This is a genomic window from Streptomyces sp. NPDC048612, assembly GCF_043199295.1.
Classification (GTDB): domain Bacteria; phylum Actinomycetota; class Actinomycetes; order Streptomycetales; family Streptomycetaceae; genus Streptomyces.
This window is the reverse complement of record NZ_JBICVV010000041.1, coordinates 1-41791: the sequence shown is the minus strand read 5'-3', so window position 1 is coordinate 41791 and position 41791 is coordinate 1. Positions and strand designations below refer to the sequence as shown.

Annotated in this window: 34 protein-coding genes and 1 rRNA gene; 11 read left to right on the top strand and 24 right to left on the bottom strand. The window is 72.6% G+C overall.

The genetic code is table 11. The annotated features are described in order from the left end of the window. Positions 1-426 precede the first annotated feature (426 nt). The 9 genes from ACGFN2_RS34930 to ACGFN2_RS34890 form a co-directional block, all read right to left on the bottom strand. Positions 427-1596: a pseudouridine synthase gene (locus ACGFN2_RS34930; protein ID WP_362610680.1), complete on the bottom strand. Its 1170-nt coding sequence runs from the start codon at positions 1594-1596 to the stop codon at positions 427-429. After that, positions 1596-2294 carry an SMC-Scp complex subunit ScpB gene (gene scpB / locus ACGFN2_RS34925; RefSeq protein ID WP_393366918.1) on the bottom strand — a complete coding sequence of 233 codons (699 nt, stop codon included), beginning with the start codon at positions 2292-2294 and terminating at the stop codon, positions 1596-1598. The genes ACGFN2_RS34930 and scpB overlap by 1 nt, the downstream gene beginning before the upstream one ends. After that, entirely contained in the window at positions 2291-3439 is a 1149-nt protein-coding gene (locus tag ACGFN2_RS34920) for a segregation/condensation protein A (protein WP_393366916.1), read from the bottom strand. The genes scpB and ACGFN2_RS34920 overlap by 4 nt, the downstream gene beginning before the upstream one ends. A 190-nt stretch (positions 3440-3629) precedes the next feature. Next, a complete protein-coding gene (locus ACGFN2_RS34915) occupies positions 3630-4283 on the bottom strand; it encodes a hypothetical protein (RefSeq protein ID WP_393366928.1) in 654 nt (217 codons plus the stop codon). Continuing rightward, positions 4280-5296 (bottom strand): ParA family protein, encoded by a 1017-nt coding sequence (locus ACGFN2_RS34910; RefSeq protein WP_362610672.1) that lies wholly within the window; start codon positions 5294-5296, stop codon positions 4280-4282. The genes ACGFN2_RS34915 and ACGFN2_RS34910 overlap by 4 nt, the downstream gene beginning before the upstream one ends. Positions 5297-5785: 489 nt before the next feature. Beyond that, complete coding sequence (gene ald / locus ACGFN2_RS34905) at positions 5786-6901, bottom strand: alanine dehydrogenase (protein WP_042157652.1); 1116 nt, start codon at positions 6899-6901, stop codon at positions 5786-5788. Between the two features lie 168 nt (positions 6902-7069). Then, complete coding sequence (locus ACGFN2_RS34900) at positions 7070-9364, bottom strand: tetratricopeptide repeat protein (RefSeq protein WP_393366913.1); 2295 nt, start codon at positions 9362-9364, stop codon at positions 7070-7072. A gap of 169 nt (positions 9365-9533) precedes the next feature. Further along, positions 9534-10160 carry an NUDIX domain-containing protein gene (locus ACGFN2_RS34895; protein WP_393366911.1) on the bottom strand — a complete coding sequence of 209 codons (627 nt, stop codon included), beginning with the start codon at positions 10158-10160 and terminating at the stop codon, positions 9534-9536. Between the two features lie 96 nt (positions 10161-10256). Further along, positions 10257-11912 carry a CTP synthase gene (locus ACGFN2_RS34890; protein WP_362610665.1) on the bottom strand — a complete coding sequence of 552 codons (1656 nt, stop codon included), beginning with the start codon at positions 11910-11912 and terminating at the stop codon, positions 10257-10259. A gap of 411 nt (positions 11913-12323) precedes the next feature. On the opposite strand from ACGFN2_RS34890, the gene ACGFN2_RS34885 reads away from it, so the two are divergent. Further along, positions 12324-14135: a glycoside hydrolase family 15 protein gene (locus ACGFN2_RS34885; RefSeq protein WP_393366925.1), complete on the top strand. Its 1812-nt coding sequence runs from the start codon at positions 12324-12326 to the stop codon at positions 14133-14135. Between the two features lie 70 nt (positions 14136-14205). Here ACGFN2_RS34885 and ACGFN2_RS34880 read toward each other — a convergent pair whose 3' ends face one another. Beyond that, a complete protein-coding gene (locus ACGFN2_RS34880; RefSeq protein ID WP_393366909.1) occupies positions 14206-15393 on the bottom strand; it encodes a beta-1,3-glucanase family protein in 1188 nt (395 codons plus the stop codon). A 258-nt stretch (positions 15394-15651) separates the two neighbouring features. Here ACGFN2_RS34880 and ACGFN2_RS34875 point away from each other — a divergent pair, with 258 nt between their 5' ends. Then, the gene (locus ACGFN2_RS34875) at positions 15652-16713 is read left to right on the top strand and encodes a LacI family DNA-binding transcriptional regulator (protein WP_393366907.1); all 1062 of its coding nucleotides are present in this window, start codon (positions 15652-15654) and stop codon (positions 16711-16713) included. A gap of 104 nt (positions 16714-16817) precedes the next feature. After that, on the top strand, positions 16818-18449 hold the full coding sequence (locus tag ACGFN2_RS34870; RefSeq protein WP_362610657.1) for a PucR family transcriptional regulator ligand-binding domain-containing protein: 1632 nt from the start codon (positions 16818-16820) through the stop codon (positions 18447-18449). A 126-nt stretch (positions 18450-18575) separates the two neighbouring features. Here ACGFN2_RS34870 and ACGFN2_RS34865 read toward each other — a convergent pair whose 3' ends face one another. The 7 genes from ACGFN2_RS34865 to ACGFN2_RS34835 all read right to left on the bottom strand — a co-directional run bounded on the left by ACGFN2_RS34865 (position 18576) and on the right by ACGFN2_RS34835 (position 25732). Further along, complete coding sequence (locus ACGFN2_RS34865; protein WP_393366905.1) at positions 18576-18755, bottom strand: hypothetical protein; 180 nt, start codon at positions 18753-18755, stop codon at positions 18576-18578. Between the two features lie 58 nt (positions 18756-18813). Further along, a complete protein-coding gene (locus ACGFN2_RS34860; RefSeq protein WP_362610652.1) occupies positions 18814-19977 on the bottom strand; it encodes a glycosyltransferase family 4 protein in 1164 nt (387 codons plus the stop codon). 584 nt (positions 19978-20561) lie between these two features. After that, positions 20562-21353 (bottom strand): hypothetical protein, encoded by a 792-nt coding sequence (locus tag ACGFN2_RS34855; protein WP_393366923.1) that lies wholly within the window; start codon positions 21351-21353, stop codon positions 20562-20564. A gap of 140 nt (positions 21354-21493) precedes the next feature. Then, positions 21494-23221 (bottom strand): DNA repair protein RecN, encoded by a 1728-nt coding sequence (gene recN / locus ACGFN2_RS34850; protein WP_393366921.1) that lies wholly within the window; start codon positions 23219-23221, stop codon positions 21494-21496. A gap of 303 nt (positions 23222-23524) precedes the next feature. Beyond that, the gene (locus ACGFN2_RS34845; RefSeq protein WP_168483651.1) at positions 23525-24403 is read right to left on the bottom strand and encodes an NAD kinase; all 879 of its coding nucleotides are present in this window, start codon (positions 24401-24403) and stop codon (positions 23525-23527) included. 59 nt (positions 24404-24462) lie between these two features. Next, positions 24463-25278, bottom strand: coding sequence for a TlyA family RNA methyltransferase (locus ACGFN2_RS34840; protein WP_393366903.1), 816 nt, complete (start codon positions 25276-25278; stop codon positions 24463-24465). A 7-nt stretch (positions 25279-25285) separates the two neighbouring features. Then, the gene (locus ACGFN2_RS34835; protein ID WP_393366901.1) at positions 25286-25732 is read right to left on the bottom strand and encodes a hypothetical protein; all 447 of its coding nucleotides are present in this window, start codon (positions 25730-25732) and stop codon (positions 25286-25288) included. Positions 25733-25806: 74 nt separating this feature from the next. Between ACGFN2_RS34835 and ACGFN2_RS34830 the strand changes: the two genes are divergently transcribed. After that, positions 25807-26154 carry a sterol-binding protein gene (locus tag ACGFN2_RS34830; protein ID WP_362610646.1) on the top strand — a complete coding sequence of 116 codons (348 nt, stop codon included), beginning with the start codon at positions 25807-25809 and terminating at the stop codon, positions 26152-26154. 77 nt (positions 26155-26231) lie between these two features. Here the strand turns inward: ACGFN2_RS34830 and ACGFN2_RS34825 are convergent, their stop codons facing one another. The 3 genes from ACGFN2_RS34825 to ACGFN2_RS34815 form a co-directional block, all read right to left on the bottom strand. Next, positions 26232-27089, bottom strand: a complete 858-nt coding sequence (locus ACGFN2_RS34825) for an ABC transporter ATP-binding protein (RefSeq protein WP_393366899.1) — start codon at positions 27087-27089, stop codon at positions 26232-26234. Between the two features lie 175 nt (positions 27090-27264). Further along, on the bottom strand, positions 27265-28401 hold the full coding sequence (locus ACGFN2_RS34820) for a FecCD family ABC transporter permease (RefSeq protein ID WP_393366897.1): 1137 nt from the start codon (positions 28399-28401) through the stop codon (positions 27265-27267). Beyond that, entirely contained in the window at positions 28398-29447 is a 1050-nt protein-coding gene (locus tag ACGFN2_RS34815) for a FecCD family ABC transporter permease (protein ID WP_393366895.1), read from the bottom strand. The genes ACGFN2_RS34820 and ACGFN2_RS34815 overlap by 4 nt, the downstream gene beginning before the upstream one ends. Positions 29448-29509: 62 nt before the next feature. Between ACGFN2_RS34815 and ACGFN2_RS34810 the strand changes: the two genes are divergently transcribed. Together ACGFN2_RS34810 and ACGFN2_RS34805 are read left to right on the top strand one after the other, a co-directional pair. Next, the gene (locus ACGFN2_RS34810) at positions 29510-30538 is read left to right on the top strand and encodes an ABC transporter substrate-binding protein (protein WP_393366893.1); all 1029 of its coding nucleotides are present in this window, start codon (positions 29510-29512) and stop codon (positions 30536-30538) included. Between the two features lie 169 nt (positions 30539-30707). Then, on the top strand, positions 30708-31598 hold the full coding sequence (locus tag ACGFN2_RS34805; protein ID WP_393366891.1) for a siderophore-interacting protein: 891 nt from the start codon (positions 30708-30710) through the stop codon (positions 31596-31598). Between the two features lie 25 nt (positions 31599-31623). Here ACGFN2_RS34805 and ACGFN2_RS34800 read toward each other — a convergent pair whose 3' ends face one another. Further along, entirely contained in the window at positions 31624-32649 is a 1026-nt protein-coding gene (locus ACGFN2_RS34800; RefSeq protein ID WP_393366889.1) for an HAD-IIA family hydrolase, read from the bottom strand. A gap of 172 nt (positions 32650-32821) precedes the next feature. On the opposite strand from ACGFN2_RS34800, the gene ACGFN2_RS34795 reads away from it, so the two are divergent. From ACGFN2_RS34795 to ACGFN2_RS34775, 5 genes are all read left to right on the top strand, one after another. After that, complete coding sequence (locus ACGFN2_RS34795; protein WP_393366887.1) at positions 32822-34087, top strand: DUF1015 family protein; 1266 nt, start codon at positions 32822-32824, stop codon at positions 34085-34087. Positions 34088-34244: 157 nt separating this feature from the next. Next, positions 34245-35774 (top strand): aspartate aminotransferase family protein, encoded by a 1530-nt coding sequence (locus tag ACGFN2_RS34790; protein ID WP_362610632.1) that lies wholly within the window; start codon positions 34245-34247, stop codon positions 35772-35774. Between the two features lie 35 nt (positions 35775-35809). Further along, positions 35810-37126: a lysine N(6)-hydroxylase/L-ornithine N(5)-oxygenase family protein gene (locus ACGFN2_RS34785; RefSeq protein ID WP_393366884.1), complete on the top strand. Its 1317-nt coding sequence runs from the start codon at positions 35810-35812 to the stop codon at positions 37124-37126. After that, entirely contained in the window at positions 37123-37692 is a 570-nt protein-coding gene (locus tag ACGFN2_RS34780) for a GNAT family N-acetyltransferase (RefSeq protein WP_393366882.1), read from the top strand. Before ACGFN2_RS34785 ends, ACGFN2_RS34780 begins: the two co-directional genes overlap by 4 nt. After that, positions 37689-39506: an IucA/IucC family protein gene (locus tag ACGFN2_RS34775; protein WP_393366880.1), complete on the top strand. Its 1818-nt coding sequence runs from the start codon at positions 37689-37691 to the stop codon at positions 39504-39506. Before ACGFN2_RS34780 ends, ACGFN2_RS34775 begins: the two co-directional genes overlap by 4 nt. An 89-nt stretch (positions 39507-39595) precedes the next feature. On the opposite strand, the gene ACGFN2_RS34770 is transcribed toward ACGFN2_RS34775, so the two are convergent. The 3 genes from ACGFN2_RS34770 to rrf all read right to left on the bottom strand — a co-directional run. Then, positions 39596-40348 (bottom strand): tetratricopeptide repeat protein, encoded by a 753-nt coding sequence (locus ACGFN2_RS34770; RefSeq protein ID WP_362610683.1) that lies wholly within the window; start codon positions 40346-40348, stop codon positions 39596-39598. Continuing rightward, positions 40285-41505, bottom strand: coding sequence for a hypothetical protein (locus tag ACGFN2_RS34765; RefSeq protein ID WP_393366878.1), 1221 nt, complete (start codon positions 41503-41505; stop codon positions 40285-40287). Before ACGFN2_RS34765 ends, ACGFN2_RS34770 begins: the two co-directional genes overlap by 64 nt. A 193-nt stretch (positions 41506-41698) precedes the next feature. Then, positions 41699-41791 (bottom strand): 5S ribosomal RNA (rrf, locus tag ACGFN2_RS34760); the annotation flags it as partial.

Sequence of the window (41791 nt, the reverse complement as noted above, 5' to 3'; positions counted from 1 at the left end):
GGGGGGGGGGGGGGCCGGGGGGGGGGTGTGCCGCCTCGGGTGGGCGTCCCGCCCCCCCCCCCCCCCCCGCCGGCCCGTCCCCTCCCGTTGGGGGGAGTAGTGGCGGTGGGTGGGGGCGGGCCGTCCAGGGGCATTTCCACGATCTCGCCGAGGTGCACCAGACCAGCCGCATAAGCCCCCACCCACCGTCTTTCCCATCCACCCACGGGAGGGGACGGGCCGGAGGGGCCGGTGTGTGGGACGTAAAGCGAAGCAGTCCCACACACCGGCCCCGGAGGCCCGTCACCGCACCCCAACAGCCCCGCGCAGCGGACCTGCCCGCCGCAGGCGCGAACGGCGAGCGCACCCGCGCAGCGGGGCGAAACACGGCGAGCAACCCCCACGGCGGGAAAGCCGAAAACGTGGGCCCGAAACCAAAGCGCAGCGTTAGAGCTCAACCTCGCGCATCAGCATGCCGACCTCCGTGTTCGTCATGCGGCGGAGCCAGCCCGACTTCTGGTCGCCCAGGGAGATCGGGCCGAAGCTCGTGCGGACGAGCTTGTCGACCGGGAAGCCCGCCTCGGAGAGCATGCGGCGCACGATGTGCTTGCGGCCTTCGTGGAGGGTGACCTCGACGAGGTAGTTCTTGCCGGTGTTCTCGACGACCCGGAAGTGGTCGGCGCGGGCGTAGCCGTCCTCCAGCTGGATGCCGTCCTTGAGCTGCTTGCCCAGGTCGCGCGGGAGGGGGCCCTGGATCGCGGCCAGGTAGGTCTTCTTAACGCCGTAGCGCGGGTGCGTCAGGCGGTGGGCCAGCTCACCGTGGTTGGTGAGGAGGATGATGCCCTCGGTCTCGGTGTCCAGCCGGCCGACGTGGAACAGCCGCGTCTCACGGTTGGTGACGTAGTCGCCCAGGCACTGGCGGCCGTCGGGGTCCTCCATCGTGGAGACGACGCCGGCCGGCTTGTTGAGCGCGAAGAAGAGGTACGACTGGGTGGCGACCGTCAGGCCGTCGACCTTGATCTCGTCCTTCTCCGGGTCGACCCGGACGCCCTGCTCCATGACGATCTGGCCGTTGACCTCGACGCGTGCCTGGTCGATCAGCTCCTCGCAGGCCCGGCGGGAGCCCATACCGGCCCTGGCCAGCACCTTCTGCAGCCGCTCGCCGTCCTGGTCCCCGAACGTCTTGGGGGTCTTGACCTGAGGCTTGTTGTGGCGGGCGCGATTGCGCTCCTCGACCTGGGCGTCGTACTCGCGGGGCCGGGCGGGCGCCTGGCCCCGGCCGCGCTGCGGGCCGCCCTTGGCTCCGGGACGGGAGCCCTTGGACGCGGCGCCGGTGCGCGGACCGCCCTTGGCGCCGCCACGGGCCGCCGCGCCCCGGCTGCCGCCGCTCTTGGGGGCGCCGCTCTTGGGACCGCCGCTCTTGGCGCCACCGCGCCCGTCCTTGCCGCCCTGGTCACCGGGGCCGCCCACGTCGTAGCGGCGCTCCTCGGGACGGGGACGGCCGGCGCGCTGCTGCTTCTCGTCCCGCTTTCCCCCCGCCTTCGACTGGGGGGTGCCCCCACCGGAGCCGCGGTGGTTGCCCCGCCCGCTGTCGTTGTTCCTGCCGCTGCTTCGCATCAATGATCCGTCTGAGAGTCGCCGCTGTCGTCTACGTCGAACGACGGGATACCTTCCGGGGAGTCGCCCTCGACCGCCTCGGCCTCCGGGAGGAACGGTGCGAGCTCAGGGAGCTCGTCCAGGCCGCGCAGGCCCATCCGCTCCAGAAAGTAGTTCGTCGTCCTGTACAGGATCGCACCTGTTTCAGGTTCCGTCCCCGCCTCCTCCACCAGTCCGCGCTGGAGGAGAGTGCGCATCACACCGTCACAGTTCACGCCGCGTACGGCCGAGACACGGGAACGGCTGACCGGCTGACGGTACGCGACCACGGCCAGAGTCTCCAAAGCCGCCTGGGTGAGCCGGGCCTGCTGCCCGTCCAGGACGAAGGTCTCCACCGCGTCCGCGTACGCGGCACGGGAGTAGAAGCGCCAGCCGCCGGCCACCAGGCGCAGGTCGAAACCGCGCCCCTGGCGCGTGTAGTCGTCGGACAGCTCACGCAGTGCCAGCGCGACCGCGCGGCGGGGCCGCTGCAGCACCCTGGCCAGGTGTTCCTCGGTCGCGGGCTCGTCGACGACCATGAGGACGGCCTCCAGCGCGGGCTTCAGCTCCAGCTCGGCGACGACCGGCGTCCCGGCCGGCACCCCGGGCCGCTCACCGGGGGTGCCGTCCGCACCGGCCTCCGTGATCTCGTACGTCTCCGCACCGGCCTCGCCGCTCATGCCCGCTCCTCTCCTGCTCGCTCCGCCGCCGCGGCGCGCTGTCCCGGTTCCTGGTCGAACTCGTCGGTGACCACCGGCTCGGCCCCCTCCTCGCCCGTCCAGCGGACTGTCAGCGCCCCCAGGGCCTCTTCCTGGTCCAGGGCGACCACCCGCTCCCGGTAGAGCTCCAGCAGGGCCAGGAAGCGCGCCACGACGGTGAGGGTGTCCGGTGCGTCCGCGCACAGGTCCTGGAAGCCGCACTCGCCCGCCGCGCGCAACCGCGCCATCACCACCTCGGCCTGCTCCCGCACGCTCACCAGCGGTGCGTGGATGTGGTCGACATAGACCTGTGGCCGGGCCTTGGGCTGCATCGCCTTCACGGCGAGCTTGGCGAAGCCCTCCGCGCCGGTGCTGATGACGACCTCGGGCAGCAGCTCGGCGAGGTGCGCTTCCAGGCCGACCGTACGGGGGTGGCAGCGGGCCTCGTCCGCCAGCCGGGCGCTGAAGATGTCCGCGATCCGCTTGTAGGCGCGGTACTGCAGCAGCCGGGCGAAGAGCAGATCGCGGGCCTCCAGGAGCGCGAGGTCGGCCTCGTCCTCCACTTCGGCCGCGGGAAGCAGCCGGGCCGCCTTCAGATCCAGCAGGGTCGCCGCGACGACCAGGAACTCCGTGGTCTGGTCCAGGTCCCAGTCCGGCCCCATCGCGCGGATATGCGCCATGAACTCGTCGGTCACCTTCGACAGCGCGACCTCGGTGACGTCGAGCTTGTGCTTCGAGATCAGCTGGAGGAGGAGGTCGAAGGGTCCCTCGAAGTTGTCGAGGTGGAGGGTGAAGCGGCCGTCGTCGCCCTTTTCGCCGTTGGCGTCCTTCTCGCTGTCGTCGGCTCGCTCGGGGCCGTCGGAGACCTCGGGGGCGGCCGACTCCTCGGGGACAGCCGCGGGGTCCTCCCCGGCGGCGGCCGACTCCAGGTCCGGCCCCGGCACCGGCACCGGCTCATCGGAAACCTCCGGCGGCACCTCGGTCGCCGCGGCCTCGACAGCCGCCGTCTCGGCCGCCCGCTCATCCGCCCCCGCGGGCTCGTCCGGGGCCGTCGGGCCCGCGCCCGGCCCCTGGCCCAGGGGTCTGCGGGCGCGGGGGGCGGAGGCTTCGTCGTTGGTCGTCGGCATCGTGGTCCATGGTGCTGCGGTCCCGTGCCGGGGCGACGGGCTGGTCACGGGTGGGACACCCGCCGAGGAGGCAGGCTATCCCGGTCAGCCCGGCGTGACGTTTCCGCACCGCGGCGGTCGCCGCGGGAATTCTGGGCCGTGGGCCGGCGGGCGACCACGACGGCGGTGCCGGGCCGGCCCGGCGCGGGCGTCAGCGGCCCCGCAGCCGCCGTACCAGGATGCTGGCGTCGCCGCGCGACTCCAGGTCGGCGAGGACGACGGCGACCGCCTCGCGGACGATCCGGCCGCGGTCGACGGCGAGGCCGTGTTCGCCGCGCAGCACCAGCCGCGCATGTTCGAGGTCCATGAGCTCCTCGGCGGAGACATAGACGGTGATCTTCTCGTCGTGCCGTTCCCGGCCGCTGGGGCGGCGGTTGGCGCCGCGGGAGCCACCGCGGCGGCGGCCCTGGCCACCGGTCTGCGCTGCCGCGGCGGCCGGCTCGGCGCCGGCCTGGCCGCCCTTGACCGCCTTGGCGCGGTGGGCCTTGGCGGGGTCGCCGTCCGTCTCCCGGCCGCCGTGCCCGTCCGGCGGGCCGACGGCGGGCACCCGGGGCGGGGTGGCCGGTCCGCCGTCACCGGCCGTCGCCGCGGGACCGTCCGAGCCGCCGGTGCCGGGCCGGCGCTGTCGTACCGCGGTGGCCGTTTCCTGTCCCTCCGGCGCCGGTTCGGGCTCGGCGGCCGGTGCGGGCACCCGGGGCGCCTCGCCGTTGGCCGGGGCGCCGTTCGCGGGGCGGCGGGGAGTGGAGGGCTGCAGCGCCACTCCCCCGGTGGTACGGAACAGTTCGTCGGCTCCCGGCAGACTCACTCGGCGTGACACCGGGCGAGCACCTCCCTGGCGAGCTGGCGATAGGCGGCGGCACCGACGGAGTTGGAGGCGTACGTGGTGATCGGCTCACCGGCGACGGTGGTCTCCGGGAAGCGGACCGTACGGCCGATGACGGTGTGGTAGACGTGGTCGTCGAAGGCCTCGACCACACGCGCCAGCACCTCGCGGCTGTGCACGGTGCGGGAGTCGTACATCGTCGCCAGGATGCCGTCGAGCTCCAGCTCGGGGTTGAGGCGCTCCTGGACCTTCTCGATCGTCTCGGTGAGCAGCGCGACACCACGCAGCGCGAAGAACTCGCACTCCAGCGGCACGATGACCTTGTGAGCCGCCGTCAGGGCGTTGACCGTGAGCAGGCCGAGGGAGGGCTGGCAGTCGATGACGATGAAGTCGTAGTCGGCCAGCAGCGGCTTCAGCGCACGCTGCAGCGTCGACTCGCGCGCGACCTCGCTGACCAACTGCACCTCTGCCGCGGACAGGTCGATATTGCTGGGCAGCAGGTCCATGTTGGGGACCGCGGTCTTCAGCAGCACCTCGTCGGCCGACATCCCCCGCTCCATGAGCAGGTTGTAGACCGTCAGGTCGAGTTCCATCGGGTTGACACCGAGCCCGACCGACAGGGCACCCTGGGGGTCGAAGTCGACGAGCAGCACCCGTCGTCCGTATTCGGCGAGCGCGGCGCCCAGGTTGATGGTCGAGGTGGTCTTGCCGACCCCGCCCTTCTGGTTGCACATCGCGATGATTTTGGCGGGGCCGTGGTCCGACAGCGGTCCCGGGATGGGGAAATAAGGGAGCGGGCGTCCGGTCGGGCCGACGCGTTCGCGGCGCTGGCGCGCGGCGTCCGGCGCGAGCGTCGCGGCGTATTCGGGGTCCGGCTCGTACTCCGCGTCCGGATCGTAGAAGTGCCCCTCGGGCAGGTCGTCGTAGTCGGCGAGACGGGCGGGTTCTCCACTGCCCCGGTCGCCGGCCATGGCGTTCACGTGATGGCCGTCCATGCTCTGGTGGGCTGTCGTGGAAATACTCGGATGGGCTGCGAGGGTATGGACCGCAACGGAGCCGACAGCCTCGCGCCCCGAGGGACCCTGGTCCCGTGCAACCACTCCTGGCTGACCGCCTCCGGGAGAAAATGTCGACTCATTCACAAGTCGTCTTACCTCCTTGGACGTGACCAGGAAACTTTATCGATAGGTCAGCGTGGCACCATGCCGACGGTTGGCGACTCTATGGCGTGTCGGGCGTCCGCAGCAACACAATCCACCGGACCCGGCACGATGTGTCGGTAACCGGACCTCCCGATGTCAAGGGCGCAAGCGGTATCGGACCGATGTTTCAGGGGTGCGCGAACCGGTTAAAGGGTTACGTTCGCGGCGAGTTGACTACCGACGAACCGGAGTGCGGCGTTCCGGTGTCCGCACACACGACCGGCCGGGCCTTGTCGGCAAGGCCCGGCCGGGTGTGTGGCGTTGACGTCCGTCGTTGACGACTCAGCCGAGGAGGGTGCGCAGTTCGACGTGCTCCAGGCCGTGCGCCTCGGCGACGGGACCGTAGACGACCTTGCCGTCGTGCGTGTTCAGGCCCTTGGCCAGCGCCGGGTCACGGCGCAGCGCCTCGACCCAGCCGCGGTTCGCCAGCTCCACGATGTAGGGCAGCGTGGCGTTGGTGAGCGCGTGGGTGGAGGTGTTGGGCACCGCGCCGGGCATGTTGGCGACGCAGTAGAAGACCGAGTTGTGGACCGGGAAGGTCGGCTCGGCGTGCGTGGTGGGACGCGAGTCCTCGAAGCAGCCGCCCTGGTCGATCGCGATGTCGACAAGAACACTTCCGGGCTTCATCTTGGCGACGAGCTCGTTGGTGACCAGCTTCGGCGCCTTGGCACCGGGGATGAGGACGGCACCGACGACGAGGTCGGCGTCGACGACGGCCTTCTCCAGCTCGTAGGCGTTGGAGACGATCGTCTGCACCTTGGTGCCGAAGATCTTGTCGGCCTCGCGGAGCTTGTTGATGTCCTTGTCGAGCAGGGTGACGTGGAAGCCGAGGCCCACGGCGATCTGCAGCGCGTTCCAGCCGGAGACGCCACCGCCGATGATGACGGCCTTGCCGGCGTGGACACCGGGGACGCCACCGGGCAGCACGCCGCGGCCGCCGGCCTGGCGCATCAGGTGGTAGGCGCCGACCTGCGGGGCGATACGGCCCGCAACCTCGGACATCGGGGCGAGCAGCGGCAGCTGGCGGCCGGCCGTCTCGACGGTCTCGTAGGCGATGGCGGTGGTGCCGGACTCCAGCAGGGCGTCCGTGCACTCCTTGGAAGCGGCCAGGTGCAGGTAGGTGAAGAGCGTCTGGTCCTTGCGGAGGCGGTGGTACTCCTCCGCGATCGGCTCCTTGACCTTCAGCAGCAGGTCGGCGGTGCCCCAGACCTCGTCGGCGGTGTCCAGGATGGACGCGCCGGCGGAGACGTACTCCTCGTTCGTGATGGACGAACCGAGACCGGCGTCCTTCTCGATGAAGACCTGGTGGCCGTGGCGGACGAGCTCGTGGACTCCGGCGGGCGTGATAGCCACACGGAACTCGTTGTTCTTGACCTCGCGGGGGATGCCGACCTTCACGTCGATCACGGTCCTTGAAAGAGAGGGTGCAGGAGGAATTATCCCCTCATGCCTTGCATGACGGAACTGGCCGCGCCGAACGCGGTCCAGCCAGTCTATTGAAGGAGCTCTTCTTGTCTAGCCTTGCAAAGCATTAAATCTCGCGAGTAGCACTACCGATTTCGTAGGTCACTCCTCGTAATCTCCAAGGAGTCGCTCTCCGGCGGCCCGGTGGAGCCGTGCCGCGGCCGGATCGCCGAGCCGGTCGAGGGTCTCCGCGATCCGCAGCTGAAGGGCCGCCTCCAGTCGTTCGTCGCCCGCTTTCCGGGCCATGTCCAGGGCTTCGAGAGCGGTCCGCAGCGCGTCCTCGGGCCGCCCGGCGTACTCCTGCACCCGGGCCAGCTCACCAGTCGCCCGCGCCTGGCCGGCCGTCTCGCCGAGCCGGCGGTGGGTCCCGGCGGCCGCCCGCCACGCCCTGAGCGCCTCGTCCCACCGGCCCGCGCAGGCGAGCGCGCCGCCGATCCGGCCGTGCAGCCGCGCCGCGTCGCCGCCCTCGCCACGGGCCAGCCGCAGCTCCAGCGCCCGGCCGTACCAGTCGGCGGCCCGCTGCCAGTCGCCCAGCTCGGTGTACGCACCGCCCAGTGACTCCAGCGCCCGGCCGGTGGCCACCGGGTCCTTCACCGAGCGGGCCGCCTCCAGCGCACCCCGGTAGCGGGTGAGCGCCTGCTCGGTCCGGCCCGCCTGACCGTCCAGGTCGCCGAGGTTCAGCAGTGCGGCGGCCCGCTCCCGCGGCAGTTCGCGCCGCTCGGCGACCCGGAGGACGAGCCCGTGCAGCGTGTAGAGGTCCGGCGCGGCGGCCTCGGCGCCCTGGTGCGCCAGCAGGGTCCGGGTCAGCGCGGCCATCAACCGCCGGTCCAGGGTGTCGAGTTCACCGTCCGCGACGGCGATCCTGGCGGCGTCGAGGAGGGCGCCGCGCCGGCTGCGCAGCCAGTGCGCGGCGGCGGCCCGGGAGCCGAAGCGCAGCGCGCGCGGCAGCCCCGCGGTCCGCTGCCGGGCGGGCGAATCGGCCGGCTCGGCCATCGCGCGGCAGGACTGCAGCAGCCGTACGGTCCGCTCCAGCATCCGCGCGCGGGCCAGCTGGACCTCGGCCGGACGCTCGTGCTCCACCAGCAGCTCGCGCGCCAGGGGGGCGAGGCAGCCGGGGAGTCGGTAGGGGGGATACAGGGCGGCGTCGGGTGGGGAAAAGGCTGCGGCGTCGGGTGGGGAGAAGGCAGTGGCGTCGGGCGGGGAAAAGGCAGCGGCGTCGGGTGGGCAGAAGGCCGTGGTGTCGGGTGGGGAGCCGATGGCCGCGTCGGGGGTCCGGGCGCCAGGGGGCTCGGCGTCCTCGGTGAGGTCGGTGTCCTCGGTGTTTTCGGCGTCCTCGGTGGTGGACGGCCGCAGCAGGCCGAGCGCGGCGAATTCGCCGAGTGTCGTGTCGGCCGCGGCCACCGAGCAGCCGGCCAGCGCGGAGGCGGTGTGCGCGTCCACCAGACCGCCCGGGGCCAGGGTGAGCAGCCGCAGCATCCGGGCGGCGGACGGCGGCAGCGCGTCATGGGTGAGGCGGAAGGCGCGGAACAGCGGGCGGGCGCCGGTGGGCAGGTCCGGCGGCACCGGGACGGCGTGCAGCGCCTGGTACAGATCGGCGACCGAGGACATCGGGCGGGCGGCGAGCCAGGTTCCGGCGAGCACCAGTGCGGCCGGCTGGCCGCCGCACTCCTCCACGACGCTGTCGGCGGTCCGCGGGTCGACGGTGATCCGGGTCGGCCCGGCGTACCGGCTGAGGACGGCGACCCCGGCCACGCCGTCCAGCCCGCCGAGGGCGCACGGCCGGACGTCCGTGATGCCGGTGAGCGGACCCTGCGAGACCACCACGACCAGGCAGTCCGGGGCGTCCGGGAGCAGCGGTTCGACCTGGTCGGCGCCAGGTGCGTCGTCCAGGAAGAGCAGGGCGCGGCGGTCGGCGAGCGCCTCGCGCAGCCGCTCGGTCAGCTCGTCCTCGGGGGCGCCCGGCGGGGCGCCGGCGCCGAGCGCGGACAGCAGCTCGCGTGCGGTGGCGCCGGTGTCGGCCGGTTCGCCGGCCGGCCCGGTCAGGCCGGCCCGCAGCACCCCGTCGGGGTGGTCGGCGGCCAGCTCCCGCAGCAGCTCCTCGGCCAGCGCCGTCCGGCCGGAACCGGGGCGGCCGGCGATCAGCAGCACCCGGCTGCGGGCGCCCTTGCGGCCGGAGAGGGTGTCCAGGCCGGCGCGGGCGATGTCGGCGTGCAGGGCCTTGAGTTCGCGGCGGCGGCCGGCGAATGCGCCGGCGCCGGGGACGGCCGCGGGAACGGCGGGGCGGGCGACGGCACCGTCCCGGCGGGGCGCCGCGGCCCGCGGTCCGGGCGCTGTCGTGGCCGGCGCTCCGGCCACCTCCGGCGGGAGGTGCCCCCCGCCCACCGCCTGGTCCGTCACCGGCTCACGCTCCCGTCCACCTGCGCGTACGAATCCGCCGCCGGGGCGGACGCTGCCGAGCGTAGTTCACGGCCCGTCATGTCCCGCGCAGTGCGGGGCGGTCGGCTCACCCGATCGGACCGTCGGATCATCCGGCCGGCCCGTGGTGGGGTGGGAGCGGTCCGGTGGCTCAGGCCTCGAAGGGGCGGGCCGGCCACGGTGCGTCGGCCGGGCGCAGCGCTTCCAGGCCGGTACCGCCCTGCGCCGCGGTGAGCGCCAGCACTCCCACGACGAGGCAGTTGTTGTGCAGCTCACCGGCGAGCACGCCGCGGACCAGCTCGTCCTGCGGCACCCGCGCCAGCTCCATGTCGGCCTCCTCCTCGGAGACCTCGAAGCGCTCACCCTCGGCCTCGGACAGATCGCGGGCGAGGAAGATCCGCACGGCCTCGTCGCAGCCGCCGGGGGTGGTGTAGACGTCGGTCAGCACCCGCCAGTCACCGGCCTTGACGTGCGCCTCCTCGTACAGCTCGCGCTGCGCGGCGTGCAGCGGGTTCTCGCCGGGGATGTCGAGGAGTCCGGCGGGGATCTCCCACAGCTTCTGGCGCACGGGGTGGCGGTACTGGCGCAGCACCAGCACCCGGCCCTCGTCGTCGAGGGCGAGGACGGCCACGGAACCGGGGTGGACCTGGTAGTCACGGGTGACGGTGGAGCCGTCCGGCATGACGACCGTGTCGGTGCGCACGCTGGTCTTGTTCCCGGTGAACGGCGTCGTGGTCGCGGTGACCGTCCACTCCTCGGGGGTGTCCTTGATCGCCATGGCGCGTCCTCCTGTGTGTTGCCTGTGCCAACGCAGAAACCGGGGCACGACCTGCGGGAGGCCGTACCCCGGCAACCGTATCCGCCGTGGTGTTTCCTACTTCGCGGTGCCCGTCTTGCGCGCGACCGCGGCCTTCACCAGTCCGGCGAAGAGCGGGTGCGGGCGGGTCGGGCGGGAGCGCAGCTCGGGGTGCGCCTGGGTGGCGACGAGGTAGGGGTGCACCTCGCGCGGGTACTCGACGTACTCGACGAGCTTGTTGTCCGGGGAGGTGCCGGAGAACTGCAGCCCGGCCTTCTTCTCCAGCTCACCGCGGTAGGCGTTGTTGACCTCGTAGCGGTGGCGGTGGCGCTCCTCGACGTAGGGCTGGTCGTCGTAGACCTCGCGGACGATGGAGCCCTCGGCAAGCTTGGCGGGGTACATACCCAGCCGCATCGTGCCACCCATATCGCCCTCACCTGCGACGATGTCCATCTGCTCGGCCATCGTGGAGATGACCGGGTCGGCCGCTGCCGGGTCGAACTCGGTGGAGTTCGCGCCCTCGATGCCGGCTAGGTTGCGAGCCGCCTCGATGACCACGCACTGCAGGCCCAGGCACAGGCCGAGCAGCGGGAGCTTGTTCTCCCGGGCGTAGGTGATCGCGCCGACCTTGCCGTCCACGCCGCGGTCGCCGAAGCCGCCGGGGATGCAGACCGCGTCGCAGTCGCCGAGCTGCTGGGCGGCGCCGGCCGGGGTCTTGCAGTCGTCGGAGGTGACCCACTTCAGCTTCACCCGGGTCTTGTTCGCGAAGCCGCCGGCCCGCAGCGCCTCGGTGACCGAGAGGTAGGCGTCCGGCAGGTCGATGTACTTGCCGACCAGCGCGACCTTCACCTCGTGGTCAGGGTTGTGGACCCGGTCGAGCAGGTCCTCCCACTGGGTCCAGTTCACGTCGCGGAACGGCAGGTCCAGCTTGCGCACGACGTAGGCGTCCAGGCCCTCGGTGTGCAGGACCTTCGGGATGTCGTAGATCGACGGGGCGTCGATCGCGGCGACCACCGCGGCCTCGTCGACATCGCACATCAGCGAGATCTTGCGCTTGATGGCGGTGGGGACCTCGCGGTCGGCGCGCAGCACGATCGCGTCGGGCTGGATACCGATGTTGCGCAGCGCCGCGACGGAGTGCTGGGTCGGCTTGGTCTTCAGCTCACCGGACGGGCCGATGTACGGGAGCAGCGAGATGTGCACGACGAAGACGTTGTCCCGGCCGACCTCGTGGCGGACCTGGCGGACGGTCTCCAGGAACGGCAGCGACTCGATGTCGCCGACGGTGCCGCCGACCTCGGTGATGACGACGTCGACGTCCTCGGTCGCCATCCGCCGGATGCGGTGCTTGATCTCGTTGGTGATGTGCGGGATGACCTGCACGGTGTCACCGAGGTACTCGCCGCGCCGCTCCTTGGCGATCACGGTGTTGTAGACCTGGCCGGTGGTGACGTTCGCGGAACCGTCGAGGTCGACGTCCAGGAAGCGCTCGTAGTGGCCGATGTCCAGGTCGGTCTCGGCTCCGTCGTTGGTGACGAAGACCTCGCCGTGCTGGAACGGGTTCATCGTGCCGGGGTCGACGTTCAGGTACGGGTCGAGCTTCTGCATCGTGACCCGCAGACCGCGCGCCTTGAGGAGAGCACCCAGGCTGGAGGCGGTGAGCCCCTTGCCCAGCGAGGAGGCGACGCCCCCGGTGACGAAGAGGTGCTTGGTCGTCGGAGATTTGGGCGGCATGGCCAAGAGGGGGCTCCCGTGGTCGCGAGGTGGAGAGGTGCGAGGCGGCGCCGTCCCGGTTTTCAGGGGTGCCGTCGCTGCGGTTCGGGGGTTCTCGTGCCCACCGGTCCACGGGGTACCAGGCTATCAGCGACCGGGCATGGTCGTGCCCGGCCACACACGGCGACTGGGCGGTGACAGAGGGGGTGCCGCTGTCACGTGACGGAGGCCACCCGTTCGGAGGACATCAGTCCTTGCGAGCATCACGCGCACCACCCACCCGCGTCGTATCCTGCTCGGACACTCGCGACGAGCCATCCGGGAAGGCACCACCCCAGCCCGATTTCCGGTCCCGCTGCTCGGCGACGTTTCATGGGCAGGACGGACCGATTCATACGTCCCATGGGGGGCGTGACTCCAGCTCGACGGGAGATGCACGTGGCCGGGCGCATCGAGGACTACGCACTTATCGGCGATATGCAGACCGCCGCTCTAGTGTGCCGGGACGGCACGGTGGACTGGCTGTGCCTGCCCCGCTTCGACTCCCCGGCGGTCTTTGCGGGGCTGCTGGGCACGGAGGAGCACGGATTCTGGCGGATGGGGCCGGTCAACGGCCCCGGAGGACGGCCCGCGCCGGCCGACCGCCGCCGCTACCGGGGCGATTCGCTCGTCCTGGAATCGGAGTGGGACACCCCGCGCGGCACGGTCCGCGTGATCGACTTCATGCCGCCCCGTGACGGGGCGCCGCAGCTGATCCGCATCGTGGAGGGCGTCAGCGGCCGCGTCCCGATGCGCTCGGAGCTGCGGATGCGGTTCTCCTACGGCTGGGTCGTGCCCTGGGTGCACAAGATCGACGACCGGACGGTCGCGGTCGCGGGCCCCGATTCGGTGTGGCTGGACACCGAGGCGGAGACCTACGGCAAGGACCTGACGACGTTCTCCGACTTCACCGTCTCGCCCGGTGAGCGGATCGCGTTCACCATCAGCTGGGAGCCCTCGCACAAGCAGCCGCCGGCCGTCGCCGACCCGGAGGGGTCGCTGGAGGCCACCGAGGAGTTCTGGCGCGAGTGGGTCGAGCACTGCACGTACCACGGTCCCTACCGGGATGCGGTGGTGCGCTCGCTGATCACGCTGAAGGCGCTGACCTACGCGCCGACCGGCGGGATCGTGGCGGCGCCGACGACCTCGCTGCCGGAGTGCCTGGGCGGGGTGCGTAACTGGGACTACCGCTTCACCTGGCTGCGGGACGCGGCGATCACCCTGTCCTCCCTGCTGCGCACCGGCTACCGCGAGGAAGCGCGGGCCTGGCGGGAGTGGCTGCTGCGGGCGGTGGCCGGTGACCCGGAGAACCTGCAGATCATGTACGGCATCGCCGGTGAGCGGGAGTTGGGCGAGAACGAGCTCGACTGGCTCCCGGGGTATGAGAATTCGCGTCCGGTGCGGGTCGGCAACGGCGCCGCGGGGCAGCTCCAGCTCGATGTGTACGGCGAGGTCACCGAGGCGCTGCACCTGGCGCACATGACGGGCCTGGCCCGCAACGACTACGCCTCGCTGCTGCAGCTCAAGCTGATCCAGTGGGTGGAGAAGCACTGGGACGAGCCGGACGAGGGGATCTGGGAGGTCCGCGGTCCGCGGCGGCACTTCGTGCACTCCAAGGTCATGACCTGGGTCGCGGTCGACCGGACGGTCAAGCTGATCGAGTCCGGGGACGTCGACGGGCCGCTGGAGCGCTGGAAGGACCTGCGCGAGACGATCCACCGCGACGTCTGCGAGAAGGGTTACGACAAGGAGCGCAACACCTTCACCCAGTCCTACGGCTCGCAGGAGCTGGACGCCTCGCTGCTGCTGATCCCGCAGATGGGCTTCCTGCCGCCGGACGACAAGCGCGTCATCGGCACCATCGAGGCGATCCAGCGGGAGCTGTCCACCGAGGACGGCTTCGTACTGCGCTACCCGACGTCCGGTGCCGACGATCTCGGGGTGGACGGCCTGGAGGGTGAGGAAGGTGCCTTCCTCGCGTGCTCGTTCTGGCTCGCGGACGACCTCGCGATGATCGGCCGGGTCGACGAGGCCCGCAAGCTCTTCGAGAAGCTGCTCTCGCTCCGCAACGACCTGGGCCTGCTCGCCGAGGAGTGGGACCCCAAGGCCAAGCGGCAGGTGGGCAACTTCCCGCAGGCGTTCAGCCATGTCCCGCTGATCGACACGGCGCTGCGGCTGACGGCGAGCGGGGCGTACGGCGGATAGCCCGCTTCGGCGAGCAATCCGCCCGGGGTTCTGTGGTGCCGCCCGTTTTCGGGCGGCACCTTCCTTCGTGTCAGAACGGGGTCAGGGTGAGGGTGATCTCCTTCGGGGCGGTGTCCTCGATGTAGGAGGCGAAACCGGAGACGTCGTCGAAGGCGAAGCCGTAGGCCCTGCCGTCCCGGGTCGCGGCGTGCATGGCCTTGGCGTAGTGGTGGGTCAGCCGCTGCTGGTAGAAGGCGGCCGGGTCGGTGGTGGGCTGGGCGGCGTGCGAGGCGAGGGTGGAGCGGTTGAGGGCGGCGCCCAGGACGGCGGCGACCGGGCCGCGGGTTCCGTCGTTGGGGGCGGCGAGGGTGCCGTCGCAGAAGAGGACGTCGCGGGTGGAGGGCTTGTCGAAGGAGAGGGCGCCCGGCCCGTCGAGGACGAGCTTGCCGTCGCGGACGCGGCCGGTGAAGGTGCCCGCGTTCGTGGTGACGTTCAGGTCCTTGGCCGCGTAGGCGGACCAGGCCTCGTCGATGGCCGGGGCGAAGTAGTCCCGGGCGAACAGTCCGCTGTCCAGGCCGTGGCCGGGGGCGATCACCCGCCGGTCGCCGATGACCAGGCGCTCGAAGCCCTCGGCCGCCTTGACCTCGGCGAAGATCCGGTCGCGGGCGCCGTCCTTCAGCGTGCCGGTGGTCTGCTGCCCGGCTCCGGAGAGGGTGAGCGCGAGCGGCACGCTGAACATGTCGACCATGGTGGTGTTGCAGTACATCCCGCCGGAGTTGTAGGTGAACTCGGCGCAGTCGTGCAGCACGTCGTAGTTGGGGTCGCCGGCGACCCAGCCCGCCGGATAGGCCAGCGCGGCCCGGCCGTTGCCGTCCTCGACCGCCTTGAACCTGAGCTTGCCGCCCAGCGCGGTGTAGATCCGGCCGGACATCTGTGGCAGTCGGAGGGTCGTGGTGCCGCTCGTGGCGAGCGGTATGGCGTAGTCGGTGAAGCCGTCGGGGCCGTTGTCGGCCAGGGCGACGGGCTTGAGTTCACCGTCCGGGGTGACATGCACCTGCTGCTTGCCGTCGTTGCCGACGATGTAGATCCAGACCGAGGAGTTGGCGTAGGCACCGGAGTCGTTGACGAGGTTCAGGGGCATTCCGGCGGCGGACGGTGCGGGGCCGCGGGGTGTCGCGGCCGGGGCGGGCGCGCCGTGCGCACGGCCAGTCAGGGCGATGCCGGAGGCGGTGGCTGCGCCGGCGGCGAGACCACCTAGCAGGGTGCGGCGAGTGATCACGAGGTGGCTCCTTGCGGGGCGGGGTGCCGGTCGGCGGGGGTGGCGGTCCGGCCCGTAGGGGCTCCGGCGGGCCGGCGGGCGGAGAGCGCCCGACACAGGGGCCCGATGTGCATGCTCATGTCATTCTCTCCTCGGCGCAGTGGGGGTCGTGAGGAGTTCGCTGGGGCAGACGGCATGAGAGCGCTCTCATGCCGTGCGCTGTGCACCCTGCCGACTCGACGGCGGACCGTCAAGTCATCGTGTGGAAAAAGGAGTTGGATGATGTCCGAGCCGAACGGTCCGCGGCCCACGCTGGAGGCGGTCGCGGCCCGCGCCGGGGTCTCCCGCGCCACGGTCTCCCGCGTGGTCAACGGCGGTGCGGGGGTACGGGCCGCGGTCCAGGAGCGGGTGCGCCGGGCGGTCGCCGAGCTGGGCTACGTACCGAACAGCGCGGCCCGTTCCCTGGTCACCCGCCGCACCGGCGCGGTCGCCGTGGTCATCGGGGAGCCGGAGAGCCGGGTCTTCAGCGATCCGTTCTTCGGACGCCAGCTGCGCGGCATCAGCCGCGAACTGGCCGCGGCCGACACCCAGCTGCTGTTGATGTTCGTCGAGCACCGCGCCGACCACGACCGGATCGGCCGCTATCTGTCGGCGGGCCATGTCGACGGCGCACTGATGTTCTCGCTGCACCGCGACGACCCGCTGCCCGCCATGGCCGAGCGCGCCGGGCTGCCCACCGTCTACGGCGGCCGGCCGGACCGGGCGGGCGCCGACCGGGTGCCGCGGCCGCTCTACGTCGACACCGACAATCGCGGCGGCGCCCGGCAGGCCGTCCGTCATCTGCTCGGCCGCGGCCGCCGCCGGATCGCCGTGATCACCGGGCCGCTCGACCAGACCTCCGCAGTGGACCGGCTCGACGGCTACCGCGAGGCGCTGGGCGTGGCGGAGCCGGATGCGCGGATGGTCGCGGACGGCGGGTTCACGGCATCCGGCGGCGAGCGGGCAATGGCCGAACTCCTGGACGCCGCACCGGACCTGGACGCGGTCTTCGTCTGCTCCGACCTGATGGCGAGCGGTGCGCTGCGCACCCTCCGGGCGCGCGGGCGACGGGTACCGGAGGATGTGGCGGTGGTCGGCTATGACGACCTGGAGCCGGCGGCCTGGGCGAATCCGCCGCTGACCACGGTCCGGCAGGACGTGGAGGAGATGGGGCGGCTGATGGCCCGGCTGCTCCTGCGGCTGCTGGCGGCGCGGACGGCGGACGGGGCGGGGGCGGCGGACGCGGCGGAGCTCGCGCCGGTGATCACGGAGGCCCGGCTGGTGGTGCGGGAGTCGGGGTGAGGGGACCGGAGACACCGTGAGACGGCCGGCGGTGGCCCCGTGCCGTACGCCCCACATCCGGACCGGGAAGCTCCGGATAGCGGACTACGGGTACCGTCCTGGCCATGGGGCAGGAAGCGAAGATGGAAGCCGAGATCACGGTCCGCAGGGCGCTGGAGCTGCCCGCGCTGCGCCGCGGCCTGCCGGAGGTGCTGGCCGGCGGGGACCGGCTGGACCGCGCGGTGCGCTGGGTGCACGCGGGCGAGGTCCCGCACATCGCCTCGCTGCTCAAGGGCGGCGAGCTGCTGCTGACCACCGGGCTCGGGCTGGGGGCCCGGCCGTCCGAGCAGCGCGCCTTCATCCGCAAGCTCGCGGACCGCGAGATCGCCGCGCTCGTCGTGGAGCTGGGGTCCCGTTTCTCCTCGCTGCCCGCCGCGCTGGTCGACGCCGCACGGGACTGCGGGCTGCCGCTGATCCAGCTGCACCGCGAGGTCCCGTACGTCACGGTCACCGAGGCGATCCACACCGAGATCATCAACAGCCACTACGCGCTGCTGCGGCGCGCCGACGAGGTCCTGCGGCGCTGCACGGACGTGCTGCTGCGCGGCGGCGGCGTCCCCGAGGTGCTCCGGCTGCTGGCCGTCTTCACCGGCAACCCGCTCTGTCTGGAGGCCCCCGATGGCAGCCCGCTCTACGCGGCGGGACCGGACGGCGACGACGACGGTCCCGCGGAGGCCGACCCGCTGCTGGCCTGGGAGGGCCTGCGGGACACCGGCCTCCGGGTGGACGTGCCCGGCGGCGGCCACGGCCCCGACGCGGTCCGCGCGCGCCTCGTCCTGCTGCCGGTCAACGCCGCGCTGGCGCCGGTGCACCGGATCGTCGCCGAACGCGCCGCCGATCTGCTCGCGGTCGTCATGCTCCAGTCCCGCCAGGAGGAGGTGCTCGCCGCCCGTGGGCGCGGCGATTTCCTGGCCGACCTGGCGGAGGGCCGGATCTCCGCGGCCGAGGCGCCCGCGCAGGCGCGATTGCTGGGCTTCCGCCCCGGCGACGAGCCGGTGTTCCCGGTGGTGATGCGGCTGCCGGCCGGGCTCCCCTCCCCCGGCGGCTGGGCGCTGCTCGCCCAGGCCCTGCGCGAGGAACTGGCCGCCCCCGGGGTGCCCGTACTGCTCGGCGTCCGCCCCGTGGAGGGCCGGGTCCCGGTGCTGGTGGCGCTGCGCGCGGGCCAGGACCGCGACGCGCTCGCCGGCCGGATCGCCGAGGCGCTGCGCGCCGGGGTCGTCCGCGCGGGCCTGGACCGGCCGGCCGCGCACCGCCCGGTGGTCGTCGTCGGCACGCCCGGGGACTGGGCGGCGGCGGGCCCCGGTCTGCAGCACGCGGCGGAGACCGCGGCCGCCGCCCAGGGCCTGCCGGAACAGCCCTGGTACGACGCCCGCCGGCTGGATATCGAGCTGTTGCTGTGGCGGATGCGCGAACACGGCGAACAGGGCGTGCTCACCGACTTCGTGGAGCGCGCCATCGGGCCCCTGCTGGCCCACGACCGGACCGCCCGGCAGCCGCTGCTGCCGACGCTGGAGGCCTATCTGGCCAGCGCGGGCCGCAAGGCCGAGACCGCCCGCGATCTGAACGTGAACCGGCAGACGCTGTACGACCGGCTGGCCCGTATCGCCCAGCTGCTGGGCACGGACCTGGACGATCCGCAGACCGTCCTGGGCCTGCGGCTGGCCCTGCGCGCCAGGCGCCATACGGACAGGCCGTAAGAGGCGGGCGCCACCGGGGCGGCCACTGGGGGGACGGCCACCGCGGGGCGGCGACTTGGGGCGGCGACTTGGGGACGGCGCATTATCCCGCCACGGTTTCGGCCGCCGTCGCCGTCCCGAGCGCGATCAGCCCCCCGCCCGTGGTGCGCTCCGGCGTGCGGTGCACCCGGGGGCGCAGCAGCCGGCGCAGTGCAGCAGCCGGCCCGCGGCGATCACCGCGTCGACGGCGCCGAGCAGCAGCGTGGTGCCGAGCACCGAGTGCCCCTCGGGGAGGAACTGCGCCACCACGGCCACGAAGAAGATCATGGGAGGGGTCGCGGAAGGCGCGGGCCTCTGGTGTGGCCGGCCGGCGTGGCCGCCGTGGTCAGACCGGCTGCATCGGCTCGGTCAACTCGTCGTAGACGCTGAGGACCTGGGTGACGGTGTCGTTCTCACTGGGCCAGCCGGCCGCCTGCGCGCGGCCCGCCGCCGCGAGCGCGTCCCGCCGTGCGGGGTCGGCGAGGAGCGCGAGAACGGTACGGGCCAGGGCGGCGGCGTCCCCGTAACGGACCAGTTCCGCCGCCCCGCCCACCAGTTCGCGGGTGCCCCCGGTGTCGGTGGCCACCAGCGGCACCCCGGCGCGCAGCGCCTCCTGGGCGATCAGCGAACGCGCCTCCCAACGGCTGGGCAGCACCACCAGGTCGGCGGCGGCGAGGAGTTCGGGCACGTCGTCGCGGCGCCCGAGGAGCTGGACGGGCAACCGCTCAAGATCGATCCGCCGCTGGAGCAGGGCCCGCTGCTCGCCCTCCCCCGCGATCGCGACCAGCGGCTGCGGATCGAGCGCGCACCAGGCGTGCGCCGCGTCCAGCAGCAGGTCATGGCCCTGGCTCGGATCGAGACGGCCCACCGCGAGCAGCAACGGGCGGTCCACCGCGCCCAGTTCGGCCCGTTCCTTGTGGCGCGTCCGGTCGTGCTCCTCGGGCTCGTCCAGGGCGCCGCCGAGCCGGGGGCGCGGAATCGCGACCGGCGCGAGCCGTGCGTCACGGGCGCCCCGCTCGCGCGCCCGGTCCACGAGATCGGAACAGGCTCCGAGGACCACGGCGGCGGCCCGCGCCACCCGCCGCTCCATCAGATGCACCACCCCGGCGCGCGCGCCCTCGATGTGCGCCTTGGTGTGCCAGGTGATGACCAGGGGAACCCGCCGCCCGCCCCGGGGGCCGCGCAGTCCGCGCAGCGCCATCGAGGCCCGCAGCCCGGCCCGCAGGCCGTGCGCGTGGACCAGGTCGGCGTCCCAGCAGGCGCTGCGCAGCACGGCCACGCTCGCCGGGTCCATCCGCGGCGGGACGTCCACGAACCGCGCGCCCGCCCCGGTGAAGCCGTAGGCCTCCTCGGTCTCCGGCGTGGCACAGACGGTCACCCGCACCCCCCGCGCGACGAGCCCTTCGGCCAGCGAGCGGACATGCGCCGCACTGCCGGCGCTGCCGCGCCCGAGCACCTGGACCGTACGCAGCGGCGAGAGACCGTGCGCCGAGGTCGGGGTGCTGGTCACGTGGTCGGGCTCCTGGGTAGGTGGTGGGCGGTTCCGTACCGGTGGCCGGTCCGCTGTGTCGCGGCGCGCGGGCCGGCGGCCACCTGCCTGCCCGGCGGACGGGCGGGACACGGCGAGCGGGCCCAGGACTGCGCACCGCGCCCAGGATGCCAGCCCGGCAAGGTCAAATCGGCACCCTCCGGCCGCCGTTCCGGTGGGAAGTCTCACCTCGGCGCCCACCAGATCACCCACATGGGCGACAAACCGCCCGCGCGACTCAACGGCTCGTGTGGGTGACTCCACTCCCCGGAGTGCGCCTCGCGCTCTGGAACGGGGCGCGTGCGCCGCCACTCGGAGTGCGGCCGATGTTTGGCCGAATAAGGAGTTGATGCAGCGGGGAGGGCTGCCGGGAATGACCGTTGTGGGGGTGTATGGCCGTGGGTGACTGTGACTCGGAGGGTTCGGCGCGGGGCGGACGGCACGGCGGGACCGGGCTTGCGGGCCGCAGGCCCCGGATGGACGGTGGTCCCCGGACGGACGGGCGGCGCACCCCGGACGGGTAGCCCGCGGGGTAGCCGTCCGCCCGGTCGCTAACCCCGGCAGTCTCAGAGCGCGGCGGCCGCCCGGCTGACGCGGTCCCCCGCAGCCGCGGCGGTGATCAGCGCGGCGGCGTGCGCGGCCAGGCCGCGGCGGCCGTTGCCGGCGACGACGGCAAGGCCGAGCGCCGCACCGAGGGCGTGCGCCCCGGCGTCCCCGATCATCGTGCGCTCCCCGACGTCGTCGCCGAGGACGGCGGCAACCGCTCCCATGGGTGCGGCGGACAGCGGGCCCGCGGGACCGCGGCGCAGCAGCCCGGGTGCCCCGAGGGCCAGTACGGCGCCGGCCGCCCGGCCGGGCCGGACGTCCAGGAGGTTCACCAGGTGGGCCGAGCCCGCGATCACCACGCCCGCCAGCAGTTTGTCGGCCGGGCGCTCCTTGAGGAGGGCGCCGGCCGCGAGCCCGGCGGCGCCGATCCCGAACAGCTTCACGGCCCCGCTGGTGACCTCCCGCTGCCGGAGCGCTGAGAGGTGTGCCCGGAATCCGCGGCGTGGATCACCGGCGCCGAACACGTCGTCGTACGCGCCGCAGCCCCCGGCGGCCAGCACCGCCAGCGCCGTGGCGGCCCGGGCCCGGGCGGGCAGCCCGGGAGCTGTGGCGGCGGCGAGGGCGGTACCGGTGGCCGTGGCGAGACCCGCGTGCAGGTCCACGGTCCGGCCCGCGTAGTTCTTCCGCTCCCACAGGACGACACCGCCCGGCGGCCGCTTCCTGAGCACCGTGTACGCGGCCCGGGTCACGCCTGCCGCCCCCACGAGTGCCGCGATCCGTCCCCGCGCCCCACTGCCTGCCACCGCCACCATGTCGCTCCCCTCGCCCGGCGCGCTGTCGCGCTCGACTCCGGTCACCCTAGGAGGGCGGGCGGCCCGAACACGCGGAAGCGACGCCTCCGGCTGCGACGGCGGGTGGGAAACACGGTGCGCCCCTTGGCACGCACCATGCGCTACGTGCCCGTTCGCGCCGTCTCCAGCAGCTCCTCGGCGTGGGCGCGGGCCGTTTCGGAGTCCTCCTGGCCGGCCAGCATCCGGGAGAGTTCGCGGACCCGCTCCTCGCCCTCCAGGACCGTGACGCCGCTCCTGGTGACCGAGCCGTCGTTCGTCTTCGCCACCAGCAACTGGCGGTCCGCGAAGGCCGCGACCTGCGGGAGGTGGGTGACGACCACGACCTGCGCCGACTTCGCGAGCCTGGCCAGCCGCCTGCCGACCTCGACGGCCGCCTTGCCGCCGACCCCCGCGTCGACCTCGTCGAAGAGGTAGGTCGGTACGGGGTCGGAGCCCGCGAAGACCACCTCCACGGCGAGCATCACCCGGGAGAGCTCACCGCCGGACGCCCCCTTGGCGATCGGCCGGGGCGGTGCCCCCGGGTGCGGCGCCAGGAGGAGTTCGACCTCATCGGCGCCGGCCGGGCCGTAGGCCACCGTGCGGCCGTTGACCTCGATGCCGTCGGCGTCCTCGGCGACCTCGGTCTGGCGGATCTCGACGGTGACGCGCGCGTGCGGCATGGCGAGTTCGGCGAGTTCGGCGGTGACCGCCTCGGCGAAACGCTGCGCCGAGTCCGTGCGGGCATCCGTCAACGTTTGTGCCAATTCGCCCAGTTCGGCACGGAGTGCGTCCCGTTCGGCGGCCAGCTCGCCGATCCGGTCGTCGTCGCCGTCCAGTTCGTCGAGCCGGGCCGTGTTCTCCTCGGCCCAGGCCAGCACCTCCGCGATGTCCTGGCCGTACTTCCGGGTCAGCTGGTTCAGCGCCGCCCGGCGCTCCTCGACCGCGGCCAGCCTCAACGGGTCGGCGTCCAGGCCGTCCGCGTAACTGGCCAGCTCACCCGCCACGTCCGCCACCAGGATGCCGATCTCGCCGATCCGGTCGGCGAGCCCGGCGAGTTCCCGGTCGTGGCTGCGGACGGCCTCCAGGGCGCGGTGCGCGCCGGCGACCAGGGTGGTGGCGTCGACGCCCTCGGGGTCCTCGGGGTTGCCGGCCAGCGCGGCGTGCGCGAGGGTCGCGCCGGAGGCCAGCGCCTCGGCGTGACCGAGCCGCTCCGCCTCGGCGGCCAGCTCGGTGTCCTCGCCCGGCTGGGGCTCGGCCGCCGCGATCTCGTCGAGGCCGAAGCGCAGCAGATCGGCTTCCTGCGAGCGTTCGCGGGCCCGCGTCGTCAGCTCGTCCAGCTCGGTGGTGACGGCGCGCAGCCGGCGGTGGGCGCCGGTGTACTTGGCCAGCGGGCCCGCGACCGTGTCCCCGGCGTAGCGGTCCAGGGCCTGGCGCTGGCGGGCCGGGCGCAGCAGGCCCTGCTGGTCGGTCTGGCCGTGTACGGCGACCAGGTCGTCGGCCAGCTCCGCCAGGAGGCCGACCGGGACGGAGCGGCCTCCCACGTGGGCGCGTGAACGGCCCTCCGCGGAGAGCGTGCGGCTGATCAGCAGCGCCCCGTCGTCCAGCTCCGCACCGGCCTCCTCGGCCCGTATCGCGGCGGGGGCCTGGGGGCGGACGCCGATCCTGCCCTCCACCACCGCCGATTTGGCGCCGATCCGCACCAGGGCAGGGTCGGCGCGCCCGCCGAGCAGCAGGCCGAGGCTGGTGACGACCATGGTCTTGCCCGCGCCCGTCTCGCCGGTCACCGCCGTGAAGCCGGGGGACAGCTCGACAACGGCGTCGTCAATGACACCCAGGGACCGAATCCGCATCTCCTCCAACACGGATACGACCTTACGAGGTCCGGGGACCGCCCCGCGACGGCCTCCCCTCACTCCTGCCCCCGCCCCTGCGGAAAACCGCACCGAGGAACGGGGGGATTCCCCATGGTGCGTGATCACGCTGAGCCGTCACGCTGATCACAGTCCGGAACGAAAGGTGTGCCGATGTCCAGCGAATCGACGCAGGCGGGGCGACCCGGTCAGCGACCCGGTCGGCGTCCCGCCGGCGCAGAGGTGAGGAGGGGCCGCGGCCGCCAGGGGCCCGTCCGCCGGTGGTGGGCCCGGGTACGGGGCCTAGTGCGGCGCCCCCCGCCACCCCGCGACCGGGAGGGCGAACTTGGCGACCAGGCGATCCGTGAAGGAGGCATGGTGCAGGCGGGCCAGGCGTACGGGGACGGCGCCGCGGCGGACCTCGACGCGGGCGCCGGCGGGAAGTTCGACGCTGCGGCGGCCGTCGCACCACAGAATGCCGTGCGGGGTCTTGGGCTGGACCTCGACCGCCAGGACAGAACGGGGCGAGGTGACCAGCGGCTTGGCGAACAGCGCGTGGGCGCTGATCGGGACCATCAGCAGGGCCTCGACCTCGGGCCAGACCACCGGCCCGCCGGCCGAGAAGGCGTACGCGGTCGAACCGGTCGGCGTCGCGCAGACCACTCCGTCGCCGCCGAACCGCGAGACGGGCCGGCCGTCGACCTCGGTCACGACCTCCAGCATCCGCTCCCGGGCGGCCTTCTCCACCGAGGCCTCGTTGAGGGCCCAATCGGTGTGCACGACATTGCCGTTGTTGCGGACGAGGACATCGAGCGTCATCCGCTCCTCGACCTCGTAGGCGCGGGTGACGACCCGGTCGACGACCTTGTCGAGGTCGTCCCGCTCGGCCTCCGCGAGGAAGCCGACCCGTCCGAGGTTGACGCCCAGCATCGGGACCCCGGACGTCCGGGCGAAGTCCGCGCCGCGCAGCAGCGTGCCGTCCCCGCCCAGGACCACCAGGAGTTCGCAGCCCTCGGCGGCGCACTGCTCGGAGTCGACGCGCTGGACCGACGACGGCAGCGGCAGATCCGCCGCCTCCTCCGCCAGCACCCGCACCCCGATACCGCTGCGCAGCAGTCCCTGGACGACGAGTTCGGCGCTGCGGATGGCCGCGGGGCGGCCCGTGTGGGCGAGCAGGAACACCGTCCGCCCGGCTCCGGCGTTCTCGTGTGCTGCGCTGCCTTCAACTGCCTGGGTAGTGGTCAACGAGGCCCCTCCGCCACTGCACGGTCGACGTCCGCCGGGTCGAGTACAGGCGCCCCGGCGCGCAGCCACAGAAAGTACTCGACATTCCCGGAAGGTCCAGGCAGTGGGCTCGCAGTTACGCCAAGTACGCCAAATTCCAGTGCGGCGGCCCGGTCGGCGACCGCGCGTACGGCCTCGGCGCGCAGCTCTGCGCTGCGCACCACCCCGCCGCTGCCCAGCCGCTCCTTGCCGACCTCGAACTGCGGCTTGACCATCAGCACCAGGTCAGCGCCGGGCGCCGCACAGCGGGCCAGCGCGGGCAGTACGAGCCCCAGCGGGATGAAGGAGAGATCGCCGACGACGAGGTCGACGGGCTCCGAGTCGATCTGCTCCAGCGTCAGTTCACGTACGTTGGTGCGGTCCTTCACGGTGACCCGCTCGTCGCTCTGGAGCGACCAGGCGAGCTGTCCGTATCCGACGTCGACGGCGACGACATGATGGGCCCCGGCGCGCAGCAGGACATCGGTGAAGCCACCGGTCGAGGCGCCCGCGTCCAGCGCCCGGCGGCCCTCGATCTTCAGGCCGAGCGGGACGAAGGCGGCGAACGCGCCGGCGAGCTTGTGGCCGCCGCGCGAGACGTAGTCCGGGTCGCTCTCGTCCTCGCGGACGACCACGGCCGCGCTGGTCTCCACCTGGGTGGCCGGTTTGGTCGCGGTCGCCCCGCCGACGGTCACCCGGCCCGCGGCGATCAGCTGGCTCGCGTGCTCCCGCGACCGGGCCAGCTTGCGGCGCACCAGCTCCGCGTCGAGTCGGCGTCGTGCCACTCCTGCCACCTGTGGTTCAGCTCCTGTTGTCGTGCGGCGTCGGGAAAGTCGAAGAAGGCGCGGGCGGCCCGGGGTGCTGGTCGAGACCGGCCAGCACATCGCGCAGCCCACGGTGCACATCCTCGTACACCTGCAGGTGTCCGCTCGCGGGGAGGTGGTCGGCGTCGGCGAGGCGCCGCAGCCGGACGTCGACGGCGGTCTCACCGGTCGGGGTCACTCCCACCCCGATGGGCTGCGGCCCGGCGGGCTCCTCCGGCCCGGCCGCGGTGCCCGGCCGGCCCTGGCCGCCCGGCTCGGCGGTAGCGTCCGGCCCGAGGAGACCGGACAGCACACCGTCCGCGGTGTGCACCGCTCCGCTGCCCTCGCGCTGCGCGGGCTCCCCTGCTTCCGGGGGCTGCACGGGTTCCCCGGGCGCGGCTTCCGCGGGCGCCTCCGGCTCCGGGCCGGACGTCGGCTCTTCCATGCCCCCGACGCTACCCCGACGAAGCCGGTCGAGGACGTACGAGCCGTCCCCGACCTGGCGTATCGTCGCTCACGATGGCAACCCTCGACCAGTGCCGCGCCGCTCTCGACCGGCTGGCCCAGAACCTGTCCTCGGCAGACGGCGGCGTCCGCCACGCCGCCTCGTTCGACCGCTCGCTCAGCTGCCGCATCACCGACCTCGATGTGACCTTTCTCGGGCGGCTGGCCGACGGCACCATCCAGGAGGTGACCAGCGTCCCCGGCCCGCCCCCGCACAAGGCCGAGATCCGGCTGTCCATGGCAGGCGACGACCTGGTGGCCCTGGTCGACGGGGAGCTGAACTTCGCCAAGGCCTGGGGCAGCGGCCGCGTCAAGCTGGAGGCCGGCCTGCGCGACCTCCTGCGTCTCAGGACGCTGCTGTAAGGCGAGCGCGGTCCGGCGGACCGCGCCCCTCAGCCGTAACCCCTCACCCGGGGCGCGCTTGCTTGGAAAGCTCTCCCCTACTCCCCGCCTCGCCCTACCCCCTCGGGTGCCTTCTCCTGCGTCGTGCGGCCGGCCCGGGAGCCGCCGTTGCGGGGCTTGCGCGCGGCGGGGACGACCAGGGGGGTGCCGGTCTCGGGGTCGTCGATGATCTGGCAGCCGAGGCCGAAGACCTCCTCCACCAGTTCCGCGGTGACGATGTCGGCCGGTGCGCCCTCGGCGATGACGGCACCGCCCTTCATGGCGATGAGGTGCGTCGCGTAGCGGGCCGCGTGATTGAGGTCGTGCAGCACGGCGACCAGGGTGCGCCCCTGCTCCTCGTGCAGTTCGGCGCACAGGTCGAGCACCTCGATCTGGTGCTGGATGTCCAGATAGGTCGTCGGCTCGTCCAGCAGGAACAGCGGGGTCCGCTGAGCGAGCGCCATCGCGATCCACACCCGCTGCCGCTGCCCGCCGGACAGCTCGTCGACATAGCGGTCGGCCAGTTCACCGACGCCGGTGGCGGCCATGGACTCCCCGACGATCCGCTCGTCCTCGGGCGACCACTGCCGCAGCAGCCCCTGGTGCGGATAGCGGCCGCGGGCCACCAGGTCCGCCACGGTGATCCCGTCCGGGGCGACCGAGGACTGCGGCAGCAGCCCGAGCGTCCTGGCGACCTTCTTGGCCGGCAGCGAGGAAATCGCCGCGCCGTCCAGCAGGACCGAGCCACGGGCCGGCTTGAGCATCCGCGACAGCGCGCGCAACAGCGTGGACTTGCCGCAGGCGTTCGGGCCGACGATGACCGTGAAGGAGTTGTCGGGGATGGCGACCGAGAGGTTCTCGGCGATGACCCGCTGGTCGTAGGCGAGGGTGACGTTCTCGGCCGTGAGACGGCTCACTTCGGAACTCCTGGGGTTGTCGTGTCACTGCTGTTGCCCGGTCCGGCACCGGGCGCACCGTCTCCTGCCGGGGGCCGCGCCGTCGCCCGGCCCGTACGGGAGGCCCGCCCGGCACCGGTGGCGCCGCACTCCGGCGCCCGCCGCCCGGCCCGTTCCCGCCTCGCCGCCCGGCGGCTCATACCCGTCCCGCCTTGCGCTCCGTGGCCAGCAGCCACAGCAGATAGCCGCCGCCGAGGACACCGGTGAGCACGCCCACCGGCAGCTGGTCGGCGCCGAAGAGCCGCTGTGACGCCCAGTCGGCGGCGACCAGCAGCACGGACCCCATGAGGGCGGACAGCACCAGGTTGGGACCCGGCAGGGGGGCGCTCCCCCCGCCCCGCCGCCAACGCGGGAGGTTCATCCGGCGCGCCAGCTGGGGTGCGGTGAGAGCGACGAAGGAGATCGGCCCGGCGGCCGCGGTGCCGGCGGCGACCAGCACGACCGCCGCCAGCAGCACGACCACGCGGACCCGGTCGACCCGCACACCGAGGGCGTACGCGGCGTCGTCGCCCATCTCCAGCATGCGCAGCGGCCGCCCGTTGAACAGCAGCAGCGGAACGAGGACGGCGCAGACCGCGGCCAGCGGGCGGACCTGGTCCCAGTCGCGGCCGTTGAGGGAGCCGGTCATCCAGGTGGTGGCCCGGGTCGCCTCGACGATGTTGGCCTTGGTCATCAGGAAGAGCACGACCGCGTAGAGCATGGCGCTCGCTCCGATGCCGACGAGCACGAAGCGGTAGCCGTGGATGCCCTTCTTCCAGGCGAGCAGGAAGATGGCGAGGCCGGTGCCCACCCCGCCGGCCACCGCTCCGGCGGCGACCCCGACGGCCCCGGCCTGGAAGTAGACGATGGCGACCAGGGCGCCGACGGACGAGCCCTGGGCGAAGCCGAGGACGTCCGGACTGCCCAGCGGGTTGCGGGAGACGGTCTGGAAGACCGCCCCGGAGATCCCGAACGCGGCGCCGACCAGCAGCCCCACCAGCACCCGCGGCAGCCGCAGTTCGTTCACGATGTACTGCTGGCCGGGGTCCCCGCCGCCGGTGAGCGCGGCGAGCACGTCGGCCGGCGTCATGGGGTAGTCCCCGGAGCCGATCAGGGCGACGGCGGCGGCCACCGCGACGGCCAGCAGCAGCAGTCCGACCACCGTGGCCCGCATGTCCAGGCGCAGCGAGAGCCCGCCCCCGGTGCGTACCGCCCGCACCCGCCCGGCCGCCTTCTCCGGGGACTTCCCGGCCTCGGTCCCCGCCGCTTCCCCGGTCTTCACGGTCGCGCTCACAGCTGGGCCATCCTCCGACGTCGTACGAGATAGATGAAGACCGGGCCGCCGAGCACGGCGGTGACGATGCCGACCTGCAGCTCGCCGGGCCGGGCCACGACCCGGCCGAGGACGTCGGCGCCGAGCAGCAGGACCGGTGAGAGCACCGCGGAGTACGGCAGAATCCAGCGCAGATCGGGCCCGGTGACGGCCCGTACGGCATGCGGAACCATCAGGCCCACATAGACGATCGGGCCGCACGCCGCGGTCGCCCCGCCGCACAACAGGGTGACGGCGAGCATCCCCAGCACCCGGGTGCGGGTCAGCCGGGCACCCAGCGCCCGCGCCTGGTCGTCGCCGAGCGCGATGGCGTTCAGCGGCCGGGCGATCAGCAGCGCGAGGACGCCGCCCACCGCCAGGAACGGGGCGATGCCGGTGACCGTCGGCACGGTGGCCGAGGCCAGTGAACCCACCGTCCAGAAGCGCATCTTGTCCAGCGCCGCGGTGTCCATCAGGTTGACCGCGTTGATGTACCCGACGAGGACGGCGGTCAGCGCGGTGCCCGCCAGGGCGAGCCGTACGGGCGTGGCGCCGCGGGTGCCGCCGAGGACGTACACCGCGGCGTTGACCACCGCGGCACCGGCGAACGCGAACCACACATAGCCGGTCAGCGAGGTGATGCCGAAGAAGCTGATGGCGGTGACGACCGCAGCCGAGGCGCCGGCGTTGATACCGAGAACTCCCGGGTCCGCCAGGGGATTCCGGGTCAGCGCCTGCATGACCGTGCCGGCCAGCCCGAGCGCCGCGCCGACGATCAGGCCGAGCAGGGTGCGCGGGAGCCGGACGTCGCGGATGACCACGTCGGTATCGGAACCGGAGTAGTGGAACACCCCGTGCCACACCTGGCCGAGGGGGATCTGTTTGGCGCCGACGGCGATACCGAGGACGACGATGACGGCCAATACGGCCACGGAGACCACGAGTCCGGTGGGGCGCAGGAGGGGGCGCCGCCGGGGTGTCACGGGGTCCGGAGCCTTTGCCGCTTCGGGGGGACTGTCAACCAACACGATAGTTAGGTTAGCCTACCCTCACATTCGACTCGCAGTCCCTCCCAGAGAGAAGTGCACCCATGAGCACCTCCCGAAACGTCACTCCGTCCCGCCGCGGCATCCTGGCCGCGGGCGGCGCCGTCGGCATCGGCGCCCTGCTGGCCGCATGCGGCGGGGACAAAGGCTCGGGAGGCGCCAACGAGGGAGGCAAGTCGGGTCCTTGGTCCTTCACCGACGACCGCAAGCAGAAGGTCTCGCTGAAGAACAGCCCCCAGCGTATCGTCGCCTTCACCGGCACCGCGGCCGCACTGCACGACTTCGGGATCGACGACCAGATCGTCGGCGTCTTCGGCCCCACCAAGCTCAAGAACGGCAAGGCCGACCCGCAGGCCGGTGACCTGGACATCGACAAGGTCACCATCATCGGCAACGCGTACAACCAGTTCAACGTCGAGAAGTACGCCTCGCTGCGCCCCGACCTGCTGGTGACGAACATGTACGAGCCGGGCGCGCTGTGGTTCGTGCCGGACGACAGCAAGGACAAGATCACCCCGCTGGCGAAGACCGTCGCCCTCACCTCGTCCCGGGTCTCGCTCCTCAAGATCATCGAGCGCTACGCCGACCTGGCGAAGTCGCTCGGCGCCGACCTGCAGGCCAAGAAGGTCACCGACGCCAAGGCCCGCTTCGAGAAGGCCTCCGCGGCGCTGCGCAAGGCCGCCAAGTCCCACCCGGTCAAGGTGCTCGCCTGCTCCGGCAGCCCGGACCTCTTCTACGCCTCCAACCCCGGCATCAACGCCGACCTCATGTACTACAAGTCCCTCGGCGTCGATCTGATCGTTCCCGACAAGCTGGACAAGGGCGGCTACTTCGAGAGCCTGAGCTGGGAGAACGCCGACAAGTACAAGGCCGACGTGCTCCTGCTGGACAACCGGACCGCCACCCTCCAGCCCAAGGACCTGGCGGCCAAGCCCTCCTGGGCCAAGCTGCCCGCCGTCAAGGCCGGCCAGATCACCCCGTGGTCGAGCGAGCCGCGCTTCTCCTACGCGGGCGCCGCCCCGCTCATCGAGTCGCTCGCCAAGGCCATCGAGGGCGCCAAGAAGGCCAAGTGACGTACGGCCGCGGTGGATCGGACCCGGACCGGAACGCCCCCGGCCGCCACGGTCCACCGCGGCCCCCACGCACCACCTCCGCGGCGCACCCCGCCGCGCCGCACCACCCCGAAAGCCGCCGCACCACCCCACCGAACAGTCCCCGCCCCGTTCCCGGGAGGTCCCCCACATGACCACGACCGCCGCCCCGGCCACCGCGCCGTTCCGCTTCTTCGATGTGCACGTCGTACGGACCCGACGGCTGAGCCCCTCCGTGGTGCGGGTCACCTTCGGCGGTGAACGGCTGGCCGAACTGGCCTCCGGCGGTCGTGACCAGCGCTTCAAGCTCTTCCTCCCGCAGCCCCACCAGGACCGCCCGGTCTTCGAGGACACCGGCGACGGCTGGTACACCACCTGGCGGGCGCAGGACCCGGACGAGCGGCCGCTGATGCGCTCGTACACCATCCGTGAACAGCGCCACGAGCCGCGGGAGTTCGACGTCGACTTCGCGCTGCACGGCGCCGGGCCGGAGGCCGGTCCGGCGGCGGGCGGGCCCGCCTCCCGCTGGGCCGCCCGCGCCCTGCCCGGCGACCGGCTGACCGTCCTCGCCCCGGCCGTCGAGGACAACGGCGGCGTCGACTTCCGCCCGCCGGCCGGCACCGACTGGATTCTGCTCACCGGTGACGAGACGGCCCTGCCCGCGATCGCCGGCATCCTGTCCTGGCTCTCCCCCGGCACCCACGCCCAGGTCTACCTGGAGATCGCGCACGAGGACGACCGGCAGCAGCTGCCGTCCTTCGCCGACACCCACATCACCTGGCTCGTCCGGGACGGTTCCGCCGCCGCGAGCCGCGAGCCGGTGCTCGACGCCCTGCGCGCCGCGGAGTTCCCCGAGGGCACGCCGTACGCCTGGGTCGCCGGTGAGGCCGGCACCGTCAAGTCGGTGCGCCGGCACCTCGTCCGCGAGCGCGGCATCGACCGCAGGGCCGTCAAGTTCACCGGCTACTGGCGCCGCGGCGCCTCCGAGGAAGAGCTGCTCGCGGAGCTGACGGCCGGTGCCGCGGCGTCCGCCGACGACTGATCCGGGCGGGCCGCGGCGCCGGCCCTCACCTGCCGATCCGCGCCAGCGCCTGCCGGGCGTCCGCCCCGTAACTGCCGTCCCCCGCCGCCGTCCAGGCCGCCGCGCACAGCGCCCGCAGCCCGTCGAGCGGGGTTCCCTCGCCCTCCACCAGGAGCCGGTCCCCGGCCGTCTCGGCCCGCCAGCCGCCGCACCGGAAACCGACGTCCGCCGCGGTGACCTCCGGCTGCGGTGTCAGCAGCCCGCGCAGGTCCTCGTCCACGTAGGCGGGGCGGTGCTGCGGCGGGGCGGCCAGCAGCTCGGCCGGGGTGGTGACGCCGGTGAGCACCAGCAGCGAGTCGACCTCGCCATTGGAGGCCCCCTCGATGTCGGTGTCGAGCCGGTCGCCGATCACCAGCGGCCGCCGCGCACCGGTCCGCAGCACCGTCTCCCGGTGCATCGGCGGCTGCGGCTTGCCCGCCACCTGTGGGGTGCCGCCCGCCGCGGTCCGGACCACCTCCACCAACGCGCCGTTGCCGGGGGCGATCCCGCGCTCCTTGGGGATCGTCAGATCCGTGTTGGACGCGAACCAGGGCACCCCGCGCTGCACCGCGTACGCGGCCTCCGCCAGCCGCTCCCAGTCCAGCGAGGGGTCGAAGCCCTGCACCACGGCCGCCGGGTCGTCGTCCGCCGAACCGACCGGGACCAGGCCCCGCTCGCGCAGCGCCACCCGCAGCCCCTCACCGCCGACGGCCAGCACCCGCGCGCCCGCCGGCACCTGTTCGGAGATCAGCCGCGCCACCGCCTGCGCCGAGGTGATCACGTCGTCCGGTCCGGTCGGGAGGCCAAAACCGGACAGCTGGTCGGCGACGGCCTGGGGGGTCCGTGCGGCGTTGTTGGTCACATAGGCGAGGTGCATCCCGCCCTCGCGGGCGTGTGTCAGCGATTCCACGGCATGTTCGATGGCCTGTCCGCCGGCGTAGACCACCCCGTCCAGATCCAGCAGCGCGGTGTCGTATGCCTCGCTCAGCGCCTGCCGGGACCCGTCGGGCCGCCCGCGAACCTGCTCGTTCATGCCGTCTCGCTCCTCACTCCACGCGGCGGGCCGGCGATCCGCCGCCCCGGGGGGGCGCGGTCACCGCACCGTGGGGACCCTCGCCCTCCACTTCGCGCATACCGATATTTCCAGCCACGCACGGGCTGTCCCCCGATCTTCCCTCATCCGCCCGGCGGCATAGCATTCTTCAATGACCCGTACCGACGGCCTCCGCCTCCTCCCGTTCCGCGGACTGCGTTATGCCCCGGAGCGGGTCAGCAGCCTGACCGCTGTGATGTCCCCGCCGTACGACGTGGTGGTCCGGCCGGACGGCGTGCGCCATCTGGAGACCGCCGATCCGTACAACATCGTCCGGCTGATCCTCCCGCACGCCGCGGACCCCACCACCCGCCACCGCCAGGCCGCCGAGACCCTGCACCGCTGGCGCGGCGAGGGCGTGCTGACGCAGGACGCCGAACCCGCGCTGTACGTCTACGAGCAGCGCTCCGGCGGGATGCTCCAGCGCGGCCTGATCGGGGCGCTGCGCCTGGACGGTCCGGTGCTGCCGCACGAGGGCGTCATCCCCGAGGTGGTCGAGGACCGGGCCGCCCTGATGCGCGCGGCGGCCGCGAACTTCGAACCGCTGCTGCTGTCCTACCGCGGCGAGGGCACCGCGACCGGCGCCGCCGCAGTCATCGAGCGCGTGGTGGAGGGCGAACCGCTGCTCGCCACCACCACGGAGGACGGTTTCGCGCACCGCCTGTGGGCGGTCACCGATCCCGCCGACCTCACCGCCGTCGACGACGACCTCACCCGCCGGCAGGCCCTCATCGCCGACGGCCACCACCGCTGGGCCACCTACCAGCGGCTGTACGAGCAGCAGCCCGGCGCCACCGCCGGCTCGCCCTGGGCCTCCGGTCTGGTGCTGCTGGTGGACACCGCCCGCTATCCGCTCCAGGTCCGCGCGATCCACCGGGTACTGCCGCATCTGCCGCCCGCCAAGGCGCTGGCGGACCTGGCCGGCGCCTTCCGCGTCCGCGCCCTCCCGGGTGAGCTGTCCGCCGCGCTGGCGGCCCTGGAGGAGACGCCCGGCACCGCCTTCGTCCTGGCCGGCGGGCCGGACGCGTTCCACCTCCTGGACCGTCCCGATCCCGCGCTGCTGGACCGGACGATCCGCCGGGACCGGCCCGAGGCCTGGCGGCAGTTGGACGCCACCGTGCTGCACTCCGTCCTGCTGGACGAGGTCTGGCACATCCCCGACCACCCGTCGGACATCGGCTATCTGCATCACACCGGAGCCGCCGTCGAGCAGGCCGCCCGGCACGGCGGCACGGCGGTGCTGATGCGCGCCACCTCGGAGGAGACGGTCCGCCAGCTCGCCGAGTGCGGCGTGACGATGCCGCGGAAGTCCACCTCCTTCGGCCCCAAGCCCGCCACGGGTCTGGTCCTGCGCACCCTGGACGACCGCGACGGCTGATCTCCCCCGGCACGGGCACCTCCGGCACCCCCAGCCCCGCCCGCGACCTAGTTAGGTTAGGCTTACCTCACTGCGTCGCCGGGCGGGTCTCCCTGCCCCTGCGTACACCCCGCCCTGCGCAGGACGTGGTCAACTCCGCACCAGGGAGGACATCTTCATGAGTCTCCTCGCGCACTCTGCCGAGGACCCGGCCGACAACCGGGCGTATCTGCTCAACAACGGCACGGCCGGGCACTACCGAAGCGCGGTCACCGAGAGCGTTACCCGGATCAGCGCCAAAATAGCCGGCACCACCCGCCCGTTCACCGGTACCACCGTCGACGGCCTCACCCCCACCGTCTCCGGCGTCGACCTCGACGCACCGCTGCACGACGCGACCGCCGCACTCGACGAACTCGAAGAGGTCTACCTCCGCGACGCCGTCTACTTCCACCACCCCCGCTACCTCGCGCACCTCAACTGCCCCGTGGTGATCCCCGCCCTCGTCGGCGAGGCCGTGCTCTCCGCCGTCAACTCCTCCCTGGACACCTGGGACCAGAGCGTGGGCGGCACGCTGATCGAGCGCCGGCTGATCGACTGGACCGCCGAGCGGATCGGCCTGGGCGAGGCGGCCGACGGCATCTTCACCAGCGGCGGCAGCCAGTCCAACCTCCAGGCCATGCTGCTCGCCCGCGACGAGGCCTGCCGCCGGGAGCTGACCCGCGAGGGCGCGACGGACGCCCGGCTCACCGACGTCCTGCCCCGGCTGCGCATCCTCACCTCCGAATGCAGCCACTTCAGCATCCGCAAGTCGGCCACCCTGCTCGGCATGGGCGCGGAAGCGGTCATCGCCGTCCCCAGCGACGAGAACAAGCGGATGCGCACCGACGAGCTGGCCGCCGAACTGGCGCGCTGCGAACGCGACGGCCTGATACCCATGGCCGTCGTCGCCACCGCCGGCACCACCGACTTCGGCTCCATCGACCCGCTCCCCGAGATCGCCGGTCTGTGCGCCGGATACGGCGCCTGGATGCACGTCGACGCCGCCTACGGCTGCGGACTGCTGGTCTCCCGCCGCCGCGCCCTGCTGTCCGGCATCGAGCGCGCCGACTCGGTGACCGTCGACTACCACAAGTCCTTCTTCCAGCCGGTCAGTTCCAGCGCCGTCCTGGTCCGCGACCGCGCCACGCTGAAGCACGTCACCTACCACGCGGACTACCTCAACCCCCGCCGCATGGTGGAACAGCGCATCCCCAACCAGGTCGACAAGTCTATCCAGACCACGCGCCGCTTCGACGCCCTCAAGCTCTGGCTCACCCTGCGCATCATGGGCGCCCAGGCCGTCGGTGAACTCTTCGACGAGGTCGTCGACCGGGCCGCGGACGCCTGGAAACTGCTGCATGACGACCCCCGCTTCGACGTCGTCGTCGAGCCCCAGCTGAGCACCCTGGTCTTCCGGTACGTCCCCTCCACCGACCAGGACCCCGAACTCAGCGACCGGGTCAATCTGCACGCCAGGGAAGCCCTCTTCGCCTCCGGTGAGGCGATCGTCGCGAGCACCGTCGTCGACGGCCGCCACTACCTCAAGTTCACCCTGCTCAACCCGGAGACCACGCTGGAGGACATCGCCACCGTCCTCGACCTGATCGCCGACCACGCCGGCAGCTTCCTCGCCGAGCAGCCCCGGCCGGCGCTCAGCGCGCGCTGACCCCTCCCCCACCGACCGTCCCCATCGGAGACTCTGTGTCCGCCCCTTACGACTTCATCGCCATCGGCCTCGGCCCGTTCAACCTGGGCCTGGCCTGCCTGACCGAACCCATCGACGGACTCGACGGCCTGTTCCTGGACGACAAGGCGTCCTTCGACTGGCACCCCGGCATGATGCTGGACAGCAGCCACCTCCAGGTCCCCTTCCTCGCCGACCTGGTCACCCTCGCCGACCCCACCTCCTCCTTCTCGTTCCTGAACTACCTCAAGGAATCGGGCCGACTGTACTCGTTCTACATCCGCGAGAACTTCTATCCGCTGCGCGCCGAGTTCAACGACTACTGCCGCTGGGCGGCCGGCAAACTCGACTCCGTCCGCTTCGGCCACCGGGTCACCACCGTCGAGTACGACGAGGGCGACGAGCTCTACACCGTCCACGCCCAGCAGCCCACCGGCGAACGCCACACCTTCCGCGCCCGCAGGCTCGTCCTGGGCACCGGCACCCCGCCGCACATCCCGGACTCCTGCCGGGACCTGGGCGGTGACCTGCTGCACAACGCCGGCTACCTCGACGCCAAGGCCGCCCTCCAGGCCAAGGACAGCATCACCCTCATCGGCAGCGGCCAGAGCGCGGCCGAGATCTACTTCGACCTGCTCCAGGACATCGACAGCCACGGCTACCACCTGACCTGGGCCACCCGCTCCCCCCGCTTCTTCCCCCTCGAATACACCAAGCTCACGCTGGAGATGACCTCCCCGGAGTACGTGGACTACTTCCACGCCCTCCCGCCGGCCACCCGCGACCGCCTCAACGCCACCCAGAAGCACCTCTACAAGGGCATCGACTCGGAGCTGATCAACGACATCTTCGACCTGCTCTACCAGAAGAACCTGAGCGGCCCGGTCCCCACCCGCCTCCTCACCAACACCGCCCTGCAGCAGGCGAGTTACGACGAGGCTTCCGGCACCTACACCCTGGGCCTGCGCCAGGAGGAGCAGGGCACGGACTTCGCCCTCGACACCCAGGGCCTGATCCTCGCCACCGGCTACCGCTACCGCGTACCGGACTTCCTCTCCCCCGTCCGCGACCGCATCGTCTGGGACGACGCCGGCCGCTACGACGTGGCGCGCAACTACAGCATCGACACCACCGGCCGCGGCATCTTCGTGCAGAACGCCGAGCTGCACACCCACGGCTTCGTCACCCCCGACCTCGGCATGGCCGCCTACCGCAACGCGAGCATCATCCGCGAACTGCTCGGCCGCGAGTACTACCCGGTCGAAAAGGCCATCGCCTTCCAGGAGTTCGCCGCTCCGGCCGGTCCGCACCACCCCATGGAGCTGCCGGTATGAGCACCCCCGTCTTCACCCGCACCGACGCCGCCCTCGGGGAGTTCTCGCTCCGCCCGGTCGACCCGCACGGTGACGCCGAGCTGCTGCACCGCTGGGTCACCCACCCCAAGGCCGCCTTCTGGCTGATGCAGGACTGCGACCTCCCCGCCGTCGAGAAGGAGTTCGCGCGGATAGCCGCCGACCCCTTCCACCACGCCTTCCTCGGCCTGCACAACGGCACCCCGGCCTTCCTCATGGAGCGCTACGACCCCGCCCACCGCGAACTCGTCGGCATCCACACCGCCGAGCCCGGCGACGTCGGCATGCACTTCCTGTCGGCGCCCACCGACACCCCCGTGCACGGCTTCACCCTCGCCGTGATCACCACCGTCATGGAGATGCTCTTCGACGACCCGGCCAACCGCCGCGTCGTCGTCGAGCCCGACGCGCGCAACACCGCCGTACACGCCCTCAACAAGGCCGTCGGCTTCGAGATCCTGCGCACCGTCTCGCTCCCCTCCAAAGACGCCTACCTCAGCACCTGCACCCGCGACCAGTTCCTGGCCACCCGAGGAGACCACCGATGACCGCCCCCTCCGACGGCACCCCGCCCCTCTCCGCACAGGACGCCGTCGCCCACCTCACCCCCGGCCTGTGGGCCCGCGCCAACCGGCTGCTGATCCGCAAGGGCCTCGCCGAGTTCGCCCATGAGCGGCTGTTCACGCCCCAGCGCCTCCCCCAGGACGGCCACTACGCCGTACGCAGCGACGACGGCAGCACCGAGTACCGCTTCGCCGCCCGCAGACGAGCACTGGACCACTGGCAGATCGACGCCGACAGCATCACCCGGCACCGCGACGGCAGCGAACTCCCCCTGGACGCGCTGGCGTTCTTCCTCGAACTCCACACGTCGCTGGGCCTCGGCGAGGCGATCCTCCCGGTCTACCTGGAGGAGATCAGCTCCACCCTCTCCGGCACCGCCTACAAGCTCGCCGCCGACGGACCCGGCGCCGCCGACCTCGCGAAGGCCGACTTCCAGGCCATCGAGACCGGCATGACCGAGGGCCACCCCTGCTTCGTCGCCAACAACGGCCGGCTCGGCTTCGGCATCCACGAGTACCACGCCTACGCCCCGGAGACCGCGGCCCCGCTCCGGCTGATCTGGCTCGCCGCCCACCGCGACCACGCCACCTTCACCGCCGGCGCCGGCCTCGACTACGACGCCCTCATCCGCGACGAACTCCCCGACACGACCCGCGCCCGCTTCGCCGACACCCTCACCACGCTCGGCCTCGACCCCGCGGACTACTACTTCTTCCCCGCCCACCCCTGGCAGTGGTGGAACAAGCTCTCCGTCACCTTCGCCGCCGAGGTCGCCCAGCAGCGCCTGGTGTGCCTGGGCCCCGGCGACGACGCCTACCTGGCCCAGCAGTCCATCCGCACCTTCTTCAACACCACCAGCCCCACCAAGCACTACGTCAAAACGGCGCTCTCCGTCCTCAACATGGGCTTCATGCGCGGCCTCTCCGCGTCCTACATGGAAGCCACCCCGGCCATCAACGACTGGCTGGCCCGCCTCATCGACGCCGACGACACCTTCCGCGCCGCCCGCTTCTCGATCATCCGTGAGCGCGCCGCCATCGGCTACCACCACCGCCAGTACGAGGAAGCCACCGCCAAGGGCTCCCCGTACCGGAAGATGCTCGCCGCCCTGTGGCGGGAAAGCCCCGTCCCCACCCTCGAACCGGGCCAGCGCCTGGCCACCATGGCCTCGCTGCTGCACGTCGATAACGACGGCGGCTCCCTCACCGCCGCCCTCATCGAGGAGTCCGGCCTGGAGCCCGCCGTCTGGCTGCGCCGCTACCTGGACGCCTACCTGACCCCGGTCCTGCACTCCTTCTACGCCTACGACCTAGTCTTCATGCCGCACGGCGAGAACGCCATCCTGGTCGTCGAGGACGGCTCCGTGGCCCGCGTGATCTTCAAGGACATCGCCGAGGAGATCGCCGTCATGGACCCCGACGCGGTCCTGCCGCCCGCCGTCGAACGCATCCGCGCCGACGTCCCCGAGGACAAGAAACTGCTGTCCGTCTTCACCGACGTCTTCGACTGCTTCTTCCGCTTCCTCAGCAGCACCCTCGACGACCAGGGCGTCCTCGACGAGGACACCTTCTGGCGCACGGTCGCCTCCTGCGTCACCGACTACCAGGCGGCCAACCCCCACCTCGCCGAGAAGTTCGAGCGCTACGACCTGTTCACCGACGAGTTCGCGCTCTCCTGCCTCAACCGCCTCCAGCTGCGCAACAACCAGGAGATGGTCGACCTCCAGGACCCCGCGGGCGCCCTCCAGCTCATCGGCACCCTCCGCAACCCGATCGCCCCCTACGCACCGGCCTCCTGACCCCTCCCCATACGCCGAAGGGCGGGACCCCACCACGGGGTCCCGCCCTTCTTCGTCATGCCCTACGCCGGATCACACCGGCGGCCGGCTCACTCCTTCGCGGAGCCCGGCTCGTCCGCCGCACCGCCGGCCTCGGCCTCGGCCTCACCCAGCTCGTCGTCCTCTTCCAGCGCGTCGGTGAAGTCCACGCCGTCCAGCTCCGCGAGCCGGTCCGAGGCGTTCGTCGTGCCGCCCTGGTCGGCTTCCAGCGCCCGCGCGAACCAGTCGCGTGCCTCGTCCTCGCGCCCGACCTCCAGCAGCGCGTCGGCGTACGCGTACCGCAGCCGCGCGGTCCACGGGTGCACCGCACTCGACGCGAGCTCCGGGCTCTGCAGCGTCACCACGGCCGCGTCCGCCTGGCCCATGTCCCGCCGGGCACCCGCCGCGACCAGCCGCATCTCGACCTGTCCGGCCTTGTCGAGCTTCTGCACCTCGGGCTCACCGGCCATGGCCATCGCCTTCTCCGGCCGCCCGAGACCCCGCTCGCAGTCCGCCATGACGGGCCACAGCTCCACGCTGCCGGTCATCCGCCGCGCCGCCCGGAACTCCGCCAGCGCCTCGCTGTACTTGCCGGCCGCGTACGCCGCGAAGCCCGCGGCCTCCCGCACCGCCGCGACCCTGGACGCCAGCCGCAGCGCCACCCGCGAGTACCCGTACGCCTGCTCCGGGTCCTCGTCCAGCAGCCTCGCCACCATCACCAGGTTCTTGGCGACGTCATCGGCGAGCGTCTTCGGCAGGCTCAGCAGCTCCTGACGCACGTCCTTGTCGATCTCGTCACCGGTGACGTCCTCCGGAATCGGCAGCCGCTTGATCGGCTCCCGGTCCCGGTCCCGCCGGTCATCCCGACGATCGTCCCGCCGGTCATCGCGCCCCCGGCCACCGCCGTACGGCCGACGCCCCCCACGCTCGTCATCCCGCCGGAACCCACCACGGTCATCCCGCCGCGGCCCCCGGTCATCCCGACGGAACCCACCACGGTCGCCCCCACGGTCACCACCGCGATCATCCCGCCGGTCGCCACCACGGAACCCACCGCGGTCGCCACCCGAGGGCCGGTCGTCCCGACGGAATCCCCCACGGTCGCCACCGGACGGCCGGTCATCCCGCCGCGGCCCCCGGTCGTCCCTACGGAATCCACCGCGGTCTCCTCCACGGTCATCCCGACGGTCGCCACCACGGAATCCGCCGCGGTCGCCACCACGGTCATCCCGACGATCGTCCCGACGGAAACCACCACGGTCGTCCCGCCTGTCGTCACGACGGTCATCGCGCCGGTCACCACCGCGGTACCCACCACGGTCACCACCGGAGGAACGGTCATCACGACGGAACCCACCGCGGTCACCGCCACGGTCATCCCGACGCTCGCCACCACGGAACCCACCGCGGTCACCACCGGACGGCCGGTCGTCCCTACGGAACCCACCGCGGTCACCACCACGGTCATCGCGCCGGTCACCACCGCGATACCCGCCCCGGTCGCCACCGGACGGACGGTCATCACGACGGAACCCACCACGGTCGCCACCCGAGGGACGGTCATCCCTACGGAATCCCCCGCGGTCGCCACCACGGTCATCCCGACGGTCACCACCGCGATACCCGCCCCGGTCACCACCGGACGGCCGGTCATCACGACGGAACCCCGGGCGATCCCCGCCCCGCTCCTCACGCCGGAAGCCGCCGCCCCGCTCATCGTCCCGACGCGGCCCACGGTCGCCACCAGACGGCCGGTCATCGCGACGGAATCCACCACGGTCATCCCGCCGGTCCCCACCGCGGAACCCACCACGGTCATCGCGCCGGTCGCCCCCACGGGGCCCGCCACGGTCATCGCGCCGGTCACCACCGCGGTACCCACCACGGTCGCCACCGGACGGACGGTCATCGCGACGGTAACCGCCCCGGTCACCGCCCCGGTTGTCACCGCGCGGACCGCGGTCGTCACGTCGGAAACCACCGCGGTCACCGTCATCGCGCCGCTGCGGCCGGCGCTCCGAACGATCGTCGGAAGAGTTGGTGGACATCGACGTGACTCCTGTCTTCGGTACTGCATTCATTCTCACGCACCGACCAGTTCGGCGCGCTTCGGAAAAAACAAAAAGGACCCTTGGTCCCAGCATGAACGCTGGGACCAAGGGTCCTGAAAGATTGTTCGGCGGCGTCCTACTCTCCCACAGGGTCCCCCCTGCAGTACCATCGGCGCGGAAAGGCTTAGCTTCCGGGTTCGGAATGTAACCGGGCGT

What these genes read in the sequence shown, in the direction of transcription:
- ACGFN2_RS34930 (WP_362610680.1), bottom strand. Translation starts at nt 1,596, where the DNA reads ATGCGAAGCAGCGGCAGGAACAACGACAGCGGGCGGGGCAACCACCGC.
- scpB (WP_393366918.1), bottom strand. Translation starts at nt 2,294, where the DNA reads ATGAGCGGCGAGGCCGGTGCGGAGACGTACGAGATCACGGAGGCCGGT.
- ACGFN2_RS34920 (WP_393366916.1), bottom strand. Translation starts at nt 3,439, where the DNA reads ATGCCGACGACCAACGACGAAGCCTCCGCCCCCCGCGCCCGCAGACCC.
- ACGFN2_RS34910 (WP_362610672.1), bottom strand. Translation starts at nt 5,296, where the DNA reads ATGGACGGCCATCACGTGAACGCCATGGCCGGCGACCGGGGCAGTGGA.
- ACGFN2_RS34895 (WP_393366911.1), bottom strand. Translation starts at nt 10,160, where the DNA reads ATGGCGATCAAGGACACCCCCGAGGAGTGGACGGTCACCGCGACCACG.
- ACGFN2_RS34890 (WP_362610665.1), bottom strand. Translation starts at nt 11,912, where the DNA reads ATGCCGCCCAAATCTCCGACGACCAAGCACCTCTTCGTCACCGGGGGC.
- ACGFN2_RS34885 (WP_393366925.1), top strand. Translation starts at nt 12,324, where the DNA reads ATGCACGTGGCCGGGCGCATCGAGGACTACGCACTTATCGGCGATATG.
- ACGFN2_RS34875 (WP_393366907.1), top strand. Translation starts at nt 15,652, where the DNA reads ATGATGTCCGAGCCGAACGGTCCGCGGCCCACGCTGGAGGCGGTCGCG.
- ACGFN2_RS34870 (WP_362610657.1), top strand. Translation starts at nt 16,818, where the DNA reads ATGGGGCAGGAAGCGAAGATGGAAGCCGAGATCACGGTCCGCAGGGCG.
- ACGFN2_RS34865 (WP_393366905.1), bottom strand. Translation starts at nt 18,755, where the DNA reads ATGATCTTCTTCGTGGCCGTGGTGGCGCAGTTCCTCCCCGAGGGGCAC.
- ACGFN2_RS34855 (WP_393366923.1), bottom strand. Translation starts at nt 21,353, where the DNA reads ATGGTGGCGGTGGCAGGCAGTGGGGCGCGGGGACGGATCGCGGCACTC.
- recN (WP_393366921.1), bottom strand. Translation starts at nt 23,221, where the DNA reads ATGCGGATTCGGTCCCTGGGTGTCATTGACGACGCCGTTGTCGAGCTG.
- ACGFN2_RS34835 (WP_393366901.1), bottom strand. Translation starts at nt 25,732, where the DNA reads ATGGAAGAGCCGACGTCCGGCCCGGAGCCGGAGGCGCCCGCGGAAGCC.
- ACGFN2_RS34830 (WP_362610646.1), top strand. Translation starts at nt 25,807, where the DNA reads ATGGCAACCCTCGACCAGTGCCGCGCCGCTCTCGACCGGCTGGCCCAG.
- ACGFN2_RS34810 (WP_393366893.1), top strand. Translation starts at nt 29,510, where the DNA reads ATGAGCACCTCCCGAAACGTCACTCCGTCCCGCCGCGGCATCCTGGCC.
- ACGFN2_RS34805 (WP_393366891.1), top strand. Translation starts at nt 30,708, where the DNA reads ATGACCACGACCGCCGCCCCGGCCACCGCGCCGTTCCGCTTCTTCGAT.
- ACGFN2_RS34800 (WP_393366889.1), bottom strand. Translation starts at nt 32,649, where the DNA reads ATGAACGAGCAGGTTCGCGGGCGGCCCGACGGGTCCCGGCAGGCGCTG.
- ACGFN2_RS34795 (WP_393366887.1), top strand. Translation starts at nt 32,822, where the DNA reads ATGACCCGTACCGACGGCCTCCGCCTCCTCCCGTTCCGCGGACTGCGT.
- ACGFN2_RS34790 (WP_362610632.1), top strand. Translation starts at nt 34,245, where the DNA reads ATGAGTCTCCTCGCGCACTCTGCCGAGGACCCGGCCGACAACCGGGCG.
- ACGFN2_RS34780 (WP_393366882.1), top strand. Translation starts at nt 37,123, where the DNA reads ATGAGCACCCCCGTCTTCACCCGCACCGACGCCGCCCTCGGGGAGTTC.
- ACGFN2_RS34775 (WP_393366880.1), top strand. Translation starts at nt 37,689, where the DNA reads ATGACCGCCCCCTCCGACGGCACCCCGCCCCTCTCCGCACAGGACGCC.